Genomic DNA, 57671 nt, shown 5'->3' with positions numbered 1-57671 from the left:
TCACTGTAATCTTTAACTACTTGAGTGATTTCTTCAGATGCTTTTGCTTCCGGTATGGTCATTTTGTATTTTTGTGCCATATCTTTTATGACATCATCCAATTTCTTATGTTCTTCCGATAGCTCTAGCGGTTTAGGGTTAGTATTACTTTGTTTCATTTGCCGGAAAATATCTATAGAAGGGCGGTTTCCTATTTTTGCTTGTATTTGTGCTTTGATAAGTATATTTACATCTTTATCATTTAAGCATTTTTCTGATAGCTCGTTAATGATTTGTTCTTTGTTAGATTTATATAATCTATAATTTTCTAAAACTGTTTTTGAGGGAGCTATTTCGCGTTCTTCAAAACAAGTTTGGATATGGTTTATGACAGGCTTTAAAAGATCTTCGGTAATAGGTAAATCAGTGTCCTTATAGGGAAGCACGGTAGATAAAAAATCTACTAGATCAATCTTGATATACTTTAAATTGGATTCTTCAGCAACTTTATTAAATAACTTTTCTTTCGTGCTTGGTGTATGCCCTTCATTATAAAAAAAAGCATCAAAATTATTAGTAGCTGAATTGGCAATATCTTTTTGGAATTGATTTTGATGAGTTGTATTTGAGATACTTGGTTCTTTTGTTAAAGGTATATTTAAGGTATTTGCTAAATTTTTTTGTTTGCTTTCTAAGTTTGATATTATTTGAGATACTTGATTTTGTGTAATAAAATCATATATTTCACGAAATTCTGAATCCGGTACTGTCTCTTAAAGCTTCTCTTATTGACCTGCTGCTACAATTCCCTAAAGTTTGTCCGGTAACTGTTCTTCTTGAATCAGCTGTTGGGTTAATAAGCTGCTCCGATTTGAACCTGTTAATCTCGTTATTATGAGCTTTTATTGCTTCTAATTCATTTATAAATAATATAGAAAATATACTATCTTTTATTTCTTTATCTGTTTGATTTTTGAGTTCATACTTAATGGAGCTGAATTTTGCTTTACTTCTTGCTTCTATTGTTTCATTTATTTTAGATAATTGATCTCTTGATGTTTGATTTAGCTTTGAATTATCTGCTCTTACTCCAGCACCGGCATTATATATAATACGATAATTTTTTCCGTTTTCTTTAGAATATTTTATAACATTTGCATGTAATCCGTTATTAGTAGGAGCATTAGAATATGATAAATATGCTTCTCCGGTTTTTTGCAGTTTATCGTATATTTCATCTGTAGTTGTTTCTAAAAATTTTTTTAACTGTTCTGCGGGTGGTAATTGTGGTAATTTATTTGAGCTAGTTAAATTACGTGCTGAAAAGGATTTCTTATAAATCTCATCTAAGCCATTCATAAAATGGTCTAATTTTTTATCTGTATTTTCGTCAGGATTTAAAGCCTTATAAGCTCCAAGTAAGGCTTTATAACCGCTAGCCGTTATAAAATGAGCTGAGCCTAAATTATAATCTTTTGTGGATTTATCATAGGTACGGGCATCGTCAAGCATTTCGTGGTACTGAGTTGCTTTCGCTTCATACTCATATTCCCGTATATTATTTAAGGCTTGAGTGATATTTTCATAATGCTCTCTCAGCTTATTTTGGTTATTCTCTTTTAGAGCAGTATTTATAAGCTCGTTTTCAGAGTTTTCCAAGTTGCCGAACTTTATATCACTATTTATATTCTCAGTCATACTTTCTAACTAGTTAGTTGAATAAGCGGATGCGAAAATAATCCTATATTAAGGATAAATAAATATCAAGATAGTTCTTTCTAAGCCCTATAATTACTCTCTCAATATATCTATTTTATCTAGTTGCTCCCATGCAAAATTTTCGTCTTCTCGACCGAAATGACCGTAAGCAGCCGTTTTTTGATAACATGGAGTGCGAAGCTTAAGATGTTTAATAATCCTGCCGGGACGCATATCAAAATGCTGTATTATGAGCTTAGTAATTTGTTCGTTGCTTAATTTGCTAGTACCGAAAGTTTCAGCGTAAATAGATACGGGAGCAGCAACACCTATTGCGTAAGATATTTGTATCTCACATCGATCAGCTAGTCCTGCTCCTACTATATTCTTAGCAATATAGCGGGCCATGTAAGCAGCTGACCTATCTATTTTGGTTGGGTCTTTTCCTGAAAAGCAGCCGCCACCGTGTCTTGCCATTCCTCCATAGCTATCCACGATAATTTTCCTACCGGTTAAACCGCAATCTGCAACAGGGCCACCTATAACAAACCTACCTGTCGGGTTAATTAGGTATTTAGTGTCTTTATGAAGTAAATTGTTTGGTAAGGTAGGTTTAATAATTTCTTCCATTACTGCTTCAATAAGGTCTTTTTGCTGTATTTCTGGATGATGCTGAGTTGACAAAACTACTGCATCAACGGCAACCGGTTTGTTATTTTCGTATCGTAGCGTGACTTGAGATTTTGCATCAGGTCTAAGCCAAGAAAGTATATTTTGTTTACGTAAATATGCTTGTCTTTTCATTAAAAGATGAGCATAATAAATCGGTGCAGGCATTAAACTTTCTGTTTCAGTGCAAGCATACCCAAAAACCATACCTTGATCTCCTGCTCCTATTTCATCGTCATTTGCATTGTCAACCCCCATAGCTATATCGGGCGATTGTTTAATTATAGATGAAATTACGGCACAACAGCTACCGTCAAATCCATAATTTGGATTATTATAACCAATTTCTTGTATTTTACTCCGTACTATTTGTTCAATATCCACATAGGTGCTGGTAGTAATTTCGCCGCCGACCAAAACTAGGCCTGTTGTTACAAAGGTTTCGCAGGCAACACGCCCCTTAGGATCGTGCTTCAGAATTTCATCAAGTACCGTATCTGAAATTTGATCGGCAATTTTGTCCGGATGCCCTTCAGAAACTGACTCAGATGTGAATATAAAATTTTTCATACATTACATTCCTTTTTAAAAACTTTCCAAACTTATATTTTTATAAATTCATTTAAAGCTTTTTTAACTATACCGTTTAAAATGCGAATTTAGGATAAGAACTTATCCTAAATTCGGTAAAAAAGTTGTATAATCAAGACTCGAAGCGGTTCTTCGTCTTGATTATGAAAATAAATTACTACTAAATATATTTAGTAGGATAATGATTTAAAATGATAGTGCAAAGCCGTCTTAAACTATCATTTTTACTTATTTTATCAGTATTAGGATAAGATTTGTTAAAATCTTATCTTAAACTGGTGTTATTAATCTTTTTTTTATAATTTTAGTTTTACTAGCCGATTTTGATGTCATTCCTGCGAAAGCAGGAACCCACTATAAAGCGAGATAAATCGAGCTTTTAAAAAGTTTTAAGGTAATGGATTCCCGCTTTTGCGGGAATGACATCGAGTTTTTTATTATTATCTTCCGTTACTTAAGCAATGCCATATAGACGAAGTTTAATTTGGAAAAGAGCAAGGCATTTCATATTTTTTGACCGCAGCGTACATACTAGTACGTGAGGATTAAAAAATATGAAACAACGACGCCAATTTTTCAAATTAAACGAATATATTCAATGAATCTCCATCCAGTTATTACCTGCTCTTACTTCGGTTATAATCGGTACATCCATCTTAGTAGAGTTTTCCATGATTTTTTTGATAATAGGCGTTACGAGTTCTACTTCATCCTCCGGCACTTCAAATAGTAATTCATCATGAATTTGCAGCACTAATCTTGTTTTAAGCTTATTTTTTTCTATTTCTTGATCTAGATTAATCATTGCAATTTTAATGATATCGGCATTAGTTCCTTGAATAGGAGCATTAATAGCTGCACGTTCTGCAAATTGTTTAAGCTTTTTATCATGAATTAGAGGTACAAAACATTTTCTGCCAAAGAAATTTATGACATAGCCGTTGCTACTTGCAAAAGCTTTTGTTTGCTCCATATATTCTTGTACTCCTTTATATTCGGCAAAATATTTCTTGATATATTCGGATGCTTCGCTGTTACTAACATTTAATTGCTTAGCAAGCCCAAAAGCACTTATACCGTAAATGATACCGAAATTTATGGCTTTTGCTTTACGTCTATGTTCGCTAGTTAGTTCATGTTTTTGCAAGTTAAAGATTTGACAAGCAGTTTGAGTATGGATATCGTCTTTATTGATAAATGCTTGTTTTAGTGCATCTATATTTGCGATATGGCTTAATATTCTAAGCTCAATTTGGGAATAATCGGCAGATATTAATTTATAGCCTTCTTCAGCGATAAAAGCTTGTCTGATTTTATTCCCCTCACTAGAGCGAATAGGTACATTTTGCAAATTAGGTTCTTGTGAGCTAAGTCTTCCTGTAGTGGTAGAAGTTTGTAAAAATGTCGTATGTACTCTATGTGTTATATTATCTATCTGTTTCGGTAAACTATCGGTGTAGGTATTCTTTAATTTTGTAAGTTGCCGCCATCTTAATAACAAGTCGGCAATATTATATCCATGCTCGCTAAGCTTTTCTAATATTTCCGCTCCTGTTGAGTAAGAGCTTGCTTTAGCCGAAGCTTTACCGAAAGGTAACTGCATTTTTTCAAATAAAATCTCACCTAGTTGTTTTGGTGAACCGATATTAAATTTAGTTCCGCTAAGAGCAAAAATTTCTTCTTCAAGTTTTAGAATTTCTGCTCCAAATTCAGCGGATAACTGATTTAGATAATTTGCGTCTACTTTAATCCCAATTTTTTCCATTTTATCTAAAATAAAACAAATAGGTAAATCAATATCGCTGTAAAGTCTAAAGGCTTTATTATCTTTAAGCTCCAGTATATTTTGTTTATAAAGTGAAGTAAAATCGGCGACTATTCTTGCCGATTCAGTGATCCTATTATCCTCTTTTAAAGCCTCTTCAAATAAATTTTTCTGTGATAAACCGGCAGATAACGCATATTGCATTAGTTCTAAATCCTCTATAGCCGTAATTTCATGAGATTGTTCTGCATAGAATTTAAGTAGAGGCTTTAGAGAGTAGGTAATTTTTTTTATAGATTTATCGGTTAGTAAATTGAAGATTATATCCGAAAACCAGTCGTTATTATTTTTAGTATTATAGGAAAATAGATCATGGGAAGTGTTAGAAATTTTAATAATATAGCTTTGGTTTTGCAATGATAAAATAAAGGCAAGATTATCCCCTTTATGCTGTAGTAAATATATCCCGAATATTCCTATTTTCTCAGCTGTTTTAGCAAAATCTGCGAGCTCACTAGCGTTACTGATTTCTTTTGCTTCGGTTACTTTATTGTCTACTATCTCTTTATGGTCATTAATTTTAATATCAAATAAATTTTCTGCTCTTTTATATAAAGATTTAAAACCGTATTCCTGTAAAAATCCTGTTAATTTATCGCTATTTGGAGGTAACCATTCTAAATTACTCAGCTGAAAATCTAAATCAACATTAGAATCAAGCCCGATTAATTGCCATGAAATTAACGCCGCTTCTTTAGAATTTTTTAAAGTTTCACGTTGTTTTAGGCTTGAAACTTGGTCTAAAGAGTTAAATATATTTTCTACAGAACCAAATTGCGTTATAAGATTACTTGCCGTTTTTGGTCCAATAGACGGCACACCCGGAATATTATCCGATCTATCGCCGATTAAAGCCATCACTTCACGTAATTTATCAGAAGTAGTGGCGAACTTTTTAACCACATCATCTTCCGTAATATATTTTCCTTTTAACGGATCATATATTTTGATGTTTTCACCCATTAACTGCAATAAATCTTTATCGGAAGAGATGACAACTACATCTTCGCCGAGTGCAGCTGTTTTAGCGGCAAAGGTTGCAATAATGTCATCGGCTTCATAACCGTTTTTCTCTAGAATAGGAAAATTTAAGTTACTAGCAACATCACGAACTAAAGGTAATTGTACGACTAAATCCTCAGGTGGAGGCGGACGATTAGCTTTATATTCAGGATAAATATGATGGCGGAAATTTTTCTCGCCGCTGTCAAATACTACAGCGACATGTTTAGGCTTAAAGTCGCTCAGCAATTTTAGTAGCATTGAAGCGAAGCCGTAAAGAGCACCGACAGGCTCGCCTTTCGGTGAAGTTAAAGGCTGTTGTGCATAATAGGCTCTGAAAACAAATCCATATCCGTCTATAAGCAATAAGGTATTTTTTTGAGTCATCTCGTGATTTTATTTTTAATTCTATCGTCATTGTGAGTGAACGTTAGTGTTATTGCATCGCTCATTTTATGTCATTCCCGCGTAGGCGGGAATCCAGCATAAAGCGAGATAAATCGAGCTTTTAATTTCAAAAATTTGCTGTATTTATACTTTTTTTCTGGATTCCCGCTTTCGCGGGAATGACATCGAGTAGGTTTTTCGATCTATGCGGGCAATGATTTAACAAAACCTCACAACCCCACTAGACTTTTAGAAAAATCATGTCGATCGAATATTTTTAAGTCCTCTATCTTCTCGCCTATACCGATAAAATATACGGGTAGATTAAATTTCTGTACCACTCCGACAAGCACTCCGGCTTTAGCACTACCGTCTAATTTAGTCACGATAAGCCCCGTCAAATTAGTAGCATCATTAAAATGTTCTACTTGGTTATAAGTATTTTGTCCTGTAATAGCATCAATTACTAAAACGCTATGAGTAGGAGCATTCTCGTCTAGTTTTTTTATAACCTTTACAATCTTAGACAGTTCATCCATCAAATTTTTCTTATTATGAAGCCTGCCTGCTGTATCGATAAAAAGTATATCGATATTTTGTTTTATCGACTCTTCCATAGCACGGTAAGCAACACTCGCAGGGTCAGCCGATTCTTCACCGGTAATAAGTAGTGCATTTGCTCTATATACCCAAGTGCTTAGCTGATTCACGGCAGCCGCTCTAAAAGTATCACAGGCTGCAACCGCTACTTTTTTCCCTTGTGCTGAGTACATTGCAGCAAGCTTACCTATAGTGGTGGTTTTACCTGCTCCGTTAACACCGCAAACTAAAATTATGTTTAATTTATTTTCGTTTAGTGTAAAAGGAATTTCTGATTTTGATAACTGCTGCTCTATTAATTCAGCTAGGGCTTCTTTTACTGTATCACTATCTATTTCTTTGTCAAATTTTACCTTTTTAAACTCTTCAATAATATTAGTTACTACCGAAACGCTCATATCACTTGCAATAAGTAGTTCTTCAAGCTCTTCTAGAGTTTCTGTATCTAATTTTTTCTTGTAAAATATTTTGTCGATACCTTCCGATATTTTATTAGAAGTTTTAGATAAACTTTGTTTTAATTTACTAAATATTGAAATCATATTAGATAGTTTTTGTTTTATGGGTGTTGGTGTTGTTCTTGAGTGAACACCAAAGCCGTCATTGCAAGGAAATTACGTAAGTAATTGTACGCACGCAATCCCAGGAGTTTATTTCATGAGATTGCCGCGTCGCTCCGCTCCTCGCAATGACGATTTTTGATCCACCACAATGACACTTAGGTATTTATCTCTTCTTCTTATTCTTGCTTTTGTTTTTATTTCCGTCAGTAGTTTTATTGAATCTACCTAAATTTTTAACAAATTTTTGTAGTCCGTTAAGTTCCGTTCCATATGTCCTAGTATATTCACGGACTGTTTCTATATCTTGTCTATGAGAATCATCTATTACTACTACTTCCTGCATAAAATTATTAGCATCAAACGTAATTTTTACTATCTTCTGCTTTTCAATTTTTGGATTGAGCCAAGCTCTTTGAGACATAACTCTTTCAACATAATACCAGGTATTTTGGGAATATTCCGGTACCATAGTAGATGTACCTATTAACTCTATGACTTCTGTTTTATTTAGTTTTTTAGATTCTAATTTTACAAGTGCTGAATCATCGATGGACTGCCCTCTATTTTCGATAGTTTTGCAGCCGCTTAGGGAAAAAAAGGCTAATATACTAAAAATGTATGTTATAAAAATTTTCATAAGTTTAATTTTATCTAGATTTTATTACAAGATTATAATATAGTGCTTCACTAATTTGACAAATACTTTTTAATTTATATTTAGAGAGGCTAATAATGGCAGTTCCAAAGAAGAAAACATCAAAATCAAGACGTAATATGAGACGTTCGCACTTAGCACTTGGCAAAGTTAACGTAATAGTTGACTCGCAAACCGGTGAATATAAACTTCCGCATCACGTTTCTTTAGTCGACGGTACTTATAATAATCGTCAAGTAGTAACAAAGAAAATTGAAACTGAAGAAGAAGTAGCTTAAGTACCTAAAATTTATGACCTGTAAAATTATTGGTTGCGGTGGGTATCTTCCTTCAAAAATAGTTAGTAATGACGAGCTTGCAAAATTTGTAGATACTAACGATGAATGGATTAGAACAAGAACGGGTATTACGCAGCGTCATATAGCAGGTGATACAGAATATACTTCCCATCTTGCTTTAAAATCAGCTGAAAAAGCTATAGCAGATGCGAAGGTGTCGGCAAATGATATTGATTTAATTATTACATGTACTACTACTCCGGATAATAGCTTCCCTTCAGTCGCCTCTAAGCTTCAAGGTTATCTTTGTTTAACTAATATACCGTCTTTTGATTTACAAGCAGTGTGTGCCGGCTTTGTTTATGGTTTACAAGTAGCGAATTCTCTTATCTCATCAGGTAAATATAAAACTATTTTGCTTATAGGAGCTGAGAAAATGACGTCATTATTAGACTGGAATGATAGGACTACTTGCGTTTTATTCGGTGATGGTGGTGGTAGCGTAATATTGCAGCGTAGTAGTGATGATTCCGGTTTAATAGATAGTAATATCTTCTCAAGTGGGGCTGATTATGAAATATTATACACGAACGGTGGTGTAAGTATGAATGGTATTAGTGGCAAGATAGTTATGCAGGGGCAAAAATTATTTCGTCATGCAATAGAAAAAATGCAACAATCTATAGAAGATTTACTACATGCTAATCAATTCAGTGTAAGCGATATTGATTATTTCATACCTCATCAAGCAAATCTCCGTATTATAAATAAACTTGCTGAACTATTAAATATAGAAGAGCATAAAGTAGTGAAAACCGTAGAAAAGCATGCTAACTGCTCTGCGGCTTCTATTCCGCTTGCTTTGAGTACTCTTAAAGCATCAGGTAAAATAAAAAAGGGCGATATTCTACTATTCTCGGCTATCGGTGCAGGTCTTACTTGGGGCAGTGCATTAATTAGATGGTAAAAAAATGATATTTTTACCACATTTATACAGAAGTAATTGCATTTTATAATATTTTAGCCTTTAAACTAATAAAATAATGATATATACTAACTCACATAGCTTTTGGTTAGTTTAGTTTTATAACTAGCTAAAATGAATTCAATATTAATAAATTATAATCTCAAGGAGTTTAATTATGAAAACAAAAATTACATTAGCTTTTCTTGCATTATTTGTGCTTGCAGGGTGTAATACAACAAAAAGAACACCGCAATTTGACGGTAATATGAACCAAGGTGAAGAAACCTCATTAATGAAAGATTTCGAGAAGCATGCAGGAAATGCAGTATGGTTTGCTTTTGATAGCTCTGCTTTATCACCAAAGGCTAAAGAAGAACTAGAGAGACAAGCTTGCTGGTTATCAAAGCACCCTGAAGTAAAAGCTACTGTTGAAGGACATTGCGATGAAAGAGGTACCAGAGAATATAACTTAGGTTTAGGTGAAAGAAGAGCAATGGCAGCGAAAAAATTCTTAGCTCATAAAGGGATCGATCATAATAGATTAAATACAATTTCTTATGGTAAAGAGAGACCTGCTATGATGGGTAATACTGAAGAAGCTTTTGCTTATAATCGTAGAGCTGTAACAGTTGTACATCACTAAAATTAATTACTAAATTTATTATTTAGTAATTTAAAAGGTCGAGTGATGAGCTCGACCTTTTTTATTTATAACCTGTTATGTCATTCCTGCGGAAGCAGGAATCCAGCATAAAGCGAGATAAATCGAGCTTTTAATTTTAAAAACTTGTTGTATTGATACTTTTTTGGATTCCTGCTTCCGCAGGAATGACATAAAATAGGTTTTTCAATCCATGCAACAATGCCTTTAGTCGCTCGCAATGACGAAAAAACTGATCCACATTGCCCTGTTTTTTAGACAATACCTCAAAAATATAAAAATTTTACTAGACTTAACGGCATAATAATTATATAAACTTCAAATGAAAAGGGGCTGTAGCTCAGTTGGTTAGAGCACGCCGCTCATAACGGTGTGGTCGTAGGTTCAAGTCCTACCAGCCCCACCACACAAATTCTTATTTAAATTCGTATTAGCACTGAATTTATAATGATTAATCTAAAAACACTTTCTTGGTATCTTACTAAATTATATTCTAAGTGTTTCTTTATTATATTATTTCTTTTAATTGGGTTATTAATCATCTCAAATATTTTTGATCTTTTGCAAAAATTCAAAAATATTTATGTTCCTTTTAGTTTTTTTTGGAGACTTATTTTATATAAGATTCCTTATTTACTAGGTCAAGTATCTTCGTTAATTAGTTTTACCTCTATGTTATTTTTTCTTAGAAATCTAACAAAAAATAATGAATTAACGGCTATGTTATCTAGCGGTATTCATATTTGGCAAGTGCTTGTTATTCCATGTATTGTAACTTTAATTTTAGGTATAGTTTTTACGACTATATTGAATCCTATCGGTACTATAGGCTTACAAAAATATGAGTTATTAGAGGCAAAACTAACTAAAAAAACCTTGAGTGAGGGGATAATATCTAAATCAGGTTTATTATTTTTTGAATCTTTAAATGATGAAAATCAAATTATCCAAACACAATTTATTAATATTGCTGAGAAAAAATTAAATAATATTACAATTTTATTTGTTGATAGTAATAATTCTTTTTTAAAGAGAATTGATGCCTTATACGGTATTATTGAAAATAAAATGTTACATTTAAATAGAGTTAAGGTTTTTACAAAAGAGGAAACTAAGACTTATAACAATTTAACTATACAGACAAATTTATCAATTAATAGTTTAGTAAATAAATTTATTCGTCCTGAAATGGTTTCTATTTGGGCTTTACCTAAATTAATTAATGAATTATTAAATTCAGGTTTACCGGCTATTAATTATCAAATTTATTATTACAAGCAATTATTTAAGCCTATAATGATGATTGCAACCGTAATTTTAGCAAGTTGTTTTATTAGTCTTAAACAGCGTGATAATTCCCAAGAAAAAATACTGATATTAGGTTTATTTTCAGGTTTTATAGCATATTCGTTATCAGAAATATTATTAAAAATACTTACTTATAATAATTTGTCTTTAATTGCTGCTATTTTATTGCCTAGTATGCTAATATTTTTTATTAGTAACTTTATTATTTTATATTATAAGGAAATTTAATATATACTCATTTAATTTGAAAAATTGGCTGCGTCGCTTCTCATTTTTGATCCTCACGTAGTATCCTACGCTGCGGTCAAAAATTCTGAGGCTTCTTGCTCTTTTCCAAATTAAACTTCGTCTATAATTAAATTTTTATTTACTATGGGACTGTCTATTTTATTAACAGTTCCATAGAAGCGTTTTTAGAATTTAGAGAGAAAAAATAAAATGATAATGAAATTTTTGGAAGGGTTTTCTTCCGGTATGGCCATAGATCTTGGTACGGCAAATACTATTGTCTATCAAAAAAGTCGTGGAATTGTTCTAAGGGAACCTTCTGTTATTGCGTTAATAAAAAAAGACGGTGCTTTTGTGCCTTATGCTTATGGTCATGAAGCAAAAATGATGCTTGGGCGTACTCCTACGGATATTGAAGCAAAAAGACCTTTAAAAGACGGTGTTATTGCCGATTTTAAGGGTGCAGAGGAAATGATAAAGTATTTTATTAGAATGGTGCATAATCGTCGCTCTTTTTTTGGTCCGACAATTGTTATTTGTGTACCTTCCGGTTCTACGCCGGTTGAGCGTCGTGCTATTCAAGAAGCAGCAGAAAGTGCAGGAGGTAGGGATGTCTATTTAATTGAAGAACCTATGGCGGCAGCGATCGGAGCAGGGCTACCCGTAACGGAAGCGACCGGTTCGATGATTGTTGATATTGGAGGAGGCACTACGGAAGTTGCAGTTTTATCACTAGGGGGCATAGTATATGCAAGGTCGGTAAGAGTCGGCGGTGATAAGATGGATGAAGCTATTATCTCATATATAAGAAGGCACTATAACCTATTGATAGGTGAGGCTACTGCTGAAAAGATAAAGCAAGAAATAGGTACGGCTTATGTAGATGAAAACGCTGAACCGAGAAAAATGGAAATTAAAGGACGTGATTTAATTTACGGTATTCCTAAAGAAATGATATTGAACGAAAGACAAATTGCTGATAGTCTAATTGAACCGGTAAGTCAAATTGTTGAAGCGGTAAAAGTAGCACTAGAAGCAACGCCTCCTGAGTTATCTTCGGATATAGTTGATAAGGGAATTGTTTTAACAGGCGGCGGCTCATTATTACGAAATCTTGACTTTGTCCTTAGTGAAGCCACTAAATTGCCGGTAATAGTTGCAGATGACGCCCTCTCTTGCGTGGCACTTGGAACAGGAAAAGTACTTGAAGATTTTACAAAGCTAAAACATGTACTATTTAAACAGGATTAAAAATGGCAATACTTGCAAATAGAGTAAAAAATTCTTCAAATTCATTAGAATTAATAAGAATAATATCAAATACTCTTAAGCGTTTTTTTGTTATATTTGGGCTTGGATTGTCTGTATATTTATTTTTTACTACGCCTAAAAAAATATCTAGTATATCACTTGAGGTAACCGGTAGTATAGTATCAACCGGTTTAGCAGTTTATGAAGATATATTTGAATATATAAATTCAATAACACAAAAATTTGTTTATTTTCAAGATTTAGAACAAAAAAATATAGAACTTAAACTTGAGATAGCAAGATTACAGCATTTGCAAAGTGAGGTAGAATCGGTAAGAGCCGAAAATATTGCATTAAAAGATTTGTTAACGATTGCTGAGGAAGAAGAATTTGAACACATTACTACTAAATTACTTAGTGTTTCCTTTAATCCCTTTTCTAGAACCGCTTTGATTTCGGCAGGTAAAAAGCAAGGCATTGAACCTGATCAAATCGTTGTTAATTCAGGAAAATTAATAGGAAAAGTAATAGAAGTGAGTAATAATTATGCTAAAGTAATGTTAATTAGCGATGTTAATTCTAGAATACCTATTAAAGCTAATTCTTCAAGAGAACAAGGTATTTTAGCGGGTAATAATAATAATAGTAAAATTTTATACTTGCCTAACAATCATTTAGTACAAAAAGATGAGGAGATAGTAACCTCCGGACACGGTAATATTTATCCTGCAGGTATTTTAGTGGGTTATGTGTCTAAAGTTACGGAACATGATGTTATGGTAAATGTAGCAGCTGATCTATCTAAAACGGAATTTGTGCAAGTATTGTTACCTAAGGAATAATGAAAAAGGGCTATTTTGGTATTATTGCCGAATATATTTGTATAATAATCTATAAATTAAAATTTTATCAAATACTACATCATAGAAAACGTTATTATGTCGGTGAAATAGATATTATTGCGTTACGTAATAAAGAAATTGTTTTTATTGAAGTCAAAGCAAGAAGATCTAAAATTGATGATAGATTTGTATCTTTCAATCAGCAAAGAAGAATTACTAGGGCTACTGAAATGTTTTTAAGTAGCAATTCTAAATATAGAAATTATAATATCAGGTTTGATTTGGTAATTATAAGGTCTTATAAATTACCTATAATTATAAAAAATGTTTGGTAATACCTGTGTTGTTGCATGGCCCGATTTCCTCCTGTCATCCCGTGATTTATTCACGGGATCCAGTTAAAAATATCAATATTATTGATATTTTTAGTTATTTTTCTGGATCCCGTGGACAAGCTACGGTATGACGTCGAGGGCGTTTTTTGAGCCATGCAACAAAGCTCCGCCTATGCGGGGATGACATTGAGTAGGCTTTTCGACCCATGTAACAAGGCTGGTAATACTAGACAAACTTTGTATATATCTATCCTTTATTTATTCAGAGGTTATTAATATGGCACTTGCGACTAAAGTGAAAGAATTTTTAGAAGAAAAATTAAAACAAGAAAAGATAGATCGTAAATATCTTGCCGAAGTCACTAATATCCCTTATACGACTGTTAGTAGAATTATGAGAGCGGAAGCTAATCGTGAATTCAATCCTGAAATAGATACAATCTTAAAAATAGCAAAGTACTTTAATTGTACTATGGATGAGGTAATAAAAAGAAAAGTACAGCATAATTCATAAAGCTTGATGCAAGTGAATTTTGCATGACTCACCTGTATTTACGTAGTTTATCTACTGCTTTCGCAGGCTTGTATTTAAATTCATCTTGTCTGAATATTTCTGAAATATGCTCTACCTACGAAATAAAACATAAAATATGACAATAAAAAATAAAGGACTGATTATAATTTTATCTTCCCCTTCAGGTACGGGTAAGTCAAGTTTAGCTAAAGCATTATTGAAAATAGATAATAATTTGCGTTTATCTATTTCGGCAACTACAAGAAAACCACGTTTAGGAGAAGTAGAGGGCATAAACTATTACTTTAAGACCAAGCTAGAATTTGAAGAATTAGTTAAGCAGAATAAATTTCTTGAATATGCTAAAATATACGATAATTATTACGGTACGCCTAAAGAATATGTCGAAATGTTATTAAATCAAGGCTTGGATGTTTTGTTTGATATTGATTGGCAAGGAGCAAAGAGCATTAAGAAAAATGCTACTAATGTTGTTGCTATATTTATATTGCCTCCTAGTATTGAAATACTGGAGCAACGCTTAAGAAATAGAGCGACCGATAATGAAGAAGCAATAAAATTACGTATGCAGTCAGCACAAAACGAAATGTCACATGCTAATGAGTATGATTATGTAATTACTAACGATGATTTCGACCAGACGCTTAAAAAAATACATGAGATTATAGTTGCAGAACGAGAAAAAGCTTTTTGACTTTATCAATTTTTTTTATACTGAAAATTAGAAGCTTAACTTCTAATTTTCATGGTACTAGTTTAAATGCTTAGAAAACAATTTCTTTCATCAATAATAAAACATTTTAAAACTCATAAAGTTTGTGCTTTGTTAGGACCAAGACAGTGCGGAAAAACTACCCTTTCTAAACAATTATTCTGAAACGCTGGCCGGTAGGATAGGCTATATTGAAATGACACCGTTTACCTTATCTGAAGTGTCAGACACTCAAAAATTATGGGTACGTGGTGGATTTCCTTTATCATATCTTGCAGATGATGAAGAGTTAAGTACTTTATGGCGTCAAAATTATATTAAAACATTTTTAGAAAGAGATATACCGAATTTAGGCTTTACCGTCTATGCAGTTACGTAGGTTTTGGTTAATGCTTTGCCATTATCATGCTAATATATTTAATGCTTCAGAACTTGGAAATTCTTTATCTATCTCATATCATACCGCAAAGCATTATTTAGATATTTTAGAAGGAACTTTTATGATCCGTGTTTTGCAGCCTTGGTATGAAAATCTTAAGAAAAGACAGGTTAAAACTCCTAAAATTTTTTTTAGAGATAGCGGAATATATCACACTTTATTAGGGTTACATAGTTATGAAGCATTAAATACTAATCCTAAAATCAGTGCATCATGGGAGGGGTTTGCTTTAGAACAAATTTATAGTATCTAATAATTAGATACTATAAAGCTGAGGCTGAGGAATGCTATTTTTGGTCACCTCATAACGGAGCAGAAATAGCTCTTTTAATTTTTAAAAATGGTAAACGTTTAGGTTTTGAAATTAAATATATAAATACACTGAGTATTACAAAATCAATGCAAATATCCTTAGAAGATTTAAAACTTGACTTCTACATCTTAGAATGTTACGTTATTTCACATCCGCCTTTTTTAGCACCTTTGCCGGCAAGTTCTGTATCTTTGGAAGCATTATCCACACAGTTACCTAAATCTTGATTATATTGGTGGATTTGACTACTCGCTTGCATAGCTTCTTTAAATATTTCATTATTTTGTTGCTGTTTTTGTGCAGTTTGCATTTTTGCAGCTTGTAAGGCTAATTTTCTTTGTTCAGGGGTTAAATTTTTAAATTTAGACATAATATTATTATTTAGTTAAATTCCTCTCGTTTTATTATTTATAGCATTAATATTAGGAGTACAAGAAGGAGATAAACTCCCAATATTACTATCTTTTATCTGAGTTTGTTCTCTAATTTTATTGGCTAAAGATTTAGTTTTATCCACATTAATTTTATTTAGTACTTTATTATGATGCACTATATCCTTTACAACTCCATCTGTCTTAATTGCTTTATGCTGATTTTTTAGAGCTACATATTTTTCATATGCCTCTAAATATTTTTCCGGTTCTTTTTTATAACGCTCTTTAATATCACTTCCTAATTTCTTTATTTTATCTTTATTTATATTGTGTTCTTTTTCACGTTTAATAACTTCTTGATCTAATATTTTTTTACTATTTTCAATCTCTTCTACATATGGCTTACGTATTTTTAGCATTTCTTGATGAAATTCTAATTCCTCTTTTAATTCTTTAACTTTTTCCGGTGCTAAGCCTTTTTCTTGTAATTGTTGTGATAAATTCGTTATTGCTGTATTTAATTCATTTAATTCTGTATGTGCTTGTTTGTGTTCTTCAGTTATTTTTTTATGGTTTTCATGTAATACTTTATGCGTTTGATTTAGTTTAAATATTTCTTCATGAGTTAAGATTTCACGATTTAACTCTTCATGATCAATAATGTTTTCTTTTTCCAGTTTATTTATTATCTGATCTAAACGTTTATTACTTTCTTCGATTCTTTTAGTATCTTTAGTAATATTTTTTATAAATTCATTATGAAAATTATTAAGTGCTGCAATTCTTTGTGCGATTTCTTTTTCTTCTTCAGCAAATTTTATTGCTCTTTGTAATTTTAGAAATTCTTCTTCTTGAACTCTAGCTTTCTCAATAGATTGTTCTATTTCATAGTTCTTGATCTTAGTTTCAGCATTCTCTTTTAGATTGGATATATCAAAATTCAAGCCATATGAAGCTGCTTCGCTTTGTAAACTATTCAATTCTCCTAGAATTGTTTCTATTTGAGAGCGGGAGTAAGAATTTTTAAGATGCTCTTTTAAATTATCGAATTTATATTTTAATGTAGCTGTTATATCAGACATACATGCTAATCATCTTTAATATTAATGCCAAGAAACGTTAACAAAAATTAATAATTAAGTCAAGAAAATTTTAACAAAAATTAATTTTGTATTTCTAGCCATTGATTTAATAACTCGTCTAGTTTCTTTTTATCATTAATTAATTGATTAGTAATGTGATTATATTTTGTAGGATTATCTAAATATAGATTAACATCTTCAAGTTCTTTTTCTAAGTGTTTGATGGATATTTCTAGCTTTTCAATATCGTTGGGCAATGTTTCAAGTAAACGCTGATATTTATAAGATAGCTTTTTATTTATAGGTTCTTTTTGAGGAATTAAGGGGAGGGGTTTTGAAAGTTTTTTGACTATAGGAGTCGTAGTAAAATATTGTTTATAATCTTCGTAACCTCCTGTTAAATCATGAATTTTACCTTGAGCAAAGACTAAAGTTCTAGTAACTAACCTATCTAAGAAGTCACGATCATGGCTCACGACTATTAAAGTGCCTGAATAATCTGCAAGTATATCTAGTAAAATTTCCAAACTATCCATATCGAGGTCATTAGTCGGTTCATCTAAAATTAACAGATTTCCAGGGTTAATTAGAATTTTTGCAAGTAATAATCTATTAGCTTCGCCGCCTGATAGAATAGCGGTTTTTGCATTAAGTAGTTTAGGATTAAACATGAATTGTTTTAAATAACCGGCAACGTGTATGGTTTTACCGTTTGGCAAAAATACTTGATCACCACCTGTAGGACATAAAGTTTGTTGTAATGTATGATTAAGCTCTAGTTTTTCTCTATGTTGATCAAAATATGAAATATCTAAATTACCGCCATATATAATTTTACCTAAGTCAGGTGTAAGTTGTTTTGTCAGTAATTTGATAAAAGTAGATTTGCCTGAGCCATTTGCACCAATTATGCCGATTTTTTCGCCTTTTTTTACACGAAAACTGAAATTATCGATGATTTTAGTATTTTTATAGCTGAAACTAATATTATCTGCTTCAATAATGAATTTACTTTTAGCTATATTTTCAGCAAGCTCTGCCCTAACTCTTTGTTTTGAACGGGCTAGTTTTTCAGTCTGTTCTCTTGTTATTACTCTTAAAGCTTTCAACTCCGCAAGTCTCTTTTGATTCCGCTTACGTCTAGCCGTAACACCGGCATTTAACCATTCATTCTCTTGAGATAGTTTTTTATTTAATTTCCGAAGAGCTGCTTCTTCTTGCTCTATTATAACATTTTGCCATTCATCAAAAAATTTAAATCCTTTATTGGATTTACGTAAAATCCCTCTATCAAGCCACCAAATTTTATTAGTAACATTTGAGAGAAATGTTCTATCATGACTAACGCAAATAATAGCACCGTTATAAGATTTAACAAATTCTTCTAGCCACTCAATCGTTTCAATATCTAGATGATTGGTAGGCTCATCAAGTAATAATATTTCCGGCTCTAATATTAAAGCTTTAGCAAGGCTTGCTCTTCTAAGCTGACCGCCTGAATAGGTTGATAAGTTATCTGTTCCGTTGATTTGTAATTTTTCTAGAATTATATCGATTTGGTATTTATCTATTTCTTTTGTACTATCTGTTTGTTGTAAGATAAAATCGTAAACGCTTAGATTAGTTTTTATAGAAATATCTTGTCTTAAATAGCCGGTTGTAATTGCAGGATCTTGAAATAGTTCGCCGTTATCTAGTTCATAATCCCCTGATATTACTTTCATTAAGCTTGATTTTCCGCAGCCGTTACGTCCTATAAGACAAATCTTATCGCCTTTATATAAATAAAGTTCTAAATCAGATAAGATTACTTTATCTGCAAAGCTTAGATTACCGTCTTTAATGTAATAAATTGGGGGCATAATGGTATACTCGTTTAATTTGCAAAATTGGTTACGTCGTTTTATAAGTTCTGCGGTGCTCACGTACTAAATGTACGCTCGCTCCTCGCCTTATAAACTCCTTGCTCTTTTCCAAATTAAACTTCGTCTACCTACTTTCATTTACTTGAGGTATATGTTATTTTTGCGTTCAAGAGAAGTTGTTGCGGGGGTAATAAGAGTAAGCTCAAATCTTCCTAATGACTAAGCTAGCATTAGTACCGCCAAACCCAAACGAGTTGGAAAGCACGTAGTCTATTTTAGTTTCTCTAGCTTTTAATTTTACTAAATCTATCTTAACCTCATCCATAGGGTTATCTAAATTTAAAGTTGGCGGTGCAATCTGATCTCGAATTGCAAGAGCTGAAAAGATAAACTCAACGCTTCCTGCCGCACCAAGCAAATGTCCTATTGATGATTTAGTAGAAGACATTAAAATTTGGGGATTCGCTTCTAAAAATAATTTTTGTACCGCTGCTAATTCTATTCCATCACCGAGATTAGTAGAAGTGCCATGTGCATTAATGTAATCAATCATATTGGGAGTGATAGCTGCATCTAGCATTGCATCTCTCATCGCTCTATAAGCTCCTCTACCTTCAGGATGCGGTGCTGTCATATGGTACGCATCACCTGTAGAGCCGTATCCTATAACTTCACCGTAAATTTTAGCCCCGCGATTTACAGCATGCTCATATTCCTCTAAAACTACAACCCCTGCTCCTTCACCCATCACAAAGCCACTGCGGTCTTTGTCCCAAGGTCTTGAGGCTTTTTCAGGATTATCGTTATATTTAGTACATAATGCTCTAGCAGCAACGAAACCTGCAACTCCAACAGGTGTAACCGGAGCTTCTGCACCGCCTGCGATCATAACGTCGGCATAGCCATGCTTTATCATACGCATAGCATCGCCTATAGCGTGAGTGCCCGTAGAACAAGCCGTTACTGCCGCCTGATTTGGACCGCTAAAGCCGTATTTTATAGAAACAAGACCGGATAAAAGATTAATTAATGAAGCAGGAATAAAGAAAGGACTAACTTTACCGTTATGTTCTTGAAAAAGTTTTATAGAGGTGTCTTCGATCATTTTAAGGCCACCAATTCCTGAGCCTAATATCAAACCAGTTCTATCACGAGATTTTTCATCTTCGGGTAACCAGCCGCTATCTTCAACTGCTTCGGTTGCGGCTGCTACTCCGTAATGGATAAACTTATCCATTTTACTTAGTTTATTAACGTCTTCTGCTTGCGTGAAATTTTCAAGCTTAAACTCATCTTTATCTATAAGTCCGGCAATTTTACACGCAAGTTTAGAAGTATCAAATTCTGTAATAGTTTTTATACCGCTTATACCACTTATAATATTTTCCCATGATGAGCTAACATTAAGCCCAACAGGGGTAACAAGCCCAAGACCGGTAATAACTACTCTTTTATTCGACATTTTAAATTATCTATTAGGGATTTAATTTATATAGATTAAGGTTTGTGCTCTTTTATGTAGTTAACAACATCTGATACTTTTTTTATTTTAGTTGCTTCTTCATCAGGAACATCAATACCAAATTCCTTTTCTATTTCCATCATTATTTCTACGGTAGACAAGCTATCTACTCCTAAATCCTCCGCAAACCTCGACTCCATACTTATTTCTTCAACTTTCTTTCCCTGATTATTAGAAATAATTTCAATAACCTTCTCTTCGACCTTATCCGTTGTACTCATATTTTTGAACTCCATAAATCATTTAAGTGTATACGCTGTATAAACAGCGATTATTTAGCTATATGAATATTTATTTAAAATATTCATAGCATTTTATTTTTAACAGAACTTCTAGCACAAAAAATTATTTTATGCTAGCACAAAATTTTACACCATTAACATTCCCCCGTTTACATGGATAGTTTGACCCGTAATATAAGAGGCTTGATCGCTTGCCAAAAATGCAATTGCGTTTGCTACGTCTTCCGGCATACCGTAAGTGCCTAGCGGGATTTTCTGCACTATCATTTCTCTTTGTTTTTCGTTTAATTTATCCGTCATATCCGACTTAATAAATCCTGGGGCTACTGCATTAACCGTGATGCCCCTGGTTGCAACTTCGTAGGAAAGCGATTTAGTCATACCTATTAAACCAGCTTTAGAAGCGCAATAATTAGCCTGCCCCGGGTTACCTGAAACTCCTACTATTGAAGATATGTTAATAATACGTCCATATCTATTTGGCATCATTTTTTTTATTGCTTCACGATTTAAAATAAAATTTGCTTTTAAATTAATATCAATAACTTTGTCAAAATCTTCATCTTTCATTCTAATTGCTAGCGTATCGCTAGTAATACCGGCATTACATACTAAAATATCTAGCTTTGATGCTTTAGATATTAAATTGCTACACTCTTCTTTATCTGCAAGATTACATATTTCTATTATATAATTATCTTTTAAAACACTTCCAAGAGCTTTTAATTTTTCCTCATTACTACCGCTAATAATTACATGGCTTCCGAGTTTATGAAATAATTTAGCTGTAGCTCCGCCTATACCTCCCGAGGCTCCGGTAATTAGAGCGGTTTTGCCGGTTAAATCAATCATTTTCTTCCTCCGTTTGATCAAGATTTATATTGATAATTTTTGACGATTTTTCACGTATTAGTTTTTCAATTTCACTAGAAATTTGAGGATGTTCTTTTAGATATTGTTTGACATTTTCACGCCCTTGTCCGATGCGTACATTATTATAGGAAAACCATGAACCGGATTTCTCAATGAGGTCAAGCTTAACTCCAAGATCTATTATCTCGCCTTCTTTTGAAATACCTGAACCGTACATTATATCGAAATCTGCAGTTTTAAACGGAGGAGATACTTTATTTTTGACTACTTTCACTTTAGTTTGGCTACCTATTACTTCTTCTTTATCTTTAATGGAGCCTATTCTTCTTATATCGATCCTAACAGAAGCATAGAATTTTAAAGCATTACCGCCTGTCGTAGTTTCAGGACTGCCGAAGATCATGCCTATTTTCATTCTGATTTGGTTGATAAACACAGTAATACAATTAGTACGATTAATTGATGCGGTAAGTTTACGTAGTGCCTGGCTCATTAATCTTGCTTGAGAAGCCATTTGAGCGTCACCCATCTCGCCTTCAATCTCTGATTTTGGTACTAAAGCCGCAACACTATCTATTATTATAATATCAATACCGCCGGAACGAATTAACGTATCGGCAATTTCTAGAGCTTGTTCACCTGTATCTGGTTGTGAAATAATAAGCTCATCAATATTTACGCCTAATTTTTTAGCATAAGCAGGGTCAAGGGCATGCTCGGCATCAATAAAGGCACATGTACCGCCCTTTTTCTGTGCTTCGGCAATTAAATGTAGAGTTAAAGTGGTTTTACCTGAGCTTTCAGGACCAAAAATTTCAATGATTCTACCTTTAGGAACACCGCCAATTCCAAGAGCTATATCAAGCCCAAGTGAGCCGGTTGATACGGCTTCTATATCAACATTCGGACGCTGCCCTAGTTTCATTACCGAACCTTTACCGTAGCTTTTTTCGATTTGTGCGAGTGCTGCGGCAATGGCTCTTTCCTTATCTGTATTTGACATAAATTTCCATATTATAAACTTACCAATTAAAATATAAGCTTGAGAAAAAAAAGCAAATTTTATTTATTTTGTATCGAAATGTATATTCTACGATTAGTAATTCCATTAATAAAAAAGCCAAAAATACTACTTTTAGCATTGAAAATCTATTTAAAATATACTAAAAGTAGCAAAAAATATATTAATAGAAAATCCATTATGAATGAAATAACAGCAAATACTACTGATTTAATAAAAGATATTAGTGTTCTTATTGATAATGCTAAAGTATGAGTTGCCATTAAAGTTAATTCTGAAATGACGATGTTATATTGGAATATCGGCAAAAGAATTCAGGAAGAAATACTTAAAAGTACTAGAGCTGAGTATGGGCAGGAAGTTATAAAGATGTTAGCTAAAGATCTTTTATCTTTATATGGGCGAGGATTTTCTCGTACAGCATTGATACGAATGAACCAATTTTATCAATCTTTTCAGAATCAACAAATTAGTGCGACAATGTCGCACCAATTAAGTTGGAGTCATATCGTTGAGTTATTGCCTTTAAAAGAACAGAATCAAAGAGTTTTTTATGCTTATATGTCTATACAAGAAAATTGGAGTGTTAGAAAGTTGCGTAGCAATATCGATAAAATGCTATATGAAAGAACTAAGTTATCGCAGAAACCTAACAACGAACAAGTGTTATCATTATTAAAAATGAATTCTCAGTTAGAGCCTGATTTAATCCTTAAAGACCCGTACATACTTGATTCCTTAGAACTTCCGGATGAACATTATGAAAGTGATTTGGAAAATGCAATATTGCAGCAAATCAAACAATTTATTTTAGAACTTGGCATTGGCTTTTCCTTTGTAGCAAGGCAAAAGCGTATGACTATAGATAATGAACATTTTTATTTAGATTTACTGTTTTTTAATAGAAAATTAAAAAGATTAGTAGCAGTTGAATTAAAAACAGGCAAGTTTAAAGCGGAATATAAAGGTCAAATGGAGTTATATTTAAATTGGCTAAAGAAGAATGAATGTTTTGAAGCTGAAAATTCCCCGATAGGTATTATTCTCTGTTCCGAAAAATCAGATGCTCAAGTAGAACTTTTAGAAATGTCAGCAAGTGGTATTCACGTTGCACGTTATTGTACAGAATTACCGCCTATAGAGATTTTTCAGAGAAAAATCGGTGAAATAGTATTACAGACAAAAAAAATATATGAAAATAAAAATTTTCGTACGTAGCTTAGGCTGTATAAAAGTAAATTAATTTACCTATATTTCAGGTCTTTTTGGCTGCAAATTATAAGATTTTTTTGAAATATGAATAACTATTCCTACAAAAATCTTATTAATTTTCGTTTAAAAACCTATTTAATTATTAATTAAAATAAGATTGTGAACAGGCTCTTACCAATTAAAGTATAAGCTTGAGAAAGAAAAATCAAATTTTATTTATGCTATTGTGCTTGTAAGATTAAATCTTGACTTCCATACTAGGGGATGCTTAGATGTTAAATTTACTTGTGTTATAAATTTTCAAGCTAATTAAATTACTTGTTAACAGTCCTATAGTTTCCGAAAAAGATAGATTTAGTAAAGCCCTTGGTTAAATAGCTTATCATATATGATATCACAATTCTCACAAACTGAATATATCACTAAAGATAATTCATCATCTCAATCTTATAAATTTAGATGGCATATTTTAATTATTTTAAGCATTTGCTTACTTTTAGTATCTATGGATGCTACAATTTTGCATGCTGTTATGCCTACTATAATACTTGATTTAAAACCATCTAATTTACAACAATTATGGATAATCAATGCATATGCACTTAGTATTATCAGGTCTTTTAATTACCGCAGGTGCATTAGGAGATAGATTTGGTCGTAAAAGATTATTACTTTGGGGGCTTTTAGTTTTTTCTATCGCTTCAATGTTAGTCTATGTATTTGATAGCTCATGGGGATTAGTATTATGTCGTGCTTTACTTGGGTTAGGAGGATCAATGATTATGCCTTCCACTTTATCGATATTGCGTAACATTTTTACTAATACACATGAACGTATGATCGCAATATCCGTGTGGGGAATAATGGCAACCGTAGGAGCAGCTATGGGACCCGTACTAGGGGGAGTATTGGTTGAGCTTTTAAGTTGGCAATTTGCATTTTTTATAAACGCCCCTATTGCATTAGTAATTATTGCTTTTGGTATAGTTTGGATTCCTGAATCATCTAATCCTAGTAATGAACCATGGGACTGGATAGGAGTATTTCAATCATTTTTTGGGATGGCAGCTTTAGTTCAAGGCATTAAGATGTTGGCTAAATACGGTATTATGAATCTAGCATCTGGCGGAATACTCTTAATTGGCATTGTATTACTAATAATATTTACTTTACGCCAACTTAAAAGTGATGATCCGTTAGTGGATATGCGTTTATTCTTAATTAGCAATTTTAGTGTAGGAGTAATAGTTTATTTACTGATTACTTGTGTCTTAGGATCCATAATGTATCTTATGTCCTTATGGTTACAGTTTATCAAAGGGTTAAGTCCTTTGTATGCAGGTCTTTATATGTTGCCTGCAGCAATTTTTGCTTTAATTGCATCTGTAGTTATGCCGTATTTACTCACACGATTTACTGCACGTATAATAATATTTAGCGGGCTTATCTTTACTACTATATCATTGATTTTACCTAGTATATTAGACTATAGAGATTTACCATCGAATACTATATATCTTGGATTGCTTGGTATAGGAAGTAGTCTATGTCTCTCTACCACCGTAACAGTTATGATGAATGCAGTGCCGGTAGAGAGATCCGGAGGTGCAGCAGCACTACAAGAAACAGCATATGAATTAGGTAATGTATTAGGTATAGCTGTTATCGTGAGTATTACGTCTTTTATATATAGTAACAATCTAGTAATCCCTAACGGTGTTTCTGTATCAATGGCAGAAATAGCTCGTGACTCAATCGGTGAAGGAATAATTATTGCTCAACAACTACCGCCTTCATTTGCTCACGAATTAATTAAGGAGGTTAATATTGCTTTTACAAATGCTTTCAATATAGTAGGTATTATTCTAGGAATGATCATGCTAATATTAACGGGTGTGGTGATGTATGTTCTTCCTCCTTTTAAAGCATCAACCTCTCTACATTAATAGCTTTATTACATGATGAAATGAGTATAGAAACCTTACCGTATTTATCATAATGGTTACTATAAATTACCTTAGTGCTTATTTTTGTGGTAGGTAGTTAATAAAATGGGATGATGATATTTTCAAGTATACAAACCATTAACAAATATTTCTTCTAGTTTGACTAAACGTTGTTCTATTCTTTCTATATCGCTGTTTATTAGGGGGTTTTCTAGCAAAAGCACGATCTCAGCTTTTAGAGCTTCTATTTCTTTTGCAGCAAATTCTAATGTGATTTCAGATAAGGTCTTTTTATTTTGGTTGGACATATTGACACTCCCGATTAATTAAACTTAAATTGCTCAAGTTTCAACCACCGAAGTTTAACTTTGGTGGTCGGGGAGTTAGCAAAACTGTGCTAGAACAGCTACTCTAGGTTTTAAGCTTAAAGCATTACTTTAAGCTCTGAACATGCCTAAAATCTCCCCGACCATAAGGTTGAGGATTGCGTCATTTTTGGTAGACGTTACCATCTAGTATTTGAAGTTGCTACACCCCGAAATAGCGTTTTGCTATTTCAGTTAAAATTTATACCTAACTTCCTTTAAAAGTCAATTGATAAGTTATTTTATTTAAACTAATAGTTTTGTTTATATAAAAGATTTTTTATTTCTAATATTAGTTATAAAATTTATACATACGAATCTTGCTGAATTATCTACTAGTTAAGTAGCAGAAACTAATAATACAACAGGAATGGAAGAAAATAAGGTTGCAAGTAAGATAAGAGGAAGTATAGCTAAAAACACTAAAACGGTCCTGGAAAATAAAACCGGTAAAAAAGTAAGTTCAACAGAGAATTATTTACCGCTTAAACTTACAAAGTAAGTAGGATATGTGAAAGAAAATTAATTTTTAAGCAAAAATTAATAAGATTTTTTTCAGTAATAGTTGTCCATATTTCAAAAAAAACTTATAATTTATAGCCAAAAAAAGCAAAAATAGATTAAATTGATTTTCCTTTACACAGCCTAGGCTTAATTTGAAATATTTTAAGTTTTTTAACCACCAATGAGCATAATTTTTGGTGGTCGGGGAGGTCGAAAACTGTCAAAAGTCAGCCACACTAGGTTTTAAGCTTATAGTAACCCTTAAGCTCTGGACATACCTAATATCTCCCAGACCGTGAAGTCGAGGATTACATCGGTTTTGTGAGAAATGTTCTCACTTTTGGCAGAGGTTTCGACACCCCGAAATAGCACTTTGCTACTCCAAGTATCATTTTATATATAACTTTTAAAAAGTCAATGATGGTTTGTTATGATACTAACAATGTTCTATACTCCTATGTCTGAGGAGTCAGATGATTCAGCGGCTAATAATGGCATTTCATGATTTGGTAACTCTTCTTCTGAAATATTAGTATATTCGCTGCTTGAGGTTTCATCAATTCCAAGTAGCGTCTTGAATATTTTCTCAAGACAGTTTTTGAGTTCTTCGGATTCAATATTCGTTTTCCTCGATTCTTTTATTAAATTTGTAAAGGATTTAATAGCAATAAAAGTATCCTTTCCATTAAGAAGGTCACATATTTGATGTAATGTATAACCTAAAGAATTTATATTAGTACATATGTTAGAGACAGAATTTAACTTTGTAATTGCTTTATTTAGACCTTGTATTTTTGATTTTAATAGAGAAATATCATAATCTTGGTCAGGTAAATTTATCATATCTGGCTTAGTATTGTTTAGTATATCTGTTAAATTTTCAATTTCTATAATTTCATCTAATATAGCTCGAAATTCAATTAGTGTTTTAAAATTTATATTATCCTTTTGTAACTTTATGTTTTCACCCTCTAACTTTATGTTTTCACCCTCTAACTCTAAATTTTCGTTTTTTATATTTTTTCCCTTATACCAATCCCATCCATATTTAGCTGCATACCCTAAGAGGGTGCCTATAGCTAATGTTCCTAATGCTACTCCGGCTATATAAGCACCGCTATATCCACCGTCATTTGTATCATCGTTAGTTCTTTCTGTAGTGGAAGTGGTTGCCTCAGTGAAAGGTCTTAGTAAATCTAAAATATTTTTACCTATTTCTGTAGGGGATATATCGTCCAAAGTTACGTTAAAAGCCTCTAGAATAATCTTAAGATTATCAGTAGTAAATTTGACGGGTATATTTAATACATCAAAAATTTTTACCCCTACTTCTTGAGCATTATCCTGAGATATGCCTAAATGATTTAGAGTATCCTGAAGAATATTAGTAAGCGTTTTGATAGATGTTAGCTGTTTCTTATAGGTATTGTAGTTTTGTAAAGCACTTATAGTCTCTTCCTTAATACATTCATTTAAACCTAAGAAATCAGCTCCGTTAGTTTCAGTAATATCGCCTTGCGAGAACATATAATCATTCGTTACTTTATAGAGCTGACCAAGAATATTAGCTGTACCGTTTTGATGAGGTGTTACGGTTTGTTGTAAAAGTATATGCGGATTACTTTCTGCATCGGTAAAAATGTTATTTATTGGAGTATTTAAACCATTATTGCACTCTTGGTGTAGTATTGAAAAATCATTTGGGGACTCACTGAAAGATTGTTCAATGTTTTTCCAATTACACTGTGCATTATTCACCATATAACCTTTTTTAAAAGCTCCTTCAACAGTACTATATACTGATGAAAATATAGTACCGCTTAATTTATGAATGATGTGGCTTACATTACCCGGTAAACTACTTACCATTTCATTTTCAAATATAGGCATAACGCATTTTAAATTTATATTTAATACAGGTGCCATAATTATTACTCCTTATAATTTAATTAATAAAACCATAAAACGTGGTTTCTAGAGTATGTTAATGTTTTTGTCAAGATAAAGTTAAAATAAATTAATATATGAGATGTCATCCCGTGGCTTGACCACGGGATCCATAGAAATAATTTAAAATACTAGTACTAGTATTTTAAGTTGGACCCCCTGATCAAGTCGCGGGGGTGACAATAAAGGTACTAGAACCCGTGGACAAGCCACGGGATGACAGAGGTAAAATTGATGTACGCAACAATATCTTGCGGGAATGACATAAAAAGCCTTACAACAAATAAAATCATTTCCCTATGCAGAAATTTTTAAAGATCTCGCCTAGTATTTCTTCTACGTTAATAACGCCCGTAATAGCACCAATGCAGCGTGCCGTCATTCTAATATCTTCAGTTGCTAGAACTAAATCATTATCTAAGCTAAAAGCCGTTAAATGTGAGAGAGCTTGTTTTAAATAATGACGATGACGTTGATTTGTTATATAAGGAGTTTCGGTAAAACCTGCCATATTTTCGGCAATATTTTCGATATTTTTTAATATACTTGAAAGAGCAATATTATTTTTTACTGAAACTCTTAAGCATTTATATTTATTTTCAATAGAAAAGATTTTATTTGGTTCTATAAGATCAATCTTATTAATTATTGTGATGGTATTTTCATCAATTAAATTCATAATATCTTCATTTATAGAGGAATCTAATTTTTCGGCATCAAACATAATAATTTTAATATCCGCTGTTTTAGCCGAATTAATAGCTCTTTTTATACCTTCTTGCTCTATAATGTCACTACTTTCTTCTCTTATACCTGCCGTATCCTGTAAAATAATAGGATAGCCGCCAATGTCTAAATGCCCCTCAATTATATCTCTAGTAGTTCCCGCAATATTTGAGACAATTGCTATATCTCTCTGCATTAAAAAATTTAATAAGCTAGACTTACCGACATTCGGCGGACCGATAATTGCAAGCTTAAGACCGCTATTTAGTAGTTCTCCTCGTCTATTATCGTTAAGATAATTAGATATTTCATTTACAAGGTTTTTATGAGTGTTGTTAACGTCATTAAGAACGCTATCCGGTATATCTTCATCAGGGAAATCTATATAAGCTTCAAGCAGAGAGATAATTTTTAAAAGCTGAGTGCGCCAGTTATTATATAATTCTTCAAGCCCACCGCTTGCCTGTCTAATTGCTTGCCTATGCTGCATAATGGTTTCGGCATTAATTAGATCGGCTATCCCTTCTGCTGCCGTTAAATCTAATTTGTTATTTAAAAAAGCTCTTTTGGTAAATTCTCCTGCTTCTGCTAAACGAATATCCGCTATATTTAACAATGCGTTAATAAGCATTATGGAGATAGCTTTACTGCCGTGCGTGTGAATCTCAACTACGTCTTCACCGGTAAAGCTATTAGGCGACTTAAAATAAACTACCATAGCATTATCAATTAGCTCTTTATAGTCAATTGATCCCCCCTCGCCTACATCGTCACTCGTCGCTCTCCTATTAGTTATAGGTTTCACTCCTTGCTCCTTGTATGCAAAGGAGGCTGAATTGACTATAGTCTTAGGAACTGTAATTTGTTGATAATACATGATACGTGGTTTAAAGTCTGCTCTGCCGGTAAGTAGCTGTAAAACTTCTAAACTTTTAGGACCGGAAATCCTAAAAACCGCTACGCCTGCTTTACCGAATGCAGAGCTTTGTGCAAATATCGTTTCCATTTATTTTATACACTCTTGTTTATTAAATAATATATAATATAATAGCATAGCATATGATAGTACATGATAGCATATAATATTATTCTTGAGAAAATCATGACCCCAAAAACAACCTCTTTAAATTTTAGTCGTTTAAATTGTCAAATCCCGAATTATAAAACTAAAATTCTAGAACTTAGCAAGGAACGTGAGTCAAGTTCCATATATATAGATTTTGTTCAAAAGTTTTTAAATTATATTCCGATAGATTATGATTTTGAGAATAGAGAAAAACTATTTCAAAATTTTTCAGATGAAGCTTTTAATTTCTTTAAAGCTCGAGTAAAAGACGCAAGAAAAATATCTATAACAAATGCGATTATAGAAAATGATCCTGCTATAAATATTTTAATATTGCTTGATAACAAACCGCATATTGTTGATTTTATCGTATGTTTGCTTAAAAACATGAATTTGCAGGCTAAATTTCTGCTTCACCCGGTAATAAATTGCATAAGAAATGATAAAGGAGAGCTACAGAAAATAGTAGAAAATTCTAACAAAAATTCTGAATCGATTTTGCATTTGACAATTTTAGGAAATTTTGATGAGAAAACTATCAAGCTTTTAACGGGCACTATAGATAAAAGATTAGATGAGCTTGAGCAAAGCTATAATGCATTGCCGAGTTTATTAACCAAGTTGCAAGATTTATCGGAAAATATAGGGGATAGTGATTCAAATGCTAAGGAAGCTAAAGAGTTTTTAAGCTGGTTAAAAAATGATAATTTAACTCTTCTTGGTTCTATTGATTTCGAGGTAGAACACTTAAAAATAAGTAATAGTTTAGGTACAACACAAATATGGCAAGAAGTAAAAGATGAAATTGAAGATATTATAAAATGTTCAGCCAATCCTCTATATCAAAACCAGTTGATAATACTTGGCAAAATCAATAGTACTTCCCTTATTTGCGGAGATAATTTAATCAATTATATCTTAGTAAAAAAATTTAATTCTTCAGGCGAATATATTTCCGGCACTATAATTTTCGGCATGTATAACTCGGACATATATTACCACTCGATAAGTAATATACCTGTTCTTAGACAAAAATTTAATTTTGTAATGCAAAAAGCCGGTTTCGCACTATCGGGCTATAATGCGGATAAGTTAAAAATTTTAATGGAATCATTACCTCGAGAAGCTTTAATACAAATCGACCAAGGCGATTTATATTGTATGTGTCTTCATATGCTTTCAAGTATGATGAGTAAGAAGCTTAAATTATTTATCCAATATGACTGGTCAAGTTCTTTCCTCAATATTATAATTTTCTTGCCGAGAGAACGTTTAACTTCTGAAATACACAATATGATAGATTGTTATTTAGCGGAAAAATTCGGTAGTAAAATTTTATCCAACTATATCACCGAAGTAGCAGGTAATTTTTCTTATCTTTTTGTAACGCTTGAAGCACAAGGTGAACATAAAATAAATTTTGAAGCAGAAATAATACAGCAAGATTTAGATCGTATCTCCACACGTTGGAGTGAAGATTTTTATCTTAAGCTTTCTAAAAAATTCGGCGAATATCAAGCAGGTATTAATTTAAAGCTTTTTGATAATGTTTTTCCTGCAGATTACAGGCAAAAATTTTCTCCGGAAATAGCCTTAGTAGATATTGAATATCTAACGGAAGCAAGCAAGTCACAGAAATATATGTTTAATTTAGTTTCTGTAAATGAAACGGAATTTTACTTAAAAATATATAGTCCAAAAGTAAAACTTGCCCTTTCTAACATATTGCCGCCAATCGAAAATTTAGGTTTTAAAGCAATTGATGAACAGACTTTTGCAATTAAAGAGGCACTCGAAATCAAAGAGAGCTGGATATATAATTTTATCTTAACTTCTATCATACCGGTGAAGGGTAATATTACCGAATTAAAAATAAATGTTGAAGAAGCTTTAGACAAAATGGCACTTGGGATGCTTGCTAATGATTCTTTAAGTAAACTGATAGTGCTTGCCGGTTTTAATTGGAAGCAAGTTAAACTCGTCAAAGCTTTAACAAGATATTTGCATCAAACTGGATTTAGTTATGGTAAAGGTTATGTACAACTAACGCTACTTAAACATCCCGAATATACAAAAATGTTGGTAAATCTATTTGATATAAAATTTAATCCTACACATAAAGATAATAATATCGTTGATATTAAAGACAAACTAAATAATTACTTATTAACCGTTGATATGAGTAGTGAGGATAAAGTACTACGTAGTATGTTTGGTATAGTTAATGCCATTACCAGAACAAATTACTATCAACCAAATAAACATGTTTTTTCATTTAAATTTGATTCTTCAAAAGTACCGAATTTACCTAAACCGATTCCGTTTGCTGAAGCATTTGTTTACTCTAAGGATTTTGAAGCTGTTCATTTAAGAGGCGGACCGGTATCACGCGGAGGACTTAGATGGTCGGATAGAGCAGAAGATTATAGGCTTGAGGTCCTTGGACTTATGAAAGCACAAATGACGAAGAATTCCGTTATTGTTCCTGTCGGCTCTAAAGGAGGTTTTTACGTTCATTTTACTGAGGAAGGGCTTACTCGTGATGAATATATGGAAAAAGTGGTAGAATGCTATAAGAACTTCTTGAGAGGTTTATTAGACATAACCGATAATATCGTTGACGGTAAAGTAGTGCATCCAAAAGACGTTATTATTTATGATAAAGAAGATCCTTATTTAGTGGTTGCGGCCGATAAAGGCACAGCCTCATTTTCGGACTATGCTAATAGTGTGGCAAGAGAATATAATTACTGGCTTGATGATGCTTTTGCTTCCGGTGGTTCTGCAGGTTATGATCATAAAAAAATGGCTATTACTTCCAAAGGAGCTTGGATTTCTGTAACTAATCACTTTAAAACTTTAGGGTTAGATGTCCAAAAAGACCCTATTACAGTCGTAGGTATAGGAGATATGTCGGGAGACGTGTTCGGTAACGGTATGCTAAGGTCAGAGGCTATTAAATTAGTCGCTGCTTTTAACCATAAGCATATATTTATTGATCCGACTCCTGATCCTTCGTTAAACTTTAATGAGCGTTTGCGTTTATTTAATTTAAAAGGTTCTAATTGGTCCGATTATGATCATAAGCTTATTTCTAAGGGCGGCGGAGTATTTGAACGCAGTAGTAAATTAATAAAATTATCACCGGAAATTAAAAAATTGCTTGATATAACCGATAATGAATTATCACCGGAGGAGTTAATAAGAGCTATTTTAAAAGCAGATGTTGATTTGTTGTGGAATGGCGGAATAGGTACTTATATCAAAGCTAAAACGGAAAATAATTTAGAAATCGGTGATAAAGCAAACGATAATCTTAGATGTAACGGCGAAGAAATTAGAGCAAAGGTTATAGCAGAAGGCGGTAACGTCGGTGTATCACAGAGAGGTAGAGTTGAATATGCTAAAAAAGGCGGACGCATAAATGCTGATTTTATTGATAATTCAGCCGGTGTCGATTGTTCAGATCATGAAGTAAATATCAAGATTGCATTAAGTAGTGCGGTAACCTCAGGAAAAATTACTTTAGAAGAACGTAATAAACTTCTAAATGATATGACTTGCCAAGTTGAAGAATTAGTATTGCTTGATAATTATAAGCAAACCGAAGCAATAACGATTATGCAACTATCTCCTACTTTAACCGTTAATATACTTAGTCAATTTATTGATATTTTAGAAGAAGAAAAAGTATTAGAACGAGAAAATGAATTCTTGCCTAGTGCAGAAGAATTGAATAGAAGGTCTATCAACGGTGAAGTATTAACTCGTCCTGAGCTTTGTGTATTGCTATCATATAGCAAAAGGTCAGCTTATCATGAATTAATTAATTCTACTTTTTCGCATGATAAATATTTCGACTCATATCTTATAGATTATTTTCCAGAAATGATGCAAGAAAAATTCCATGATGAAATTCTAGCTCATCCTCTTAAGCACGAAATTATTAAAACCGTTACCATAAATAAAATAATTAATCAACTTGGAGGACCGCTTATTAGTATTGTAAAGCGTGAGATTGGGGCTCCTCTTTGTGATATAATAAGGTCATATACCATTATTTGTGAAATTTTTGATCTTGATGATATATGGGAAACGATAAGTAAGCTACCTACTAATATTGATTACAATGTAAAAATCGATATGTTTACTGAAATAACAAAATTAATGCGTCGCGGTATTTCTTGGTTTATTAAAAATTTAAAGCATCCTATTAATATTAGCAAAACTATAGAAGAGTTTAGAATTCCTGCACAAAACTTAAGAAAAACGGTAGGTACTTTATTAGTCGGAGAAACTAAAATAAGATTTGAAGAAAAATTAAATTATTATACAACTAGCGGGGTAGAGGAATCATTTGCTGCTACTATCGCTACATTTGATAATTTAATTTCAGTATTTGACACTATATATGTAACAAAACAGACTTCAGGAAATAATAAAGAGATAGCAAAAGCTTATTTTGCTATAAGCGATATGTTTAGTCTTGATTGGTTACGTAAAGCTTGTGATAAGCAATTGAACGATTCATTTTGGCGACGCCTCGGTATTCAATCGCTAAAAGATGATTTATATGACAAACAACGTAGATTATTAATAAAAATAATTAATAAATCTAAAACAACTATTGATTTAGATTTATGGATTGATAATAATAATAATTTAGTTAGAAATTTTCTTGATTTTATTAAAGAAATTAAATCTCAAGAAACTATAGACTTAAATATAATTATTTTAGCAAATAAGAAATTTGAAATATTCTTACAAAAACTTGAGTAAATTATGTCGTCAATGCTTAAGCAAATTAGGTTAGATTCGGGTAAAACTTTAAATCAGGTATCTAGTGATTTAAAAATTAGAAAAAAATATTTAGTAGCTTTAGAAGAGGGTGATTTTGAGGTTTTACCGGGAGAAGTATACGTAAAAGGTTACTTAAAATTATACTTGGATTATCTTAATGTAAAAGATCGAAATGCAGAGCAGATAGAAGCTACTAAACAGAACGAAACCGAAAAATTATTAAGTAATAAAAGAGCTACGGCATTGATAAATTATAAACGTAAAAAACAATTAGTACTTATATCTATTATAATGTTATCGATTATTATTGTAAGTCATCCATTCATAATTAATGCTTAGAAGAAAATGGGTAATGAAATATTAAAGAGATTAATGGAAGAAGTTGAGCATAAACTTGATGAGTTATTGCATGTACAAGCGAATAATCAAAATGAAGTTAAAAAATTACAAAACGAAAATAAAGAATTAAAAGATAATTATATAAAAATGCTAGATCAAATTAACATTTATATTAATGAACTTGAAGAAATAAAAAAACAGCAAAAATAATTATGTCAATTGTTACGATAACATTAAATAACAAGAGCTTTCAATTATATTGTAATAATGGAGATGAGGAAGAATTACTATCTTTAGCGAATAAATTGAATGATAAAATAGCGGAAATTAAACTTGGTAGTCCCACAGCCTCTTTTGAGCTATTATTAGTTATGGTATCTCTTAATGCTCAAGCTGAAATAGCTAATCTAACAGAAAAACTTAATAAAAACGGTTTTCAAAAAAATCATCCCGATGAAGAAAAATTCGCAGAAACCTTAACTACTATAGCAGGTTACCTAGAAAACCTTGCACGCAAAATGGGAAAGTGATATATTAGCTCTTGGCTGCTTGGTTCGTGAGCTTAATATTAACCTAGGACTACCACTAACTTTTAGGACATCGTCCCTGTCTAATACTAATTCAGTTTAGATATATGAAGTCCACCTTTACATAAAGGTCTTTGAAGGATTTTAAGTAACGGCCAAAGCGGTCACTTGTCATACCGTGGCTTGTCCACGGTATTCAGAAAAAACACACAAGTTATTCCCGAGTAGTTGTTGCCCGCATGAATTAGAAAACGCCTTTGGTTTGTTCACGGGGTTTAGAAAAATTTAATAATGTAATGAAGCAATATTGGGTATATATATTAGCTAGCGGGCGTAATGGTACATTATATATTGGAGTAACTTCAAATATTATAAAGCGTACTTATGAGCATAAGAATAAAATAATTAAAGGATTTTCTTCTAAGTATAATATAGATAAATTAGTTTATTTTGAACAATATGATGATGTTATAGCTGCAATTAACCGAGAAAAATTATTAAAAGAATATAAAAGACAGTGGAAATTAAATTTAATTGAATCTCAAAATCCAGAATGGCATGATTTATATGAAAAAATTATTTTATAATTTTTTTACTGGATTCCGTGGACAAGCCACGGGATGACATCAAAAAACGACAAATCACCTTTAAAATGAAACAAACAAAATCAAGCAATAAAGTTCTTGGTGCTTTTTTAGGCACTATCATTGAATATTACGACTATAGTTTATATGGTTTTTCAGCAGCAATTATCGCCGATAAATTCTTTTCAGCCGGTACTGATCCGTTAACAAAGCTTGTAAATGTTTTTGCCGTTTATGCGGCGGCATATTTATCAAAACCTATGGGTGCTTATATTTTTGGACGTATAGGTGATATATACGGTCGAAAAAAAGCCTTAAGTTTTACGATTATCGGTATTGTAATACCTACCTTAATAATAGGTTTATTGCCTGATTATTCTTCGATAGGAGTTTGGAGTACGATAATTTTAGTTTTATGTCGCTTTATGCAAGGTATTTTTATTGGAGGGGAATATGACGGTGCAGCGATTTATGTTATTGAACATTTAGGAGCAAAATACCGATTTACTGCCTCGGCCATAACTAGATGTACAGGAGTAATGGGTTTATTATGCGGGATTGGTGCAACTAATTTCTTTAATTCTCATATTTTTCCGGAGTGGGGTTGGCGTATTCCGTTTTTACTAAGTTTACCGCTTGCATTAATAACTCTTTATTATCGCCGGAAATTTGATGAAACACCGGAGTTTAAAAAAGCACATCATAGCCAAGATTTTATTGAAAAACTTAGCTCTATAATTAAAAAGCAATGGAAAAATATTGCACGGTTAATATTTTTAGCCGGAGGTTTTGGAGCAACATATCAAATTGCGATCATCTTTATGAAGCAATATTTACCGATTGTATTACCTTCAGTCGGTATTATTATGAGTTCTTTTTCAGTCTTAATAGTAATATGTTTTGCTGTTTGTATGCCGATTGCCGGCTTTATTGCCGACCGCTTAGGAGTTAATTCAGTATTAAAAATCGCATTTATATGTACTATTACAGCAAGTGTATTTTTTGTGATAGCAGTAAAATATCAAATGACTAATTTAGGGCTTGCAGCTAGTTTAATGTTAGCTGCATCAGTTGCACCTTTTAATGCTCTTGCTCATAGTATAGTTATTAAGTCTTTTGTAGTTAAAGAACGCTATCGTGTTATAAGTTTAGGACATAATATCGGTTCAATGTTAATGTCCGGTACTGCTAATTATATTTGTGCAAAGGTAATAAAATCATTTGATTTCAATCTATTCCCGATTTTATATCTTTGTATGTTTGCCATACTTGCTTATTCTATGACCATGTTGTTTAGCAAGGATACTAGAGAGTAATATAAAATGGCAGACAATATAATTGACGAGATGCATAAGATTTTTACCAAAAACCAAATTGATAAAAATATTTCTATAGTAGATGATTTTATTGCTGGAAGACGTCAGGAATATTTAATTGAAGAAGAAAGAACGTATAATACCTGTTATAATTACTACCGATGTTTTATAGATTATAAATCTTTCCATCAAATAGGAAAAATTTACCTATTTCAGGGATAATAAACTTATTTTCATCAATATTATGTTTTTTTCCGATCTCTTTAAAAAGAGTATCGTTATAACCCGAATCACCTATAAAACAAATATCTCCTATCTTAGTTTTAATGATAAAAGTTCCCCATAATGCTTTATTTTTATCAAATATTCCTCTAGCCGACCAATGTTGGGCTGGTTCTAGATAAATATTTTGTTTTTTATATGATTCTCCCCATCCCAAGGTAATAATTTCTGCATCGCTAATATGTTTTTTGATTATTACGTCATTCATTAGCGGTGTAATAATCTTGGGCTTATCTCGTACCCATAAATCTTTAATTGTTTTAATATCTAAATGGTCATAGTGATTATGACTTACTAATATAATATCTATTTTAGGTAAATCGGTAAAATTAATGCCAGGCTTTACTATTCTCTTTGGTCCTGCAAAAGTAAAAGGACTAACCCGCTCCGACCATACCGGATCGGTTAAGATATTTAAACCGTCTATTTGAATTAAAAAGGTTACTGTCCTACATAAGTTACCCTTATAGTCTCATTATCAGTTATTTTTTGTGGTGGAATATCAGTGGAAGTAAGAGGAAGTAGCGTTGACCATTTTGGTCGTTTTGAAGTTATTTTCCATTTTAGAATATCAAGTAAGGTTTTAGGTTTTATATTAGGATCAATATTGAAAAACATATTTTTATTTAGATAGACCTTCCTTTCGGTTTATTAGAGTTTTTAACTTGTTCAGTAAAAGATTTTGTTTCTTTAGTTGTCGGTTTATGTATAAATCCTCTAGTTTTTTCTCCTATCAGCATGGCTTCTTGAAGTATGTCTTTTCGTAGTTTAGCTATAGATGCGGATATTTCCGGAGTTTGTTTTATTTCTACAGTTATCTTTTTTTCTTTATTTATATCTCTGCCTATTACTTCATCTAGCGGAACATTTTTATAATCGGCAAGAGCAACAATTGCTCCCATATCAGGCATTTTTGTACGACCATCTAGGAAATTTTTCCACGCTGTTTCATGGGTACCTGTTTTTTCACTTAACTTATACGGGGTTATATTGTCTGTTTCTAATATATTCAGCACAAATTTTTTAAAATTATTTCTAATTTCTTCTGGACCATCTGTATTTGTTTCTGATATATCGTTAATCCGATTAAATCTTTCTTTTGACCTTATATCTTCGCTCATTATTTTTTCCTGTAAAATTTACTCCTAAAAATTGAGAGTTAAAATAATTTTTTTAAATGATAAGAATTTATGATTTTTAAGAGGCTATCTATGAAATTATTTTAATTGATAATTAAAGAGATTTTATAGCAAAAAAGAATTTAATTAGCTTTAAAATAACTTTATAGATAGCCTCTTAGACTTATTTATTAATATATAACTAATAATATAGTAAATAGAAGATAATTATAATGAAAATAATAAATTTAAGCTATTTAATTAAGTATTTAGGTCTTATATATGAAATTTAAATTAATCTATTTTAACTTTTTTTGTCACAAATTATAAAATTTTCTGAAATAGAAGCCATGCCTTTTCAAAATCTTATAATTTTAACATAAAATAACTTAAGATATAAATTAAATTTCAGATGCAGAATCTAAGATATTTTAAAAAGATTATATAAATTAAAAATTGTTTTTTCTGCATCTTGATCATTTATTAATAAGGTAATTTTAACTTCTGATAATTGTATCATGTTAACATTTATATTATCTTTCGTTAACTTTAATAATATCGTTTCAAGTACTTTACAATCATTTTTAATCCCATAACCAATAAGAGAGATTGTAGCAATTTCGGCATCAAAAGTAAAATCTTGTATCTGCTTATCATTTTTTAAATTAGTAAGTAAAGCTTGTAAATTATTTTTATCAGTTAAATTTGTAATAAAACTATATTCTTCATTATTTTTTATCTCTTGCATAAATTCAATATGATTATTATTTTGTGTAATCATATTTGCAACTTGCAAAAAACTTAAAGAAATGCTCTTTACAGATATTTTAAATAAATTTTTATTAGAAGTAATGCTATTAATAATTCCATTCTCCATATTTTTATCCTTTGAAGTAATTAACGTACCTTCTGTATTCGGTGAAAATGTTGAAAGAACACGCATATCTATTTTATACCGCATTACTAGCTCTACGGCTCTAGGGTGTAATACTTTTGCTCCGCTTGATGCTAGTTCTAACATTTCTAAAAAATCTATTTCTTTTATCTTCTTGACATTTGGAATAATTCGTGGATCAGCAGTAAATATTCCCTCTACATCGGTATAAATATCACATCTCTTGGCTTTCATAGCTGCAGCGATTAAGGCGGCAGTAGTATCGGATCCTCCTCTGCCTAAGGTGGTTAACCTATTGGATTTGTTAGTTCCTTGAAAACCGGCTATTATAGGTACGGTATTTAACTGTAAATATTTTTCTAGTAAATCTGTAGTAATTGATTCTACTAAAGCTTTGCTATGATTATTATCGGTGAGAATCGGTAATTGCCAAGCTAGAAATGATTGTGCCTTTATGTCTTCTTCTTGAAGAGCGAGTGCTAGTAATGAAGCAGTGACTATTTCGCCGCTAGAAAGTGCTACATCATATTCTGCAAATTGAGAAATGTTGTTAAGGCTTGATACTTCATTACACAATGTGACAAGTTGATTAGTAACACCTGCCATAGCCGAAACTACTACAATTACTTGGTTATTTTTAGCTATTTCGGCTTTTATGATAGGAACGATTTTTTTTATTCTATCAATATTTGCAACGGAAGTACCACCAAACTTTTGAATTATTAAGGCCATAACTAAAGGAAGCCTAATATTATATAATTAATTTTCTGCTTATTGTTATCTAGATTACTGACATTGCCAGCGTGGTTTGTTTTATGTCATTCCTGCGAAAGCAGGAATCCAAAAAAATATAAATACAGCAAATGCTTGAAATTAAAAGCTCGATTTATCTCACTTTATTCTAGATTCCTGCTTTCGCAGAAATGACATCGAATACTTTAACCATACAACAACGCTTATGTTCGCTCGCAATGACGAAGTGATACCTACGCAACAATGCCATAAAAAGCATTTTTTGTTTCATTTAACACTAGTAGATCAAACTGCAAAAAGGCACTGCTCAATAACTATTGATATTTTTCAAAGCTTCTGTCATTGCGAGGAAAAACTGCAAGTTTTGACGAAGCAATCCAGTCAAAAACTCTGATTTATAGAATTTTTTTAATTATTTTCTGGATTACCGTGCAGTCTACGATTACTCGCAATGACAAAATCTATACTTATTGAGCAATGCCTACAAAAAAATACTTAAGCACTTGCAATTTCTTTAACATTAACGATTTTATGATTTCGCTTAGTTAAAAATTCTACTCTACCTTCTATCAAAGCGAATATTGTATGATCTTTGCCAAGCCCTACATTCGTTCCAGGATGAATTTTTGTGCCGCGTTGTCTGACTATAATATTACCGGGTATTACATATTGTCCATCGGCTTTTTTAATTCCCAGCCTTCGACCGGCCGAGTCTCTTCCGTTCCTAGAACTACCACCGGCTTTTTTGGTTGCCATTTTATAATTCCTTTTAAGTTATTATTATTGTTTGGTAATATCTAATATTTTTAATTCCGTCAGTTCTTGACGATGACCGGCTTTACGACGATAATTTTTTCTACGCTTTTTCTTAAAGACTATAATTTTATTATCTTTAAGTTGGTTAGTAATTTCAGCCGTAACGACAGCCCCTTTAACTATTGGAGTACCAATAAAAGAAGGCTTTGAGTATTCGCCAATCATTAAAATTTGATCAAACTGAATTTTAGAGCCAAGTTCTCCATCAATTTTTTCAACTTTAATAATACTATTTCTGTCTACTTTATATTGTTTTCCACCTGCTTTTATAACTGCGAACATGAAAACTATCTCTTTAAAAATTTATAAATATTTGTCGTATCATATTATTATATTAGAAATTAGTCAATGATAATATTATGTTATGTCTATTAACACAAATATAATTGCGTATTGAGTTACCGCAGCAAATATTGCGGCTAACAAATCATCAAGCATAACGCCGATACTGCCCTTAATATTTTTGTCAAACCAATTAATAGGCCAGGGTTTTACTATATCAAAAAATCGGAATAGACAAAAAGGTAATATGAAAAGTAATATAATATTTATTGTTAGCGGGCTAAAATATTTTACTAAATGCGATTTATTAGCAAATAAAGCCGAAAAAAATACTAAAACGATAGTTAGCATTTGTCCTACTACTTCATCAATTACCACTTCTTTGGGGTCTTCTGAATTCGTATAATTTAAATATATTTTAGTAAAATAAGTGCTGAGTATTAAGAGTATCAAACATATACTAAAGCTTATAATAAATATACTGACAAGTTGAGCTTCACCGAGAGTAAGACTTGAAAAAGGAATGATTATTTTGTTATTAACAATAAAATATATTAAGAAATAAGTTAGAGGGAAAGCGGCAATTGATCCAAAAGTGCCTGGACAGTATTTTATTTTCCCGATATAAAAAAAAGTAGCAAAAAATTCTGAAAATTGTTTTTTAGTAAACATTTCTTTAATTATTTTATCCTAGATTAGAGCTATAATATCTTATATAATTAAATTTTAACTTATACAGCAAAAATATCATGGGAATGAGCTTTAGCCATTTATTAATAGTTTTATTAATTATTTTTGTATTATTCGGTGCCGGTAAATTACCTCAAGTTATGTCTGATTTAGCCAAAGGTCTTAAAGCTTTTAAAGACGGCATGAAAGACGACGGTAGTGATAATGATAAGAAAAATAATTGATTCGAGGTAACTCTCCTGCGGATACCCGAGTCGTCATTGAGAGCGACCATAGGGAGCGTGGCAATCTCAGGACATTTGACGAGATTGCCGCGTCGCTTCGCTCCTCGCAATGACGATTCCGCCACACAACAACGTCCTAATTCCCTGAAATAGTAGAATATACGCCACTCTCTTTCCTGATAATGTCATACCGTCTCTGTGCTACTCCATCGATGAAATGAATATTACCGGATAAACCTATATAAGGTTGTCTACTGTTCATTCTATTTAAAAACCTTTCAGATGCAAATTCATTGCCTATATAGTTTGCAGTCATACGTCCTAAATCATAAGAAAGAAGATGCATGAAGCCCATATGGTTAATACCTAAGTCTTTTGCCCTATCGGGAACGTTGCTATTGAGTAAATTTAAAGAACCGGTAAAGCTAATATCGATATTTTCAGGGTAATCGATATCAATACGATTATCACCGATTAAAATAGCTTTTTTATCTAAATTATATTTACGAATGCTATCGGCAAGTATGTTTAAATTTTTTGGATCATCTGATAGATAAATAACCGGTTTTGTTGTATCGCTACGCTCATTTATAATATCGGTATTGTCTGAAATATTTCTTGCGGCTTTTGCTATAGATTCAGGATTATCATTATAGAATTCGGTGTGTGATAATGATGCATTTTTCTGAATCAGTATATTTTGCATTACTTGACTAATAGTCTGTGAATGTTTCCCTTTAGGTAACAATGCCATAAAATCTTTATGGTCGTTACTTGCGTAATAATTGATGATGCGTATCAGTTGTTTTAAAGGTGCATGACCGAATACAAATAATTTATCTTCTGCAAGAGCAGGATTATTTGACATAGTTATAATAATAATGTCATTAGCCTTTGCTTTTTCGGCTATTAGAGAGGTAAAGTTAGAATATAGAGGACCTAAAATAATCTTAGTTTTACGTGCTACTATTTTATCCATAGCGGCTAAAATATTTTTTTCATCTGAACCGTCGTAAGAAGTAACATGTATGTAAGATTTAATCCCGTCGTTAAGTCCCATTTTAATTAAATCTTTATATTGTTTCCCGACAATACTATCAGGACCCTGATTTGGCATTAAAATTGCAATCTCAATTTCTTTTTGTTCTTTTTTAGGAAAACTTATAGGTTCTTCTTTAGGAGTTTGACAGGATGTTAAATATATCAAGCAAAAAAATGATAGAAAGATTCGTAGTTTATGTTTTATAATAGCCATAATATTACTTAAAATTTAAAAATTATGATTTTGAAGTCAGGATTATATATTGTTTCAACACCGATCGGTAATTTTGAAGATATAACGCTTCGTGCTATATCGATTTTAAAAAATTCGGATATTATCTTATGCGAGGATACTAGAATATCACAAAAATTGCTAGCAAAACATGACATTCATACAAAATTACAAATTTATAATGATCATAGTGACGAGAAAGATAGAGAAAATATTATAAGTTTAATAAAATCGGGCAATATAATAAGCTTAATTTCTGATGCAGGGACTCCTTTAATTTCCGATCCCGGCTATAAGTTAGTTAGAGATTTGCGTTTTCTTAATTGTCATATAGACGTAGTACCAGGGGTATCTGCACCGGTTACAGCTCTAACTTTATCAGCTCTTCCTACTGATCGATTTTTATTTCACGGGTTTTTACCTAAAACTATAGAAAGTAAGAAAAAGATTTTTTCTGAGCTAGTAAATCTTAAGGCTACATTGATTTTTTTTGAAACCGCTCCTCGTTTGATAAACACCTTATCGGTAGCTAAGGAGATCCTTGGAAACCGAGAAATATGTGTAGCTCGTGAGTTAACTAAACTGTATCAGGAAATAAAAACAGGGGATATAGATGAAATAATAGAGTTCTATCAAAATAATATTTTAAAAGGTGAGATAGTATTGTTGATTTCAGGAAATATACAAGAACAAAACCAACAAAAAAATTTAGAAAAACTTATAGAACTTTGCTTAAGTAAAAACTTAAGTAGCAAAACCACTACCGAACTTGCTTATGACAAATTCAAGGATGTTTATAGTAAGAAAGAGATATATAGATTAGTGAATAATCAAAAAACTTAATAGGCTTCTTCTGAAACTCTACTTCTAGGGTTAATTTGTACGTCGATCCGGTACTCGAATCCTCACGTATGTTTATATACGCTGCGGTTCTGCGTTCCGTGTCTCCTTCAAATTCCTCCCTATAAGCGAGTTTCCGAAGAAGCCTAATATAAATTTACAGTAGAATATTTACCGGAATATGGTAAAATAAAGAAAAAATAACATTCAATAATATAATATGTATAAAGTTAATCCGAGAGTCGATTTAGCCTTTAAAAAAATCTTTGGAGTAGAAGAGAATAAGGATTTGTTGATCTCGCTTATTAATTCGATAGTAAGCAAAGAAGATCAGGTTGCAGAAGTAACTCTGCTTAATCCATATAACCCGAAGAATTTTTGGACAGATAAGCTGTCTATCCTTGATATTAAAGCCAAGAGTGAAAGCGGTAAAATATTTAATATTGAAATACAAGTGACGGATGAAGCTGATTACAACAAAAGAGCTTTGTATTATTGGGCAAAGATGTATACGCAGCAGCTAAGAGAAGGGGCCGGCTACTCAGAATTAAGCAAAGCAATAGGTATACATATACTTAATTTTATAAGTATTACGAATACTGATAATTATCATAATGCCTTTCAGTTAACCGAAAAAAATAGCGGTTTAGTATATTTTAAAGATATAGAGTTACATACTATAGAGCTTAATAAATTTGCTAAGAACCCTAAAGAAGAGTTATCGGATGTCGTTAAAAAAGTTAAAAACGCTTTAGATATATGGCTAGCATTTTTAACACGTAATGATTTATTAAATAAAGATAATTTACCAAAAGAGCTAGATAATAAGGAGCTAAAAAAAGCATTAACAATACTTGAAGTAATAAATTTAAGTGATGCAGAAAGAGAAGAATATGAGAATCGTAGAGAATGGCTTAGAATCGAAATGAGTGCTTTTAAAAGGGCTGAAGAAAGAGGTATAGAAAAAAGAAATATTGAAATAGCAAAAAACTTGTTACTTAAAAATATAGATATAAATATAATAGCAGATTCTACAGGGCTAACTACAGAGAAAATAGAGAAGCTAAAAGTAGAAATCGATAAGGCAGGAAAGTAAAAAGTCGTCTGTGATATAGCAGACGACCTATTATAAAAACAGTAATTTAGTTAGTTGAACTGTGAGGACAGCCACAGCCTTTTTTAGGTTTATTTTTTTCTGCTGAATCTTCAAGTTTTTTACCTGCCGCTTGTATATCTTGACCCGCACCTTGCATTGTATTACAAGCACTTGTTAAGAAAGCTACAGCTACTAGTATAGAAGTTATAAGTGCTGAACGCATAAATTTACCTTTATAAAATTGAGCCTAGAATTAGAAAGTAAGCAAGAAATTGTCAACCTGAAAATGTATTAATATAGTACTCACAATACTCTTTAATAGGGCAGGTATCGCAATCGGGTTTTCTAGCTTTGCAAATATATCTACCGTGCAGAATTAGCCAGTGATGGGCATGAGTTAACCATTTCTCATTAATAATTTGCAGTAGCTCTTTTTCTACTATTTCAGGACTATTACCTTTAGCAAGTCCAATCCTTTTGGCTACTCTAAAGACATGTGTATCAACTGCCATTGTCGGCATACCAAATAAGCAGTTTAGTACAACATTGGCAGTTTTTCTGCCGACACCGGGCAGTTTAATTAATTCCTTAAAATCATTTGGTACTGAAGCTTGATAATTGCTTATCAATATTTTACATAATGCGATAATATTTTTTGCTTTGCTGTTAAATAGTCCGATAGATTTTATATATTTTTTAAGCTCGTCTTCGCCGAGTTCTAAAATTTTTTCCGGTGTATGGTAAGTTTCAAATAAAGATTTAGTTGCTAAATTTACTGATATATCGGTGGCTTGAGCAGATAATATTACCGCTACTAATAAGGTGAAATCATTCTTATATATTAATTCGGTTTTCGGATTTGGATTATTCTTGCTAAAAATCTCAAAAATTTTATTAACTATTTGTGCTTGCATGATGTATTATAAAGAGTATATTTTAGAGAATAATATTTATATCAGGTTTTGAATGACGGAAAATAAAAATTTTGAATTTATAGAAAATGAAATAAAAAATAATAAAGTAGTGCTGTTCATGAAAGGTACTAAGGAAGCTCCAATGTGCGGCTTTTCTGCTAAAGTAGTAGCTATTTTGAATAAATTAGGTGTAGAGTTTCGTGATATTAATATATTTGTTAATCCGGAATTTCGTGAAGATTTAAAAAAATTTAGCGATTGGCCAACATTCCCACAATTATACATTAAAGGGGAATTAGTCGGCGGTTGTGATATTGCAACGGAGCTATACAATAATGGCGAGCTTGAGAAGATGCTGAAAGGTTGAGGCGTCATTATATGTCATTCCCGCGAAAGCGGGAATTCAGCGTAAAGCGAGATAAATCGAGCTTTTCAAATAAAGCTTTTAAATACTGGATTCTCGCCTACGCGGGAATGACATAAACGAGTCATCCTCTAGTTCGCAATGACAGAAAAATAACAATTTTGTAAAAAACATGAGCAAATATTTAGAATACCCAGAAGTAGAAAGCAACCGGCAGCCGGCAAAGAAGCTAGTAGTGTTAATGCACGGTGTCGGCTCAGACGGACATGATTTAATAGGATTAGTCCCTTATATCAAAAATGATTTGCCCGATTGTCATTTTATTTCACCGCACGGCATTGAGGCTTACGATATGATGCCTTACGGTAGACAATGGTTTAGTTTGCAAGATCGCAGTCCACATATAATAGCAAAGCTAATTGCGAATAATATTTCTAAGCTTGAAGATATAATAAAGCAAAAGCAGGAAGAGTTAAATCTTACCAATAAAGATACGATTATTATAGGTTTTTCTCAAGGTACAATGATTGGTTTATATTTAACTCTGATTCAGCGAGAACCGTTTTTTTGTACTATAGGTTTTTCGGGTGCATTAATTCCGCCTATGGAGGTTAGTAATAAGCTTACTCCTATATGCTTGATTCATGGGGAATTAGATGAGGTGGTCGGTGTTAGTGAGATGTATAATGCTTCAAACTATTTATCTAAGCTACATATAGAGCATAGCGGGCATAAATTAACTTCTCTTGCTCATTCAATAGACGGGCGAGGACTTGAGATTGCGATTAATTTTGTAAATAGCATTGTTGCATGAATTGGCTTCCCGTCATTGCGAGGAAAAACTGTAAGTTTTGTACGTACGCAATCTCAGGAATTTGTTATTATTTCATGAGATTGCAACAATGCTTCGCTCCTCGCAATGACGATTATATATACACAAAACCAAAACATATGAGGATGAATGAATATTTTTAATAATAATTTACACGAAACGGATAAAGAAATTAATGAAATAATCAAGCATGAAAAACTGCGTCAAAATAGCGTAATTGAGCTTATTGCATCAGAGAATTTCGTAAGTCCCGCAGTGCTTGAAGCTCAAGGATCGATTCTGACTAATAAATATGCGGAAGGGTATTCAGGCAAGCGTTTCTATAACGGTTGTGAGGAAGTCGATAAAGCTGAGAATTTAGCTATAGAGCGAGTAAAAAAACTCTTTAACTGTAAATATGCAAATGTGCAGCCTCATTCCGGTTCACAAGCAAATCAAGCCGTGTATCTTGCTTTATTACAGCCTGGTGATACAATTCTTGGTATGTCTTTAGATAGCGGCGGGCATCTAACGCACGGTGCAGCCCCGAATATGTCCGGTAAATGGTTTAACGCCGTTTCTTATAGCGTAAATAAAGAGACTTATTTAATCGATTATGATGAGATTGAACGCTTAGCGGATTTGCATAAACCAAAATTACTTATAGCAGGTTTTTCTGCTTATCCTCGTAATATTGATTTTGCCAAATTTAGAGAAATAGCGGATAAAGTAGGAGCTTACTTTATGGCAGATATTGCTCATATTGCCGGACTTGTTGCCACAGGCGAGCATCAAAGCCCTATTCCTTACGCTCATGCTGTTACCTCTACCACTCACAAAACGCTCCGAGGACCGCGAGGCGGTTTAATTTTATCTAACGACGAAGAGATAGGCAAAAAGATAAATTCTGCATTATTTCCAGGACTACAAGGCGGTCCGTTAATGCATATAATTGCCGCAAAAGCCGTAGCTTTTTTAGAAAATTTGCAGCCTGAATATAAAAGCTATATTAAGCAGGTAATAAGTAATGCTAAAGCTTTAGCAAGTAGCTTGCAAGAAAGAGGATATGATATATTAACAGGCGGTACCGATAATCATATTGTTTTAGTGGATTTGCGTAAAGACGGGATTACCGGAAAGCTTGCTGCTAATTCTTTGGATAGAGCAGGGATTACATGTAATAAGAATGCTATCCCCTTTGATGAAACTCCGCCTTTTATCACTTCAGGTATTCGTCTTGGCACTCCGGCATGCACTACTAGAGGATTTAAAGAAAAGGATTTTGTATTAGTCGGTCATATGGTAGCAGATATTTTAGACGGCTTAAAAAATAATGAAGATAATGGTAAAGCCGAGCAAAAAGTACTAACTGAAGTAACAAAACTAATTAAATTATTTCCGTTTTATACTCGGTGAATTTCAAAAATTGGCGTTATCGTTCTATAAGAGCGCAGGTAGCCACGTATTATTATACGCTCCGCTCCTTGCCTTGTGAACTCCTCGCTCTTTTTGAAATTGACCTTCGTATACAACTATTCATTTCACAGGAGTATATGTCTAATTTAAACAAAAGACCGGATTGGATAAAAGTAAAAGCTCCGAATTCCGCAGAATATTATAATACAAAAGATTTAATAAAGAATCTGAGATTAAATACTGTGTGCGAAGAAGCTGCTTGTCCTAATATCGGTGAGTGTTGGTCGAAAAAACATGCAACCGTGATGATTTTAGGTTCGGTTTGTACTAGAGCCTGTAGGTTTTGTAATGTCAAAACTGGTAGACCGGATTTGCTTGACCCGCACGAACCGCAAAGGTTAGCGGAAGCGGTACAAAAGTTAAATCTTAAGCATGTAGTAATTACTTCCGTCGATCGTGATGATCTTGATGATGGCGGAGCTACGCATTTTGCACAGTGTATTAGCGAAATTAGAAAATCATCGCCGAATACTACTATTGAGATTCTAACTCCTGATTTTTTAAGAAAAGAAGGAGCAGCTGAAATAATAGCTAATTCAAAGCCTGACGTCTTTAACCATAATGTTGAAACAGTACCATCTTTATACAAAACGATTAGACCAGGGGCTAGATATTATAATTCTTTAAGCTTACTTCACAATATCAAAAAATTATCTACTGAAATTTTTACAAAATCCGGTATGATGGTAGGGCTTGGAGAAGAAATAAGTGAAGTAATACAGGTTATGGATGATTTAAGAGAAGCAAAGGTTGATTTTCTAACTATCGGGCAGTATCTGCAACCTACTAAAAATCATGCTGAGGTCGTAAAATATGTTACTCCCGAAGAGTTTAAATATTTAGAGCGAATAGCAAGAACAAAAGGATTCTTGATGGTTTCGGCAACCCCGCTAACCCGTTCTTCATACCATGCCGATGAGGATTTTCAAAAATTAAAAGAGAATTACCAGCAGCGTCATTGCGAGGAGGCATTGCCCGCGTGAATCAATTTCACCTTTGTCATCCTGTGTCTTGACCTATAGTACCGGACAATTTTTAAAAAGCTCTCGATGTCATCCCTGCGAAAGCAGGGATCCATGCTAAAAAAACCTTGATTTCAAAGATTTTTTTATTAGATAATTTTTTTTTTCAAATAAAGCTTTTTTAAAGCTCGATTTATCTCGCTTTATTTTGGATTCCTGCTTCCGCAGGAATGACATAAAGTGAAAATTGTCCAGTACTATAGGTCAAGCCACGGGGGTGACAGTGAAAAGTACTGGATTCCCGCTTTTGCGGGAATGACATTGATGCGATAGGATTAAGAAATGATCAACATAGAAATAGCTAAAAACTACGACAAATGGCGTGAGCATAAGCAGATAAATAAGAGTTTAATCAAAAAAATAACTCAAAATGTTTTATTGCGGTTTGATAATTTTAGTAAAATAAAACAATTTGAATTATCAATTTTACTAACAAATACTGCAGAAATATTGACCTTAAACAAACAATTTCGTAATATAGAAAAAGCTACTAACGTTCTTTCTTTTCCAAGCAACGAATTAAATTGGCAGGATTTATATTCTAAACTTGAATTTTTAGGCGACTCTGATTATATACATTTAGGTGATATAGCATTTTGTTATGAGGTAATATATAATGAATCGTGCGAGCAGCAAAAAAATTTTGAGAATCATTTTATTCATCTTTTAATACATAGTATTTTACACTTAATTGGGTTTGATCATCAAAATGACACAGAAGCAAATATTATGGAAAATCTAGAAATTGAAATATTATCATATTTCGGTATTTCTTCCCCTTATTAACTAAATAAAAAAATTTATGTTAAAATCTTCAAAAAAAGAAGATTCTAGTAAAAAAAATCAAAATAATAAGTTAATTTTTACTGTACGAAAATTATTCTCTCCGATAAAAAATTTTTTTAGAAAAACAAAAACGCCTGATAATTTTTTTGGTGTCATAAAACGCCTTAAAATTAATAGCCAAAAAATGACTTTAGACGAGCGTAATATTTTAGCTAATTTATTGGAGCTAGAAGATAAAACTATTGAAGATATAATGGTACCGCGTTCCGATATTGCGGCAATAAAATTAACTACGAATCTAGAAGAATTAAGTGAGTCTATTAAGTTAGAAGCCCCACATACACGAACTCTTATATATGACGGTACTTTAGACAATGTAGTAGGGTTCATTCATATCAAGGATTTATTTAAAGCATTGGCTACAAAGCAAAATGGTCGTCTAAAAAAGCTTATACGTAAGCATATAATTGCAGCTCCTTCTATGAAATTATTAGATTTGCTAGCAAAAATGCGTCGTGAGAGAACGCATATTGCAATAGTTGTTGATGAGTATGGCGGTACTGACGGTTTAGTTACTATTGAAGATCTTATAGAAGAAATAGTAGGGCGAATTGATGATGAGCATGATAAGCAATTAGATAGCGATAATTTCAAGGTTATTAATAATTCAACAATTATTTCAAATGCACGTGTTGAAGTAGAAGTGCTTGAAGAAATAATAGGAGAAAAGCTAAAAAATGATGATGATGAGTTTGATACGATAGGAGGACTCGTATTGACTAGAGTCGGTAGTGTTCCGGCTATCGGTACTAGAATAGATATTTCAGAAAATATTGAAATTGAAGTTACGGACGCAACTCCTCGTTCTTTAAAACAAGTCAAAATTAGACTAAAAAACGGCTTGAATAGTAAATGAATACGAATTTAGAGTCGGTTTGTCCTCTAAATTTGTTAAAAATATTTTGTTAATATATTTCAATATTATATTCTACTTCTCCAATTAATCCTTCTTCTTGGGTATTTGTTTCCATATAATAATTATAACAGGCTTCTCCTACTTTAATTGCAGCTAATGTTACCATTATGCCGGCAGCACATGCCATAGCAATTTTTAAAGGTGGATCAATTACTACTACATTCCAACAGCACACGCTCCTACTACTGCAAGTTTACCGTACCAAGGGTTTGTATTATCGTTTACTATTTCATTGATTATTTCTTTAAGCATAAATATTAATTTATTAATTAATTGTCAATAATAATTACCACGAAACATGGTAAAATGTAATTTTATAACATTATTTTTATTTGACTTAGCAGAGAAATTTGAGTTAAATATCGAAGCTCTATACATAAAAAATTATCGTTATGAATGAATTACATATTAAACTACAAAATTACAGTAGCATATATCCTGAAGAAATTGTTACAAAAACAAAAATGCTTGAATTTTTAAATGAATATGACAACCCTTTTAGCCGAGATTTACAAATAGGGCATTTCACTGCTTCAGTTTTTTTACTTAATAATGATAAAACGAAATTTTTATTGATGCACCATAGAAAGCTTGATAAATGGCTTCAACCAGGCGGTCATTGTGATGGAGATAGTAATATATTAAATGTAGCGGTTAAAGAGGCTATAGAAGAATCCGGAATTAATGAAATCAAAACTATAGATAAGGAGATTTTTGATATAGACACCCATTATATTCCGCAAACTCATAAGGAGCCTGCTCATTATCACTATGATGTACGATTTTTACTAAAAACAGTAAATAATGATAATTTTATAAAAAATAACGAATCGAATGAACTTAAATGGTTTAACTTTTCTGATTATTCAAAATTAGATATTGAGCTAGAACGTTCCGTTACTAGAATGATAGAAAAATTTATAAAACTGAGGTCCTGTACACTTTTAATAGAATAATCATAATTATAGCTCTTTTTAGCTGCAAATTATAAGATTTTTTTGAAATATGAATAACTATTCCGACAAAAATCTTATTAATTTTCGCTTAAAAATATCTTATAATTATAATCATTAATCAAAAGTGCACAGAACCTAACCATCCTGCTTGTTAAATATAAATTATTTCTCTATAATGGCATTTTTTAAATAAAATATAAATCAAAAGCCATTTTATTCTAGAATTTTTTCATTCCGTAGTAAGAATAAGGAAACTAACACTCCAAAAAACCTCAAAATTACGCATCCAAAGCCAATTAATGAGAGCGGATATGCAAACTCTCTAGCCGGTGAAGTTGTTACTATTAAACTTAATGATCAGTCTCATAATTTTATAAAGAGTGAAAAAGTTGTTCTAACTTCATTTAAACCACCTTCTTCTCAAAGTAAAGACGAATTTGATACTATCTTAAAAGATGTTGAAAATATTTTAAAGGATTTTGAGATTTTCTTAGATAATATAGATACTAAAGCTTTAGGAGAGATTGATTCATAGTAAAATCGATAGTTTTATGCTGTAAGATTTCTAGCTGAAAAGGGCATTGTTGTAAGGATATTAGGGACGTCATTGCGAGGAGATGCATAGCATCGACGTGGCAATCTCATAAGGTAAGTATATAAGGTTCATGAGATTGCCACGCAGCCTACGGCTGCTCGCAATGACGATTTAATATCCACTACGCCTACGCGGGAATGGCATCGAGAACCACACAACAATATCATTATGCTATTTTTTGATATTCAAAATATATTTTCCTTACTGCATAAATCCACGCTAAGCATACAAAAGTAAATACCACCATTAGAATCGGTGAGATTGAGGTAAAAGTAGCAGTCGGAACTAAGGTAAAGATAATAGATTGTACAAGACCGCTAGAAGATTTGCCGACTTTCGCACTTATTACGTCGACCGCTGCTTTGCCTTTGGTTTTAAGTTCATCATCAAGCGGTATATATAACATTTCTCTAGAAGTATCCCATATAGAATATTTAGTACCTTTAGCTAAAATATTTTGAATACCGCCGATCGAAACGGCAAGAGCAAGCGGTGACATTAAAATTGTTCCATCAAATAGTGATAGGATTTGTTGATCAAATACTATTAGCACAAAGAATAGTATACCGGTGACCATTATTATAACCGGTGAAATAACTGCTGCTACGAACCAATTATGCATACGCATAACGTTATTACCGATAATAGTCATAACCATTATCGTAACACCGGTCCATAATATGTATAAACTATTAAATTCAGCATAAGTATTAACTGTTGGATACAGCTCTTTTATTTTTGCTTTCCATACGGCTTCAACTAAGTTCATTGATAAGCTGAAAGCTGCCGAACAAATTAAAAGTAACCATAAATATTTTGATTTTGCAATATACTTCAAACTCTTAATTAGCCCCATACGTTCCGTAGTTGATCTGCCGCTTTTTGCTTTAGCATAAAATAACGGGTTAGTGAAAACATTCTTGCTAATAAACCTAACTAACAAACAACAAACAATAGCAACAATTGCTACAATTGTCGTGGATACTTGAACTAAAGTGATTTTACTATCCGAAATACTCATAAACTTCTTAATGATAGTATCTTCTGATGATAGATTCATCATTAAAAAGCCGACTAATATTAAGGAAGAATTACCGAATAATGAAAAGAGGGTATAGAATCTTTTTGCTTCTTCAGTAGTAGTAAGTTCGTTAGCAAACTGCCAAAATAATAACACATAAAAAATATTGGGCCAAAGCTCGGCAAGGCTATAATATAATATATAACCCCAATTACCTACTAATGAGATATACCACTTAAAATGAGGATAGCGTCCCATCCAGTCGGCTAAATTATCGGGATGTACGTGAAAAACATGGATATTAGGATAGATTACAAAAGCAAATAAAACAAAAAAGCTGATGAAAAATGCACTTAAATAATAAAAGATCTTCTCAAAAGTAAGGTGATTAATCATTTTAGTGTAAATAATCACGAATAAAGCTGCAGCAGGTGTAACACAATAAACTTTAGAAAAACCTGCTATCTCTGCACTGATTTCAGAGATTAGAATACTATCTTTTAAGATTCGTAAAATATTTTGATTAAATAAGATACAAAACATTAAGACACTCATCGGAATAAACTTTCCGAGTTCGTAATTATGCACAGGCCAAAATGCTGCTCTGAATTTGCTTTTAAACGATCGTGATGAGGTACTTAGCATTATAAATCCCTAAGGACAAAAAAAAAACTTAAGCACTTTAGGTTCTGTGTACTTTATAATCATTAATTATAAAATACACAGAACCTCAGATTTTATGAAAATATATTTACAGATAGCATCTGAGAGATGGTATACTGTTTATTACACTATGAAGATGCTGCACTTATATAAGATATTCAGCCTTTTGTCAAGAATTTACTTATAGAATATAGATACTAATAAATGTTAGATAGTAATAAACTACAGGAATATTTTGACCTTTATAATAATTATGCAAAGATACATAATTTAGGTAATAAATATTTAGAATCCGGTAAAATAGTAATGCAAACAGAGCATTATAGGGTGTTGTATTACTCGGTGTCATCCCGTGGCTTGTCCACGGGATCCAGTAATAAAAAATACAAAAAGCTCGATTTATCTCGCTTTATGTTGGATCCCGTGGACAAGCCACGGGATGACAATACTTTCCTAATCATTCCTTCTATCTTTAACTCACCGGAAATATTTTTTTTAGCTCGTGACAAAAATTTTATTGAAAATTTGAGAAGCTATGGTGAAGTTTATTTAATAGATTGGCTAGATATTGGGGAACCTAAATATTTACTAGATGACTATGTGCATAAAATAATTGAAGTAATAGATAGTTTGAAAATTAAGGACATTAATTTAATAGGTCATTGTATCGGTGGTAACCTTGCGATAGCAGCAAAAATACTTATGCCTAAATTTATAAAAACTCTGACTTTACTTACTTGTCCTTGGGATTTTTCTCATTTTTTCTATATAAGAATGTTGCATCGATATTTAAAACTAGATAGTGGCATAGAAAGTTTACCGATAATTCCTAAAATTCATATACAGATTTTATTTTTTCTTTTATTCCCTGATTATTTTAATGCTAAATTAAAAAAATTTTTCTCTATAACTGCAGGTAAGGAGCAGGAACTAGCATTTAGAATAGAAAATTGGCTTATGTCCGGTAATAATATATCTAAGGGGGTTTATAATCAAATTATGCAAAATATATTAGATGAAAATATGTTTATAAATCTTAAATGGAAAATCGATAATTTTATTATTGATCCGAGTTTAATTTATTGCCCTGTATATATAGTAGCAGCGGAAGATGATCAAATAGTGCCTAAATCTTCCATTTTACCTTTGCAAAAATTATTAAAAAATTCTAAGCTCATAGAAGTAAAAGGCGGACATATTAGCTATTTGATAAATGATAAATTATTTAAGGAGTACACATTATGACAAAACCGGTTTATATAACACATGCGAAAAGGACGGCTTTCGGCTCGTTTATGGGTAGCCTTAGTACAACAGTTGCACCTATGCTTGCCGCTCATTTAATAAAGGATATACTACAAAATAGCAAAATCGATCCTGCTTTGGTAAATGAGGTAATCCTTGGACAAGTAATAACAGGCGGTAGTGGACAGAATCCGGCAAGGCAAACTCTGATTCATGCGGAGATACCGAAAGAAGTGCCTGGCTATACGATTAATAAAGTATGTGGCTCAGGTCTTAAAAGCGTAGCACTTGCAGCAAATTCGATTATGACTGGTGATAATGAAATAGTTATAGCAGGTGGGCAGGAGAATATGTCGCTCGGTATGCACGGTAGCTATATCAGAGCAGGAGCTAAATTCGGCGATATTAAAATGGTTGATCTAAT

At 32.2% G+C, this 57671-nt stretch carries 56 protein-coding genes, 1 tRNA gene, 1 other RNA gene and 4 pseudogenes (1 of these 62 cut by a window edge); 34 read left to right on the top strand and 28 right to left on the bottom strand.

Features of this window, described 5'->3' with window-relative positions; all coding sequences use genetic code 11:
- Nucleotides 1-1064: 1064 nt before the first annotated feature.
- From ACE38Q_RS05385 to ACE38Q_RS05360, 6 genes and pseudogenes are all read right to left on the bottom strand, one after another.
- Nucleotides 1065-1338: pseudogene (locus ACE38Q_RS05385) on the bottom strand (hypothetical protein).
- A 75-nt stretch (nt 1339-1413) separates the two neighbouring features.
- A pseudogene (locus ACE38Q_RS05380) lies at nt 1414-1677 on the bottom strand (hypothetical protein); the annotation flags it as partial.
- Between the two features lie 93 nt (nt 1678-1770).
- Nucleotides 1771-2916, bottom strand: coding sequence for a methionine adenosyltransferase (gene metK / locus ACE38Q_RS05375; RefSeq protein WP_500190372.1), 1146 nt, complete (start codon nt 2914-2916; stop codon nt 1771-1773).
- A gap of 616 nt (nt 2917-3532) precedes the next feature.
- On the bottom strand, nt 3533-6151 hold the full coding sequence (gene polA, locus ACE38Q_RS05370) for a DNA polymerase I (protein WP_500190371.1): 2619 nt from the start codon (nt 6149-6151) through the stop codon (nt 3533-3535).
- Nucleotides 6152-6381: 230 nt separating this feature from the next.
- Nucleotides 6382-7293 (bottom strand): signal recognition particle-docking protein FtsY, encoded by a 912-nt coding sequence (gene ftsY, locus ACE38Q_RS05365; RefSeq protein WP_500190370.1) that lies wholly within the window; start codon nt 7291-7293, stop codon nt 6382-6384.
- A 184-nt stretch (nt 7294-7477) separates the two neighbouring features.
- Entirely contained in the window at nt 7478-7951 is a 474-nt protein-coding gene (locus tag ACE38Q_RS05360) for an outer membrane protein assembly factor BamE (protein ID WP_500190369.1), read from the bottom strand.
- Nucleotides 7952-8046: 95 nt separating this feature from the next.
- Here ACE38Q_RS05360 and rpmF point away from each other — a divergent pair, with 95 nt between their 5' ends.
- From rpmF to ACE38Q_RS05305, 11 genes and pseudogenes are all read left to right on the top strand, one after another.
- Nucleotides 8047-8247 carry a 50S ribosomal protein L32 gene (rpmF, locus tag ACE38Q_RS05355; protein WP_008579275.1) on the top strand — a complete coding sequence of 67 codons (201 nt, stop codon included), beginning with the start codon at nt 8047-8049 and terminating at the stop codon, nt 8245-8247.
- 13 nt (nt 8248-8260) lie between these two features.
- Nucleotides 8261-9214 carry a beta-ketoacyl-ACP synthase III gene (locus ACE38Q_RS05350; protein WP_500190368.1) on the top strand — a complete coding sequence of 318 codons (954 nt, stop codon included), beginning with the start codon at nt 8261-8263 and terminating at the stop codon, nt 9212-9214.
- 175 nt (nt 9215-9389) lie between these two features.
- A complete protein-coding gene (pal, locus tag ACE38Q_RS05345) occupies nt 9390-9857 on the top strand; it encodes a peptidoglycan-associated lipoprotein Pal (RefSeq protein ID WP_041079325.1) in 468 nt (155 codons plus the stop codon).
- Between the two features lie 347 nt (nt 9858-10204).
- Nucleotides 10205-10281, top strand: a tRNA-Ile gene (locus ACE38Q_RS05340).
- 41 nt (nt 10282-10322) lie between these two features.
- Nucleotides 10323-11411 (top strand): LptF/LptG family permease, encoded by a 1089-nt coding sequence (locus ACE38Q_RS05335; protein WP_500190367.1) that lies wholly within the window; start codon nt 10323-10325, stop codon nt 11409-11411.
- A gap of 210 nt (nt 11412-11621) precedes the next feature.
- Nucleotides 11622-12662 (top strand): rod shape-determining protein, encoded by a 1041-nt coding sequence (locus ACE38Q_RS05330; protein ID WP_040256378.1) that lies wholly within the window; start codon nt 11622-11624, stop codon nt 12660-12662.
- Nucleotides 12663-12664: 2 nt separating this feature from the next.
- Nucleotides 12665-13504: a rod shape-determining protein MreC gene (gene mreC / locus ACE38Q_RS05325; RefSeq protein WP_500190366.1), complete on the top strand. Its 840-nt coding sequence runs from the start codon at nt 12665-12667 to the stop codon at nt 13502-13504.
- On the top strand, nt 13504-13839 hold the full coding sequence (locus ACE38Q_RS05320) for a YraN family protein (protein WP_500190365.1): 336 nt from the start codon (nt 13504-13506) through the stop codon (nt 13837-13839). Before mreC ends, ACE38Q_RS05320 begins: the two co-directional genes overlap by 1 nt.
- Nucleotides 13840-14116: 277 nt before the next feature.
- A complete protein-coding gene (locus ACE38Q_RS05315; protein ID WP_500190364.1) occupies nt 14117-14353 on the top strand; it encodes a helix-turn-helix domain-containing protein in 237 nt (78 codons plus the stop codon).
- Nucleotides 14354-14489: 136 nt separating this feature from the next.
- Nucleotides 14490-15068 (top strand): guanylate kinase, encoded by a 579-nt coding sequence (gene gmk, locus ACE38Q_RS05310; RefSeq protein ID WP_011271530.1) that lies wholly within the window; start codon nt 14490-14492, stop codon nt 15066-15068.
- Between the two features lie 66 nt (nt 15069-15134).
- Nucleotides 15135-15957, top strand: a pseudogene (locus tag ACE38Q_RS05305) (ATP-binding protein); the annotation flags it as partial.
- A 17-nt stretch (nt 15958-15974) separates the two neighbouring features.
- Here ACE38Q_RS05305 and ACE38Q_RS05300 read toward each other — a convergent pair.
- The 7 genes from ACE38Q_RS05300 to recA all read right to left on the bottom strand — a co-directional run bounded on the left by ACE38Q_RS05300 (nt 15975) and on the right by recA (nt 22799).
- Nucleotides 15975-16208: a hypothetical protein gene (locus ACE38Q_RS05300; RefSeq protein WP_500190363.1), complete on the bottom strand. Its 234-nt coding sequence runs from the start codon at nt 16206-16208 to the stop codon at nt 15975-15977.
- Between the two features lie 15 nt (nt 16209-16223).
- Nucleotides 16224-17294, bottom strand: a complete 1071-nt coding sequence (roaM, locus tag ACE38Q_RS05295) for an actin-based motility regulator RoaM (RefSeq protein WP_500190362.1) — start codon at nt 17292-17294, stop codon at nt 16224-16226.
- An 80-nt stretch (nt 17295-17374) separates the two neighbouring features.
- Nucleotides 17375-19156: an ABC-F family ATP-binding cassette domain-containing protein gene (locus tag ACE38Q_RS05290; protein WP_500190361.1), complete on the bottom strand. Its 1782-nt coding sequence runs from the start codon at nt 19154-19156 to the stop codon at nt 17375-17377.
- Nucleotides 19157-19361: 205 nt separating this feature from the next.
- Nucleotides 19362-20621: a beta-ketoacyl-ACP synthase II gene (fabF, locus tag ACE38Q_RS05285; RefSeq protein ID WP_500190360.1), complete on the bottom strand. Its 1260-nt coding sequence runs from the start codon at nt 20619-20621 to the stop codon at nt 19362-19364.
- Nucleotides 20622-20656: 35 nt separating this feature from the next.
- Complete coding sequence (gene acpP / locus ACE38Q_RS05280; protein ID WP_500190359.1) at nt 20657-20917, bottom strand: acyl carrier protein; 261 nt, start codon at nt 20915-20917, stop codon at nt 20657-20659.
- A gap of 132 nt (nt 20918-21049) precedes the next feature.
- Entirely contained in the window at nt 21050-21775 is a 726-nt protein-coding gene (gene fabG / locus ACE38Q_RS05275; protein WP_500190358.1) for a 3-oxoacyl-ACP reductase FabG, read from the bottom strand.
- Nucleotides 21768-22799: a recombinase RecA gene (gene recA, locus ACE38Q_RS05270; RefSeq protein WP_500190357.1), complete on the bottom strand. Its 1032-nt coding sequence runs from the start codon at nt 22797-22799 to the stop codon at nt 21768-21770. The genes fabG and recA overlap by 8 nt, the downstream gene beginning before the upstream one ends.
- Nucleotides 22800-22937: 138 nt before the next feature.
- On the opposite strand from recA, the gene ACE38Q_RS05265 reads away from it, so the two are divergent.
- The 3 genes from ACE38Q_RS05265 (at nt 22938) to ACE38Q_RS05255 (ending at nt 25975) form a co-directional block, all read left to right on the top strand.
- Nucleotides 22938-23072: a hypothetical protein gene (locus ACE38Q_RS05265; RefSeq protein ID WP_500190356.1), complete on the top strand. Its 135-nt coding sequence runs from the start codon at nt 22938-22940 to the stop codon at nt 23070-23072.
- A gap of 24 nt (nt 23073-23096) precedes the next feature.
- Complete coding sequence (locus ACE38Q_RS05260; protein WP_500190355.1) at nt 23097-24035, top strand: PDDEXK nuclease domain-containing protein; 939 nt, start codon at nt 23097-23099, stop codon at nt 24033-24035.
- Between the two features lie 590 nt (nt 24036-24625).
- Nucleotides 24626-25975: an MFS transporter gene (locus ACE38Q_RS05255; protein WP_500190354.1), complete on the top strand. Its 1350-nt coding sequence runs from the start codon at nt 24626-24628 to the stop codon at nt 25973-25975.
- A 122-nt stretch (nt 25976-26097) separates the two neighbouring features.
- Here the strand turns inward: ACE38Q_RS05255 and ACE38Q_RS05250 are convergent, their stop codons facing one another.
- On the bottom strand, nt 26098-26283 hold the full coding sequence (locus ACE38Q_RS05250; RefSeq protein WP_500190353.1) for a hypothetical protein: 186 nt from the start codon (nt 26281-26283) through the stop codon (nt 26098-26100).
- A gap of 427 nt (nt 26284-26710) precedes the next feature.
- Here ACE38Q_RS05250 and ACE38Q_RS05245 point away from each other — a divergent pair, with 427 nt between their 5' ends.
- Nucleotides 26711-26842, top strand: coding sequence for a phage antirepressor protein (locus tag ACE38Q_RS05245; RefSeq protein ID WP_500190352.1), 132 nt, complete (start codon nt 26711-26713; stop codon nt 26840-26842).
- A gap of 449 nt (nt 26843-27291) precedes the next feature.
- On the opposite strand, the gene srfE is transcribed toward ACE38Q_RS05245, so the two are convergent.
- Together srfE and mnmE are read right to left on the bottom strand one after the other, a co-directional pair.
- Nucleotides 27292-28770, bottom strand: coding sequence for an SrfE family effector protein (gene srfE, locus ACE38Q_RS05240; protein WP_500190351.1), 1479 nt, complete (start codon nt 28768-28770; stop codon nt 27292-27294).
- 310 nt (nt 28771-29080) lie between these two features.
- Nucleotides 29081-30523, bottom strand: a complete 1443-nt coding sequence (mnmE, locus tag ACE38Q_RS05235) for a tRNA uridine-5-carboxymethylaminomethyl(34) synthesis GTPase MnmE (RefSeq protein ID WP_500190350.1) — start codon at nt 30521-30523, stop codon at nt 29081-29083.
- 96 nt (nt 30524-30619) lie between these two features.
- On the opposite strand from mnmE, the gene ACE38Q_RS05230 reads away from it, so the two are divergent.
- The 7 genes from ACE38Q_RS05230 (at nt 30620) to ACE38Q_RS05200 (ending at nt 38149) form a co-directional block, all read left to right on the top strand.
- The gene (locus tag ACE38Q_RS05230) at nt 30620-35362 is read left to right on the top strand and encodes an NAD-glutamate dehydrogenase (protein WP_500190349.1); all 4743 of its coding nucleotides are present in this window, start codon (nt 30620-30622) and stop codon (nt 35360-35362) included.
- A 3-nt stretch (nt 35363-35365) separates the two neighbouring features.
- Nucleotides 35366-35722, top strand: a complete 357-nt coding sequence (locus tag ACE38Q_RS05225) for a helix-turn-helix domain-containing protein (protein WP_202069243.1) — start codon at nt 35366-35368, stop codon at nt 35720-35722.
- Nucleotides 35723-35728: 6 nt separating this feature from the next.
- Entirely contained in the window at nt 35729-35932 is a 204-nt protein-coding gene (locus ACE38Q_RS05220; protein ID WP_500190348.1) for an RP576a family tick cell line-upregulated protein, read from the top strand.
- A 2-nt stretch (nt 35933-35934) separates the two neighbouring features.
- Complete coding sequence (locus ACE38Q_RS05215; RefSeq protein WP_500190347.1) at nt 35935-36252, top strand: cell division protein ZapA; 318 nt, start codon at nt 35935-35937, stop codon at nt 36250-36252.
- A 9-nt stretch (nt 36253-36261) separates the two neighbouring features.
- Nucleotides 36262-36420, top strand: a non-coding RNA gene (ssrS, locus tag ACE38Q_RS05210) — 6S RNA.
- A 125-nt stretch (nt 36421-36545) separates the two neighbouring features.
- Complete coding sequence (locus tag ACE38Q_RS05205) at nt 36546-36836, top strand: GIY-YIG nuclease family protein (RefSeq protein ID WP_500191315.1); 291 nt, start codon at nt 36546-36548, stop codon at nt 36834-36836.
- A 65-nt stretch (nt 36837-36901) separates the two neighbouring features.
- Nucleotides 36902-38149, top strand: a complete 1248-nt coding sequence (locus ACE38Q_RS05200) for an MFS transporter (RefSeq protein ID WP_500190346.1) — start codon at nt 36902-36904, stop codon at nt 38147-38149.
- Between the two features lie 166 nt (nt 38150-38315).
- Here the strand turns inward: ACE38Q_RS05200 and ACE38Q_RS05195 are convergent, their stop codons facing one another.
- The 7 genes from ACE38Q_RS05195 to ACE38Q_RS05165 all read right to left on the bottom strand — a co-directional run bounded on the left by ACE38Q_RS05195 (nt 38316) and on the right by ACE38Q_RS05165 (nt 42967).
- Nucleotides 38316-38843 carry an MBL fold metallo-hydrolase gene (locus ACE38Q_RS05195; protein WP_500191312.1) on the bottom strand — a complete coding sequence of 176 codons (528 nt, stop codon included), beginning with the start codon at nt 38841-38843 and terminating at the stop codon, nt 38316-38318.
- A gap of 29 nt (nt 38844-38872) precedes the next feature.
- Nucleotides 38873-39049, bottom strand: coding sequence for a palindromic element RPE3 domain-containing protein (locus ACE38Q_RS05190; protein WP_500190345.1), 177 nt, complete (start codon nt 39047-39049; stop codon nt 38873-38875).
- A gap of 8 nt (nt 39050-39057) precedes the next feature.
- Nucleotides 39058-39552: a helix-turn-helix domain-containing protein gene (locus tag ACE38Q_RS05185; RefSeq protein ID WP_500190344.1), complete on the bottom strand. Its 495-nt coding sequence runs from the start codon at nt 39550-39552 to the stop codon at nt 39058-39060.
- Between the two features lie 418 nt (nt 39553-39970).
- Complete coding sequence (locus tag ACE38Q_RS05180) at nt 39971-41176, bottom strand: aspartate kinase (RefSeq protein WP_500190343.1); 1206 nt, start codon at nt 41174-41176, stop codon at nt 39971-39973.
- A gap of 516 nt (nt 41177-41692) precedes the next feature.
- Complete coding sequence (gene rpmA, locus ACE38Q_RS05175; RefSeq protein WP_500190342.1) at nt 41693-41953, bottom strand: 50S ribosomal protein L27; 261 nt, start codon at nt 41951-41953, stop codon at nt 41693-41695.
- Between the two features lie 24 nt (nt 41954-41977).
- Nucleotides 41978-42295: a 50S ribosomal protein L21 gene (gene rplU, locus ACE38Q_RS05170; RefSeq protein ID WP_004997480.1), complete on the bottom strand. Its 318-nt coding sequence runs from the start codon at nt 42293-42295 to the stop codon at nt 41978-41980.
- Nucleotides 42296-42370: 75 nt separating this feature from the next.
- Nucleotides 42371-42967: a phosphatidylglycerophosphatase A family protein gene (locus ACE38Q_RS05165; protein ID WP_500190341.1), complete on the bottom strand. Its 597-nt coding sequence runs from the start codon at nt 42965-42967 to the stop codon at nt 42371-42373.
- A gap of 77 nt (nt 42968-43044) precedes the next feature.
- Here ACE38Q_RS05165 and tatA point away from each other — a divergent pair, with 77 nt between their 5' ends.
- A complete protein-coding gene (tatA, locus tag ACE38Q_RS05160; RefSeq protein WP_500190340.1) occupies nt 43045-43209 on the top strand; it encodes a twin-arginine translocase TatA in 165 nt (54 codons plus the stop codon).
- A gap of 136 nt (nt 43210-43345) precedes the next feature.
- On the opposite strand, the gene ACE38Q_RS05155 is transcribed toward tatA, so the two are convergent.
- On the bottom strand, nt 43346-44464 hold the full coding sequence (locus tag ACE38Q_RS05155; protein ID WP_500190339.1) for a penicillin-binding protein activator: 1119 nt from the start codon (nt 44462-44464) through the stop codon (nt 43346-43348).
- A 24-nt stretch (nt 44465-44488) separates the two neighbouring features.
- Here ACE38Q_RS05155 and rsmI point away from each other — a divergent pair, with 24 nt between their 5' ends.
- Together rsmI and ACE38Q_RS05145 are read left to right on the top strand one after the other, a co-directional pair.
- Nucleotides 44489-45325, top strand: a complete 837-nt coding sequence (gene rsmI / locus ACE38Q_RS05150) for a 16S rRNA (cytidine(1402)-2'-O)-methyltransferase (protein WP_500190338.1) — start codon at nt 44489-44491, stop codon at nt 45323-45325.
- A 217-nt stretch (nt 45326-45542) separates the two neighbouring features.
- A complete protein-coding gene (locus ACE38Q_RS05145; RefSeq protein ID WP_500190337.1) occupies nt 45543-46418 on the top strand; it encodes an Rpn family recombination-promoting nuclease/putative transposase in 876 nt (291 codons plus the stop codon).
- Between the two features lie 46 nt (nt 46419-46464).
- On the opposite strand, the gene ACE38Q_RS05140 is transcribed toward ACE38Q_RS05145, so the two are convergent.
- Both ACE38Q_RS05140 and nth read right to left on the bottom strand, forming a co-directional pair.
- Nucleotides 46465-46641 (bottom strand): entericidin A/B family lipoprotein, encoded by a 177-nt coding sequence (locus tag ACE38Q_RS05140; RefSeq protein WP_500190336.1) that lies wholly within the window; start codon nt 46639-46641, stop codon nt 46465-46467.
- Nucleotides 46642-46693: 52 nt separating this feature from the next.
- Nucleotides 46694-47332 carry an endonuclease III gene (nth, locus tag ACE38Q_RS05135; RefSeq protein ID WP_500190335.1) on the bottom strand — a complete coding sequence of 213 codons (639 nt, stop codon included), beginning with the start codon at nt 47330-47332 and terminating at the stop codon, nt 46694-46696.
- A gap of 52 nt (nt 47333-47384) precedes the next feature.
- On the opposite strand from nth, the gene grxD reads away from it, so the two are divergent.
- From grxD to tlyC, 6 genes are all read left to right on the top strand, one after another.
- Nucleotides 47385-47699, top strand: a complete 315-nt coding sequence (gene grxD / locus ACE38Q_RS05130; protein ID WP_500190334.1) for a Grx4 family monothiol glutaredoxin — start codon at nt 47385-47387, stop codon at nt 47697-47699.
- 169 nt (nt 47700-47868) lie between these two features.
- Nucleotides 47869-48510, top strand: coding sequence for an alpha/beta hydrolase family protein (locus ACE38Q_RS05125; protein WP_500190333.1), 642 nt, complete (start codon nt 47869-47871; stop codon nt 48508-48510).
- Between the two features lie 147 nt (nt 48511-48657).
- On the top strand, nt 48658-49923 hold the full coding sequence (gene glyA / locus ACE38Q_RS05120) for a serine hydroxymethyltransferase (RefSeq protein ID WP_500190332.1): 1266 nt from the start codon (nt 48658-48660) through the stop codon (nt 49921-49923).
- A 137-nt stretch (nt 49924-50060) separates the two neighbouring features.
- Nucleotides 50061-50966: a lipoyl synthase gene (gene lipA / locus ACE38Q_RS05115; RefSeq protein WP_500190331.1), complete on the top strand. Its 906-nt coding sequence runs from the start codon at nt 50061-50063 to the stop codon at nt 50964-50966.
- A 321-nt stretch (nt 50967-51287) separates the two neighbouring features.
- Nucleotides 51288-51791: an rRNA maturation RNase YbeY gene (gene ybeY, locus ACE38Q_RS05110; RefSeq protein WP_500190330.1), complete on the top strand. Its 504-nt coding sequence runs from the start codon at nt 51288-51290 to the stop codon at nt 51789-51791.
- 16 nt (nt 51792-51807) lie between these two features.
- Nucleotides 51808-52707 (top strand): hemolysin C, encoded by a 900-nt coding sequence (gene tlyC / locus ACE38Q_RS05105; RefSeq protein ID WP_500190329.1) that lies wholly within the window; start codon nt 51808-51810, stop codon nt 52705-52707.
- A gap of 49 nt (nt 52708-52756) precedes the next feature.
- On the opposite strand, the gene ACE38Q_RS05100 is transcribed toward tlyC, so the two are convergent.
- Entirely contained in the window at nt 52757-52942 is a 186-nt protein-coding gene (locus tag ACE38Q_RS05100; RefSeq protein WP_500190328.1) for a hypothetical protein, read from the bottom strand.
- Between the two features lie 340 nt (nt 52943-53282).
- Here ACE38Q_RS05100 and ACE38Q_RS05095 point away from each other — a divergent pair, with 340 nt between their 5' ends.
- Nucleotides 53283-53723 carry an NUDIX hydrolase gene (locus ACE38Q_RS05095; protein WP_500191309.1) on the top strand — a complete coding sequence of 147 codons (441 nt, stop codon included), beginning with the start codon at nt 53283-53285 and terminating at the stop codon, nt 53721-53723.
- A 761-nt stretch (nt 53724-54484) separates the two neighbouring features.
- On the opposite strand, the gene tlc5 is transcribed toward ACE38Q_RS05095, so the two are convergent.
- Nucleotides 54485-55984 carry a GTP/GDP exchange transporter Tlc5 gene (gene tlc5, locus ACE38Q_RS05090; protein ID WP_500190327.1) on the bottom strand — a complete coding sequence of 500 codons (1500 nt, stop codon included), beginning with the start codon at nt 55982-55984 and terminating at the stop codon, nt 54485-54487.
- Nucleotides 55985-56206: 222 nt separating this feature from the next.
- On the opposite strand from tlc5, the gene ACE38Q_RS05085 reads away from it, so the two are divergent.
- Together ACE38Q_RS05085 and ACE38Q_RS05080 are read left to right on the top strand one after the other, a co-directional pair.
- Nucleotides 56207-57247 carry an alpha/beta fold hydrolase gene (locus tag ACE38Q_RS05085; protein WP_500190326.1) on the top strand — a complete coding sequence of 347 codons (1041 nt, stop codon included), beginning with the start codon at nt 56207-56209 and terminating at the stop codon, nt 57245-57247.
- Nucleotides 57244-57671: pseudogene (locus ACE38Q_RS05080) on the top strand (acetyl-CoA C-acetyltransferase) (it continues 746 nt past the right edge of the window). The gene ACE38Q_RS05085 and the pseudogene ACE38Q_RS05080 overlap by 4 nt, the downstream one beginning before the upstream one ends.

Origin of the sequence: Rickettsia endosymbiont of Thecocarcelia acutangulata (assembly GCF_964263195.1) — a bacterium.
Taxonomy (GTDB): domain Bacteria; phylum Pseudomonadota; class Alphaproteobacteria; order Rickettsiales; family Rickettsiaceae; genus Rickettsia; species Rickettsia felis.
The sequence above is the reverse complement of the archived record's forward strand: the minus strand, read 5'-3'. Positions and strand labels throughout refer to the sequence as shown.

Coding starts and splice junctions, on each gene's coding strand:
- metK (WP_500190372.1), bottom strand. CDS start 2,916: ATGAAAAATTTTATATTCACATCTGAGTCAGTTTCTGAAGGGCATCCG.
- polA (WP_500190371.1), bottom strand. CDS start 6,151: ATGACTCAAAAAAATACCTTATTGCTTATAGACGGATATGGATTTGTT.
- ftsY (WP_500190370.1), bottom strand. CDS start 7,293: ATGATTTCAATATTTAGTAAATTAAAACAAAGTTTATCTAAAACTTCT.
- ACE38Q_RS05360 (WP_500190369.1), bottom strand. CDS start 7,951: ATGAAAATTTTTATAACATACATTTTTAGTATATTAGCCTTTTTTTCC.
- rpmF (WP_008579275.1), top strand. CDS start 8,047: ATGGCAGTTCCAAAGAAGAAAACATCAAAATCAAGACGTAATATGAGA.
- ACE38Q_RS05350 (WP_500190368.1), top strand. CDS start 8,261: ATGACCTGTAAAATTATTGGTTGCGGTGGGTATCTTCCTTCAAAAATA.
- pal (WP_041079325.1), top strand. CDS start 9,390: ATGAAAACAAAAATTACATTAGCTTTTCTTGCATTATTTGTGCTTGCA.
- ACE38Q_RS05335 (WP_500190367.1), top strand. CDS start 10,323: ATGATTAATCTAAAAACACTTTCTTGGTATCTTACTAAATTATATTCT.
- ACE38Q_RS05330 (WP_040256378.1), top strand. CDS start 11,622: ATGATAATGAAATTTTTGGAAGGGTTTTCTTCCGGTATGGCCATAGAT.
- mreC (WP_500190366.1), top strand. CDS start 12,665: ATGGCAATACTTGCAAATAGAGTAAAAAATTCTTCAAATTCATTAGAA.
- ACE38Q_RS05320 (WP_500190365.1), top strand. CDS start 13,504: ATGAAAAAGGGCTATTTTGGTATTATTGCCGAATATATTTGTATAATA.
- ACE38Q_RS05315 (WP_500190364.1), top strand. CDS start 14,117: ATGGCACTTGCGACTAAAGTGAAAGAATTTTTAGAAGAAAAATTAAAA.
- gmk (WP_011271530.1), top strand. CDS start 14,490: ATGACAATAAAAAATAAAGGACTGATTATAATTTTATCTTCCCCTTCA.
- ACE38Q_RS05300 (WP_500190363.1), bottom strand. CDS start 16,208: ATGTCTAAATTTAAAAATTTAACCCCTGAACAAAGAAAATTAGCCTTA.
- roaM (WP_500190362.1), bottom strand. CDS start 17,294: ATGTCTGATATAACAGCTACATTAAAATATAAATTCGATAATTTAAAA.
- ACE38Q_RS05290 (WP_500190361.1), bottom strand. CDS start 19,156: ATGCCCCCAATTTATTACATTAAAGACGGTAATCTAAGCTTTGCAGAT.
- fabF (WP_500190360.1), bottom strand. CDS start 20,621: ATGTCGAATAAAAGAGTAGTTATTACCGGTCTTGGGCTTGTTACCCCT.
- acpP (WP_500190359.1), bottom strand. CDS start 20,917: ATGGAGTTCAAAAATATGAGTACAACGGATAAGGTCGAAGAGAAGGTT.
- fabG (WP_500190358.1), bottom strand. CDS start 21,775: ATGATTGATTTAACCGGCAAAACCGCTCTAATTACCGGAGCCTCGGGA.
- recA (WP_500190357.1), bottom strand. CDS start 22,799: ATGTCAAATACAGATAAGGAAAGAGCCATTGCCGCAGCACTCGCACAA.
- ACE38Q_RS05260 (WP_500190355.1), top strand. CDS start 23,097: ATGACGATGTTATATTGGAATATCGGCAAAAGAATTCAGGAAGAAATA.
- ACE38Q_RS05255 (WP_500190354.1), top strand. CDS start 24,626: ATGCACTTAGTATTATCAGGTCTTTTAATTACCGCAGGTGCATTAGGA.
- ACE38Q_RS05250 (WP_500190353.1), bottom strand. CDS start 26,283: ATGTCCAACCAAAATAAAAAGACCTTATCTGAAATCACATTAGAATTT.
- ACE38Q_RS05245 (WP_500190352.1), top strand. CDS start 26,711: ATGGAAGAAAATAAGGTTGCAAGTAAGATAAGAGGAAGTATAGCTAAA.
- srfE (WP_500190351.1), bottom strand. CDS start 28,770: ATGGCACCTGTATTAAATATAAATTTAAAATGCGTTATGCCTATATTT.
- mnmE (WP_500190350.1), bottom strand. CDS start 30,523: ATGGAAACGATATTTGCACAAAGCTCTGCATTCGGTAAAGCAGGCGTA.
- ACE38Q_RS05230 (WP_500190349.1), top strand. CDS start 30,620: ATGACCCCAAAAACAACCTCTTTAAATTTTAGTCGTTTAAATTGTCAA.
- ACE38Q_RS05225 (WP_202069243.1), top strand. CDS start 35,366: ATGTCGTCAATGCTTAAGCAAATTAGGTTAGATTCGGGTAAAACTTTA.
- ACE38Q_RS05220 (WP_500190348.1), top strand. CDS start 35,729: ATGGGTAATGAAATATTAAAGAGATTAATGGAAGAAGTTGAGCATAAA.
- ACE38Q_RS05215 (WP_500190347.1), top strand. CDS start 35,935: ATGTCAATTGTTACGATAACATTAAATAACAAGAGCTTTCAATTATAT.
- ACE38Q_RS05205 (WP_500191315.1), top strand. CDS start 36,546: ATGAAGCAATATTGGGTATATATATTAGCTAGCGGGCGTAATGGTACA.
- ACE38Q_RS05200 (WP_500190346.1), top strand. CDS start 36,902: ATGAAACAAACAAAATCAAGCAATAAAGTTCTTGGTGCTTTTTTAGGC.
- ACE38Q_RS05190 (WP_500190345.1), bottom strand. CDS start 39,049: ATGTTTTTCAATATTGATCCTAATATAAAACCTAAAACCTTACTTGAT.
- ACE38Q_RS05185 (WP_500190344.1), bottom strand. CDS start 39,552: ATGAGCGAAGATATAAGGTCAAAAGAAAGATTTAATCGGATTAACGAT.
- ACE38Q_RS05180 (WP_500190343.1), bottom strand. CDS start 41,176: ATGGCCTTAATAATTCAAAAGTTTGGTGGTACTTCCGTTGCAAATATT.
- rpmA (WP_500190342.1), bottom strand. CDS start 41,953: ATGGCAACCAAAAAAGCCGGTGGTAGTTCTAGGAACGGAAGAGACTCG.
- rplU (WP_004997480.1), bottom strand. CDS start 42,295: ATGTTCGCAGTTATAAAAGCAGGTGGAAAACAATATAAAGTAGACAGA.
- ACE38Q_RS05165 (WP_500190341.1), bottom strand. CDS start 42,967: ATGTTTACTAAAAAACAATTTTCAGAATTTTTTGCTACTTTTTTTTAT.
- tatA (WP_500190340.1), top strand. CDS start 43,045: ATGGGAATGAGCTTTAGCCATTTATTAATAGTTTTATTAATTATTTTT.
- ACE38Q_RS05155 (WP_500190339.1), bottom strand. CDS start 44,464: ATGGCTATTATAAAACATAAACTACGAATCTTTCTATCATTTTTTTGC.
- rsmI (WP_500190338.1), top strand. CDS start 44,489: ATGATTTTGAAGTCAGGATTATATATTGTTTCAACACCGATCGGTAAT.
- ACE38Q_RS05145 (WP_500190337.1), top strand. CDS start 45,543: ATGTATAAAGTTAATCCGAGAGTCGATTTAGCCTTTAAAAAAATCTTT.
- ACE38Q_RS05140 (WP_500190336.1), bottom strand. CDS start 46,641: ATGCGTTCAGCACTTATAACTTCTATACTAGTAGCTGTAGCTTTCTTA.
- nth (WP_500190335.1), bottom strand. CDS start 47,332: ATGCAAGCACAAATAGTTAATAAAATTTTTGAGATTTTTAGCAAGAAT.
- grxD (WP_500190334.1), top strand. CDS start 47,385: ATGACGGAAAATAAAAATTTTGAATTTATAGAAAATGAAATAAAAAAT.
- ACE38Q_RS05125 (WP_500190333.1), top strand. CDS start 47,869: ATGAGCAAATATTTAGAATACCCAGAAGTAGAAAGCAACCGGCAGCCG.
- glyA (WP_500190332.1), top strand. CDS start 48,658: ATGAATATTTTTAATAATAATTTACACGAAACGGATAAAGAAATTAAT.
- lipA (WP_500190331.1), top strand. CDS start 50,061: ATGTCTAATTTAAACAAAAGACCGGATTGGATAAAAGTAAAAGCTCCG.
- ybeY (WP_500190330.1), top strand. CDS start 51,288: ATGATCAACATAGAAATAGCTAAAAACTACGACAAATGGCGTGAGCAT.
- tlyC (WP_500190329.1), top strand. CDS start 51,808: ATGTTAAAATCTTCAAAAAAAGAAGATTCTAGTAAAAAAAATCAAAAT.
- tlc5 (WP_500190327.1), bottom strand. CDS start 55,984: ATGCTAAGTACCTCATCACGATCGTTTAAAAGCAAATTCAGAGCAGCA.
- ACE38Q_RS05085 (WP_500190326.1), top strand. CDS start 56,207: ATGTTAGATAGTAATAAACTACAGGAATATTTTGACCTTTATAATAAT.